57 protein-coding genes, 3 pseudogenes and 1 riboswitch (2 of these 61 running past the window's edge) are annotated in these 56,146 nt (G+C 57.8%); of the genes and pseudogenes, 19 read left to right on the top strand and 41 right to left on the bottom strand.

The window, feature by feature from the left end; all coding sequences use genetic code 11:
* The 7 genes from rpsF to ACOYW2_RS02505 form a co-directional block, all read left to right on the top strand.
* Positions 1-303, top strand: partial view of a 30S ribosomal protein S6 gene (gene rpsF, locus ACOYW2_RS02535; RefSeq protein ID WP_482415073.1) — the 3' portion only. The gene continues 162 nt to the left of window position 1, outside the view; 303 of the gene's 465 nt are visible here — the last part of the coding sequence; its start codon lies off the left edge, out of view; its stop codon occupies positions 301-303.
* Between the two features lies 1 nt (position 304).
* Entirely contained in the window at positions 305-589 is a 285-nt protein-coding gene (gene rpsR, locus ACOYW2_RS02530) for a 30S ribosomal protein S18 (protein WP_180136805.1), read from the top strand.
* A gap of 108 nt (positions 590-697) precedes the next feature.
* Positions 698-1,168 carry a 50S ribosomal protein L9 gene (rplI, locus tag ACOYW2_RS02525; RefSeq protein WP_180136806.1) on the top strand — a complete coding sequence of 157 codons (471 nt, stop codon included), beginning with the start codon at positions 698-700 and terminating at the stop codon, positions 1,166-1,168.
* A gap of 241 nt (positions 1,169-1,409) precedes the next feature.
* A complete protein-coding gene (gene dnaB, locus ACOYW2_RS02520; protein ID WP_343052475.1) occupies positions 1,410-2,852 on the top strand; it encodes a replicative DNA helicase in 1,443 nt (480 codons plus the stop codon).
* Positions 2,849-4,516: a GTPase HflX gene (gene hflX / locus ACOYW2_RS02515; RefSeq protein ID WP_482769284.1), complete on the top strand. Its 1,668-nt coding sequence runs from the start codon at positions 2,849-2,851 to the stop codon at positions 4,514-4,516. Before dnaB ends, hflX begins: the two co-directional genes overlap by 4 nt.
* An 84-nt stretch (positions 4,517-4,600) precedes the next feature.
* Positions 4,601-5,386, top strand: a complete 786-nt coding sequence (locus ACOYW2_RS02510) for an inositol monophosphatase family protein (RefSeq protein WP_482769283.1) — start codon at positions 4,601-4,603, stop codon at positions 5,384-5,386.
* A 45-nt stretch (positions 5,387-5,431) separates the two neighbouring features.
* Positions 5,432-5,629, top strand: coding sequence for a hypothetical protein (locus tag ACOYW2_RS02505; protein ID WP_092207334.1), 198 nt, complete (start codon positions 5,432-5,434; stop codon positions 5,627-5,629).
* A 418-nt stretch (positions 5,630-6,047) separates the two neighbouring features.
* Here the strand turns inward: ACOYW2_RS02505 and ACOYW2_RS02500 are convergent, their stop codons facing one another.
* From ACOYW2_RS02500 to dnaA, 5 genes are all read right to left on the bottom strand, one after another.
* Positions 6,048-6,839, bottom strand: coding sequence for an FAD-binding oxidoreductase (locus tag ACOYW2_RS02500; protein WP_482770969.1), 792 nt, complete (start codon positions 6,837-6,839; stop codon positions 6,048-6,050).
* 11 nt (positions 6,840-6,850) lie between these two features.
* Positions 6,851-6,997: an FAD-binding protein gene (locus tag ACOYW2_RS02495; protein ID WP_482769282.1), complete on the bottom strand. Its 147-nt coding sequence runs from the start codon at positions 6,995-6,997 to the stop codon at positions 6,851-6,853.
* Entirely contained in the window at positions 6,964-7,428 is a 465-nt protein-coding gene (locus ACOYW2_RS02490) for an FAD-binding oxidoreductase (RefSeq protein WP_482769281.1), read from the bottom strand. Before ACOYW2_RS02490 ends, ACOYW2_RS02495 begins: the two co-directional genes overlap by 34 nt.
* Positions 7,429-7,438: 10 nt before the next feature.
* Positions 7,439-7,621: a hypothetical protein gene (locus tag ACOYW2_RS02485; RefSeq protein ID WP_180136810.1), complete on the bottom strand. Its 183-nt coding sequence runs from the start codon at positions 7,619-7,621 to the stop codon at positions 7,439-7,441.
* A 139-nt stretch (positions 7,622-7,760) separates the two neighbouring features.
* Positions 7,761-9,125 carry a chromosomal replication initiator protein DnaA gene (gene dnaA, locus ACOYW2_RS02480; protein WP_482769280.1) on the bottom strand — a complete coding sequence of 455 codons (1,365 nt, stop codon included), beginning with the start codon at positions 9,123-9,125 and terminating at the stop codon, positions 7,761-7,763.
* An 838-nt stretch (positions 9,126-9,963) separates the two neighbouring features.
* Here dnaA and pdxA point away from each other — a divergent pair.
* Positions 9,964-10,977, top strand: a complete 1,014-nt coding sequence (gene pdxA, locus ACOYW2_RS02475; RefSeq protein WP_482769279.1) for a 4-hydroxythreonine-4-phosphate dehydrogenase PdxA — start codon at positions 9,964-9,966, stop codon at positions 10,975-10,977.
* Between the two features lie 71 nt (positions 10,978-11,048).
* Positions 11,049-14,231 carry an excinuclease ABC subunit UvrA gene (uvrA, locus tag ACOYW2_RS02470; RefSeq protein WP_482769278.1) on the top strand — a complete coding sequence of 1,061 codons (3,183 nt, stop codon included), beginning with the start codon at positions 11,049-11,051 and terminating at the stop codon, positions 14,229-14,231.
* Here the strand turns inward: uvrA and ACOYW2_RS02465 are convergent.
* From ACOYW2_RS02465 to ACOYW2_RS02380, 18 genes and pseudogenes are all read right to left on the bottom strand, one after another.
* A pseudogene (locus ACOYW2_RS02465) lies at positions 14,115-14,702 on the bottom strand (FHA domain-containing protein); the annotation flags it as partial. The gene uvrA and the pseudogene ACOYW2_RS02465 overlap by 117 nt on opposite strands.
* A gap of 564 nt (positions 14,703-15,266) precedes the next feature.
* Complete coding sequence (gene atpE, locus ACOYW2_RS02460) at positions 15,267-15,539, bottom strand: ATP synthase F0 subunit C (RefSeq protein ID WP_092207350.1); 273 nt, start codon at positions 15,537-15,539, stop codon at positions 15,267-15,269.
* A 94-nt stretch (positions 15,540-15,633) separates the two neighbouring features.
* Entirely contained in the window at positions 15,634-16,326 is a 693-nt protein-coding gene (atpB, locus tag ACOYW2_RS02455) for a F0F1 ATP synthase subunit A (protein WP_482415065.1), read from the bottom strand.
* Between the two features lie 2 nt (positions 16,327-16,328).
* Positions 16,329-16,715: an ATP synthase subunit I gene (locus tag ACOYW2_RS02450; protein ID WP_482415064.1), complete on the bottom strand. Its 387-nt coding sequence runs from the start codon at positions 16,713-16,715 to the stop codon at positions 16,329-16,331.
* Between the two features lie 17 nt (positions 16,716-16,732).
* Positions 16,733-16,951 carry an AtpZ/AtpI family protein gene (locus tag ACOYW2_RS02445; RefSeq protein ID WP_180136817.1) on the bottom strand — a complete coding sequence of 73 codons (219 nt, stop codon included), beginning with the start codon at positions 16,949-16,951 and terminating at the stop codon, positions 16,733-16,735.
* A gap of 240 nt (positions 16,952-17,191) precedes the next feature.
* Complete coding sequence (selD, locus tag ACOYW2_RS02440) at positions 17,192-18,280, bottom strand: selenide, water dikinase SelD (protein WP_482769277.1); 1,089 nt, start codon at positions 18,278-18,280, stop codon at positions 17,192-17,194.
* Entirely contained in the window at positions 18,258-19,052 is a 795-nt protein-coding gene (locus ACOYW2_RS02435) for a dihydroorotate dehydrogenase electron transfer subunit (protein ID WP_482769276.1), read from the bottom strand. Before ACOYW2_RS02435 ends, selD begins: the two co-directional genes overlap by 23 nt.
* Before the next feature lie 24 nt (positions 19,053-19,076).
* Positions 19,077-19,742 (bottom strand): peptidoglycan editing factor PgeF, encoded by a 666-nt coding sequence (gene pgeF / locus ACOYW2_RS02430; RefSeq protein WP_482769275.1) that lies wholly within the window; start codon positions 19,740-19,742, stop codon positions 19,077-19,079.
* A 174-nt stretch (positions 19,743-19,916) separates the two neighbouring features.
* Positions 19,917-20,720, bottom strand: a complete 804-nt coding sequence (locus ACOYW2_RS02425) for a nitrilase-related carbon-nitrogen hydrolase (RefSeq protein WP_482769274.1) — start codon at positions 20,718-20,720, stop codon at positions 19,917-19,919.
* 59 nt (positions 20,721-20,779) lie between these two features.
* A complete protein-coding gene (locus tag ACOYW2_RS02420; protein ID WP_482769273.1) occupies positions 20,780-21,166 on the bottom strand; it encodes a ComF family protein in 387 nt (128 codons plus the stop codon).
* Positions 21,167-21,248: 82 nt separating this feature from the next.
* Positions 21,249-21,539 (bottom strand): hypothetical protein, encoded by a 291-nt coding sequence (locus tag ACOYW2_RS02415; protein WP_482769272.1) that lies wholly within the window; start codon positions 21,537-21,539, stop codon positions 21,249-21,251.
* 243 nt (positions 21,540-21,782) lie between these two features.
* Positions 21,783-22,202, bottom strand: coding sequence for a 23S rRNA (guanosine(2251)-2'-O)-methyltransferase RlmB (locus ACOYW2_RS02410; RefSeq protein WP_482769271.1), 420 nt, complete (start codon positions 22,200-22,202; stop codon positions 21,783-21,785).
* Positions 22,199-22,555 (bottom strand): RNA methyltransferase substrate-binding domain-containing protein, encoded by a 357-nt coding sequence (locus ACOYW2_RS02405; RefSeq protein ID WP_482769270.1) that lies wholly within the window; start codon positions 22,553-22,555, stop codon positions 22,199-22,201. The genes ACOYW2_RS02410 and ACOYW2_RS02405 overlap by 4 nt, the downstream gene beginning before the upstream one ends.
* A gap of 96 nt (positions 22,556-22,651) precedes the next feature.
* Positions 22,652-23,128 carry a guanylate kinase gene (gene gmk, locus ACOYW2_RS02400; RefSeq protein WP_482769269.1) on the bottom strand — a complete coding sequence of 159 codons (477 nt, stop codon included), beginning with the start codon at positions 23,126-23,128 and terminating at the stop codon, positions 22,652-22,654.
* Positions 23,129-23,195: 67 nt separating this feature from the next.
* A pseudogene (locus ACOYW2_RS02395) lies at positions 23,196-23,414 on the bottom strand (extracellular matrix/biofilm biosynthesis regulator RemA family protein); the annotation flags it as partial.
* 92 nt (positions 23,415-23,506) lie between these two features.
* A complete protein-coding gene (locus ACOYW2_RS02390; protein ID WP_482415056.1) occupies positions 23,507-24,388 on the bottom strand; it encodes a YicC/YloC family endoribonuclease in 882 nt (293 codons plus the stop codon).
* Positions 24,389-24,395: 7 nt separating this feature from the next.
* Positions 24,396-24,914 carry a DUF4416 family protein gene (locus tag ACOYW2_RS02385; RefSeq protein ID WP_482769268.1) on the bottom strand — a complete coding sequence of 173 codons (519 nt, stop codon included), beginning with the start codon at positions 24,912-24,914 and terminating at the stop codon, positions 24,396-24,398.
* 18 nt (positions 24,915-24,932) lie between these two features.
* Positions 24,933-25,103 (bottom strand): Trm112 family protein, encoded by a 171-nt coding sequence (locus ACOYW2_RS02380; RefSeq protein WP_092207376.1) that lies wholly within the window; start codon positions 25,101-25,103, stop codon positions 24,933-24,935.
* Positions 25,104-25,427: 324 nt separating this feature from the next.
* On the opposite strand from ACOYW2_RS02380, the gene ACOYW2_RS02375 reads away from it, so the two are divergent.
* The 3 genes from ACOYW2_RS02375 (at position 25,428) to ACOYW2_RS02365 (ending at position 28,399) form a co-directional block, all read left to right on the top strand.
* Positions 25,428-26,696, top strand: a complete 1,269-nt coding sequence (locus ACOYW2_RS02375) for a 3-deoxy-D-manno-octulosonic acid transferase (RefSeq protein WP_482769267.1) — start codon at positions 25,428-25,430, stop codon at positions 26,694-26,696.
* A 207-nt stretch (positions 26,697-26,903) separates the two neighbouring features.
* Positions 26,904-27,656, top strand: coding sequence for a 3-deoxy-manno-octulosonate cytidylyltransferase (gene kdsB / locus ACOYW2_RS02370; RefSeq protein WP_482769266.1), 753 nt, complete (start codon positions 26,904-26,906; stop codon positions 27,654-27,656).
* 86 nt (positions 27,657-27,742) lie between these two features.
* Positions 27,743-28,399, top strand: a complete 657-nt coding sequence (locus tag ACOYW2_RS02365; protein WP_482769265.1) for a glycosyltransferase family 2 protein — start codon at positions 27,743-27,745, stop codon at positions 28,397-28,399.
* A 102-nt stretch (positions 28,400-28,501) separates the two neighbouring features.
* Here the strand turns inward: ACOYW2_RS02365 and ACOYW2_RS02360 are convergent, their stop codons facing one another.
* From ACOYW2_RS02360 to ACOYW2_RS02335, 6 genes are all read right to left on the bottom strand, one after another.
* A complete protein-coding gene (locus ACOYW2_RS02360) occupies positions 28,502-29,536 on the bottom strand; it encodes a glycosyltransferase family 9 protein (RefSeq protein WP_482769264.1) in 1,035 nt (344 codons plus the stop codon).
* Positions 29,537-29,606: 70 nt separating this feature from the next.
* Entirely contained in the window at positions 29,607-30,425 is an 819-nt protein-coding gene (locus ACOYW2_RS02355; protein ID WP_482769263.1) for a class I SAM-dependent methyltransferase, read from the bottom strand.
* 150 nt (positions 30,426-30,575) lie between these two features.
* Complete coding sequence (locus ACOYW2_RS02350; protein ID WP_482769262.1) at positions 30,576-31,142, bottom strand: acyltransferase; 567 nt, start codon at positions 31,140-31,142, stop codon at positions 30,576-30,578.
* Between the two features lie 102 nt (positions 31,143-31,244).
* The gene (locus tag ACOYW2_RS02345) at positions 31,245-32,039 is read right to left on the bottom strand and encodes a glycosyltransferase (RefSeq protein ID WP_482769261.1); all 795 of its coding nucleotides are present in this window, start codon (positions 32,037-32,039) and stop codon (positions 31,245-31,247) included.
* A gap of 76 nt (positions 32,040-32,115) precedes the next feature.
* Complete coding sequence (locus tag ACOYW2_RS02340; RefSeq protein WP_482769260.1) at positions 32,116-33,219, bottom strand: glycosyltransferase family 4 protein; 1,104 nt, start codon at positions 33,217-33,219, stop codon at positions 32,116-32,118.
* Positions 33,220-33,312: 93 nt separating this feature from the next.
* On the bottom strand, positions 33,313-34,566 hold the full coding sequence (locus ACOYW2_RS02335; protein ID WP_482769259.1) for an O-antigen ligase family protein: 1,254 nt from the start codon (positions 34,564-34,566) through the stop codon (positions 33,313-33,315).
* 701 nt (positions 34,567-35,267) lie between these two features.
* Between ACOYW2_RS02335 and ACOYW2_RS02330 the strand changes: the two genes are divergently transcribed.
* Genes ACOYW2_RS02330 through ACOYW2_RS02320 form a run of 3 tightly spaced genes read left to right on the top strand, consistent with a single transcriptional unit; the run spans position 35,268 to position 37,731 of the window.
* Positions 35,268-36,017: a class I SAM-dependent methyltransferase gene (locus ACOYW2_RS02330; protein ID WP_482769258.1), complete on the top strand. Its 750-nt coding sequence runs from the start codon at positions 35,268-35,270 to the stop codon at positions 36,015-36,017.
* A 32-nt stretch (positions 36,018-36,049) separates the two neighbouring features.
* Entirely contained in the window at positions 36,050-37,060 is a 1,011-nt protein-coding gene (locus ACOYW2_RS02325) for a glycosyltransferase family 9 protein (protein WP_482769257.1), read from the top strand.
* Positions 37,057-37,731 (top strand): lipopolysaccharide kinase InaA family protein, encoded by a 675-nt coding sequence (locus ACOYW2_RS02320; RefSeq protein ID WP_482769256.1) that lies wholly within the window; start codon positions 37,057-37,059, stop codon positions 37,729-37,731. Before ACOYW2_RS02325 ends, ACOYW2_RS02320 begins: the two co-directional genes overlap by 4 nt.
* Here the strand turns inward: ACOYW2_RS02320 and ACOYW2_RS02315 are convergent.
* Positions 37,715-38,758, bottom strand: coding sequence for a glycosyltransferase family 9 protein (locus ACOYW2_RS02315; protein WP_482769255.1), 1,044 nt, complete (start codon positions 38,756-38,758; stop codon positions 37,715-37,717). The genes ACOYW2_RS02320 and ACOYW2_RS02315 overlap by 17 nt on opposite strands.
* 216 nt (positions 38,759-38,974) lie before the next feature.
* Here ACOYW2_RS02315 and ACOYW2_RS02310 point away from each other — a divergent pair, with 216 nt between their 5' ends.
* Genes ACOYW2_RS02310 through ACOYW2_RS02300 form a run of 3 tightly spaced genes read left to right on the top strand, consistent with a single transcriptional unit; the run spans position 38,975 to position 41,423 of the window.
* Positions 38,975-39,931 carry a GSU2086 family protein gene (locus ACOYW2_RS02310; protein WP_482415040.1) on the top strand — a complete coding sequence of 319 codons (957 nt, stop codon included), beginning with the start codon at positions 38,975-38,977 and terminating at the stop codon, positions 39,929-39,931.
* Positions 39,932-39,973: 42 nt separating this feature from the next.
* Complete coding sequence (rfaE1, locus tag ACOYW2_RS02305) at positions 39,974-41,173, top strand: D-glycero-beta-D-manno-heptose-7-phosphate kinase (RefSeq protein WP_482769254.1); 1,200 nt, start codon at positions 39,974-39,976, stop codon at positions 41,171-41,173.
* The gene (locus ACOYW2_RS02300; protein ID WP_482769253.1) at positions 41,064-41,423 is read left to right on the top strand and encodes a nucleotidyl transferase family protein; all 360 of its coding nucleotides are present in this window, start codon (positions 41,064-41,066) and stop codon (positions 41,421-41,423) included. The genes rfaE1 and ACOYW2_RS02300 overlap by 110 nt, the downstream gene beginning before the upstream one ends.
* Before the next feature lie 88 nt (positions 41,424-41,511).
* On the opposite strand, the gene ACOYW2_RS02295 is transcribed toward ACOYW2_RS02300, so the two are convergent.
* The 10 genes and pseudogenes from ACOYW2_RS02295 to ACOYW2_RS02250 form a co-directional block, all read right to left on the bottom strand.
* The gene (locus ACOYW2_RS02295; RefSeq protein ID WP_482769252.1) at positions 41,512-43,464 is read right to left on the bottom strand and encodes an LTA synthase family protein; all 1,953 of its coding nucleotides are present in this window, start codon (positions 43,462-43,464) and stop codon (positions 41,512-41,514) included.
* 753 nt (positions 43,465-44,217) lie between these two features.
* Entirely contained in the window at positions 44,218-45,300 is a 1,083-nt protein-coding gene (gene lpxK, locus ACOYW2_RS02290; RefSeq protein ID WP_482769251.1) for a tetraacyldisaccharide 4'-kinase, read from the bottom strand.
* Positions 45,301-45,347: 47 nt separating this feature from the next.
* Positions 45,348-45,839, bottom strand: coding sequence for an LptF/LptG family permease (locus tag ACOYW2_RS02285; protein WP_482769250.1), 492 nt, complete (start codon positions 45,837-45,839; stop codon positions 45,348-45,350).
* Positions 45,728-46,426: an LptF/LptG family permease gene (locus ACOYW2_RS02280; protein ID WP_482769249.1), complete on the bottom strand. Its 699-nt coding sequence runs from the start codon at positions 46,424-46,426 to the stop codon at positions 45,728-45,730. Before ACOYW2_RS02280 ends, ACOYW2_RS02285 begins: the two co-directional genes overlap by 112 nt.
* Positions 46,423-47,622, bottom strand: coding sequence for an LPS export ABC transporter permease LptF (gene lptF, locus ACOYW2_RS02275; RefSeq protein WP_482769248.1), 1,200 nt, complete (start codon positions 47,620-47,622; stop codon positions 46,423-46,425). Before lptF ends, ACOYW2_RS02280 begins: the two co-directional genes overlap by 4 nt.
* A 179-nt stretch (positions 47,623-47,801) precedes the next feature.
* Positions 47,802-48,467, bottom strand: a complete 666-nt coding sequence (locus ACOYW2_RS02270; protein WP_482769247.1) for a S24 family peptidase — start codon at positions 48,465-48,467, stop codon at positions 47,802-47,804.
* Positions 48,468-48,616: 149 nt separating this feature from the next.
* Positions 48,617-49,615, bottom strand: a complete 999-nt coding sequence (locus ACOYW2_RS02265; protein ID WP_482769246.1) for a methyltransferase — start codon at positions 49,613-49,615, stop codon at positions 48,617-48,619.
* 93 nt (positions 49,616-49,708) lie between these two features.
* A complete protein-coding gene (cobT, locus tag ACOYW2_RS02260) occupies positions 49,709-50,776 on the bottom strand; it encodes a nicotinate-nucleotide--dimethylbenzimidazole phosphoribosyltransferase (RefSeq protein ID WP_482769245.1) in 1,068 nt (355 codons plus the stop codon).
* Between the two features lie 261 nt (positions 50,777-51,037).
* Positions 51,038-51,313 carry a phosphomethylpyrimidine synthase ThiC gene (locus ACOYW2_RS02255; RefSeq protein ID WP_482421529.1) on the bottom strand — a complete coding sequence of 92 codons (276 nt, stop codon included), beginning with the start codon at positions 51,311-51,313 and terminating at the stop codon, positions 51,038-51,040.
* A 122-nt stretch (positions 51,314-51,435) separates the two neighbouring features.
* Positions 51,436-52,299: pseudogene (locus ACOYW2_RS02250) on the bottom strand (phosphomethylpyrimidine synthase ThiC); the annotation flags it as partial.
* A gap of 349 nt (positions 52,300-52,648) precedes the next feature.
* Positions 52,649-52,874: riboswitch (cobalamin riboswitch) on the bottom strand.
* A 527-nt stretch (positions 52,875-53,401) separates the two neighbouring features.
* Here ACOYW2_RS02250 and sstT point away from each other — a divergent pair.
* Positions 53,402-54,655, top strand: coding sequence for a serine/threonine transporter SstT (gene sstT / locus ACOYW2_RS02245; RefSeq protein WP_482421528.1), 1,254 nt, complete (start codon positions 53,402-53,404; stop codon positions 54,653-54,655).
* A gap of 115 nt (positions 54,656-54,770) precedes the next feature.
* Here the strand turns inward: sstT and ACOYW2_RS02240 are convergent, their stop codons facing one another.
* Positions 54,771-56,146, bottom strand: the 3' portion of a protein-coding gene (locus ACOYW2_RS02240; RefSeq protein WP_482769244.1) for a DUF1254 domain-containing protein. The gene runs 145 nt beyond the window's last position; only the last 1,376 of its 1,521 coding nucleotides appear in the window; its start codon lies off the right edge, out of view — the gene reads right to left on this strand; the stop codon is at positions 54,771-54,773.

Genomic DNA, 56,146 nt, shown 5'->3' with positions numbered 1-56,146 from the left:
AAAGCCCGTGGACAGTATGTCCGCGTTGATTTCTGCGGCGACGGCACCCTCATTTCCGAGCTGGAACGAAACTTCCGTCTTGACGACAAATTCCTCAAGTTCATGACCATCATCCTCGGCGACGACGTCAACCCCGACGACGTCCTCGCAGAAAAAGAGCAGGCTGAAGCCGCTGCCGCTGAGGCAGAAGCTGCACCTGAAGCTGAAGCAGAAAAAGCCGAAGAAGCTCCCGCTGCCGACGCACCTGCCGAAGAGGAAAAAGCTGAGGAACCTGCAGAACCTGAGACCAAAGAGGAGGACTAAGATGGCCGCACCAGCACGAGGAAAAGGAAAAGGGAAACCCGGACGCAAGGGAGGCCGTAAAAGGACTTACCACCGCAGGAAGGTCTGCCGTTTCTGTGCCGACTCCAGCATCGTCATCGACTACAAGGAAACCCGCGTACTCAAGTACTTCATCTCTGAGCGCGGTAAGATTATTCCCCGTCGCATTACCGGCACCTGTGCCAAGCACCAGCGAATCCTTACCCGTGAGATCAAGCGCGCACGTACCATCGCACTGCTTCCTTACGTCGGAAACCTGGAATCATAATGCGAAGTCGGCCATGCGCCGCTTCGATGACCAACTGAACAACGCCGGAAATCCGGACACGGTTCCGGGTTCACTTTGAAGGGGTGCCCCCCTTCAGCGGAGGATAATATGGCAACGAAAGTTATTTTAACGGAAACCATCGACACTCTGGGCATCATCGGCACCGAGGCTACCGTTGCGGACGGCTACGCACGCAACTACCTCCTCCCCCGCGGGAAAGCCGTTCTTGCCACGCCCCAGAACAGAAAGCTTCTGGAGCAGCAGAAAGCTCGATTTGAACTCCAGATCGCCAAAGAGCGCGAGCAGGCTGAAGAGCTGGCCAAAAAAGTACAGGAGATCTCCTGCACCCTCATGGCCAAGGTCAGCCAGGAAGAGCGCCTCTACGGTTCCATCACTGCCCAGGACATCCTGGAAGCCCTCAAGGGCCAGGAAGTCACCATCGAGAAGCGCATGCTGCTTCTGGCCGCTCCCATCAAGGAGCTGGGCACCTACAAGATTCCCGTCCGTCTCTACAAGGACGTGGAGCCTGAAATCACCGTTGAGGTGAAGGCGGAAGCCAAGGAAGGCGAAGAGGAGTAATCACCTCTCCGTTCCACCAGTGAAAAGCCGCAAAGGGGGGCAGCCGAAGACCGGCAGCCCCCCTTTTTTCGTTTGGCGCCGACCCTGGGAAGCCGCCCCTTACGGCTCTTCCCGCCGGGTTGCTCCACAGGCATGAGCAAAAACATTGCCAACACCCCGGGGACCTGATAGCTCTTAACCAGCGCATGTCCACCCCGAACCCCGACAGACCCAAAGACGATAAAAAAGAGACCAGCGCACCATGCTCACGAACTTTGCCCCACCCAAGCCCAGGAAGAAATCCACCGGCAACCGCCCCATGGACGGCTACCCTTCAAATGACGAAGGCGGCACCCGGGGAAAACTGCCGCCCCACGCCCTGGACGCGGAAGAATCCATCCTGAGCTCTATTCTCATCGACAACGACACCCTGGTGGATGTCATTGAGATGCTGACCCCCCCGGACTTTTACAAGCCGGCCCACGAAAAGATCTTCGAGTCCATGGCCGAACTCTTTGCCCGGTCCGAACCGGTGGATATCGTGACCCTGGCCAACCGGCTCAAGGAAAAAGGGCAATTAGACGAGGTGGGCGGTGCCGCCTATCTCTCCCAGCTTGTGGACCGCGCCCCCTACTCGGTCAACGCGGTAAAACACGCCGAGATCATCCGGGACAAATCCTCCCTGCGGCGCATGATTGAGACCTGCTCTCACATCATCAACGACTGCATGGAAGAGCAGGGAGCCGTGGAGTCCATCATCGACACAGCCGAAGGATCCATCTACGAGATCTCCAACTCGAAGATCAAACCCTCCTTCTCCCACATCAACGATCTCATCAACAGCAACATCACCACCCTGGAGGAGCGCCAGAACAGCGGCAGCGACTTCACCGGAGTTCCCACGGGCTATACCCAGGTGGACAAGCTCACCTCGGGCCTGCAGAAAACCGACCTCATCATCCTGGCGGCCCGACCCAGTATGGGCAAAACCGCCTTTGTTCTCAACCTGGCACGGAACGTGGCGGTCCTCGAAGAGAAGCTGGTGGCCATCTTCTCCCTTGAAATGGGCTGTGAGCAGCTCTCCATGCGACTACTCACCGCCGAGGCAAGGGTCAACTCCGAAAAACTCAAAAGCGGCACCATCGGCGCAGAAGACTGGGAGCGGGTCACGGAAGCGGCCGGCGTCATCAGCCAGGCCCCCCTCTACATCGACGACACCCCCAACATCAGCGTCATGGAGATCCGGGCCAAGTGCCGCCGCCTCAAGGCCGACCGCGAGCTGGGCCTCATCATCGTGGACTACCTTCAGCTCATGCGGGGCTCCGGTACCACCGGGGACCGCCGTGACCTTGAAATCGCGGAGATCTCCCGATCCCTCAAGGGACTTGCCAAGGAGATGGATGTACCGGTTATCGCCCTGTCCCAGCTGAACCGTATGCTGGAGCAGCGTGCGGAAAAACGCCCCCTGCTCTCGGACTTGAGGGAATCGGGCTCCCTGGAGCAGGACGCCGACATCGTCGCCTTCATCTACCGCGACGAGGTCTATAATAAGGAAGAGAACAACCCCAACAAAGGTAAGGCCGAAATCATCGTCGCCAAAAACCGTAACGGCGCCGTGGGCACGGCCCACCTCACCTTTATCGGCAAATACACCCGATTTGAAAACGCCGCCATCGGCGACTACGCCCTTCCGGACAGCGAATGAAAAAAGTACACGGTCACACCGACGGCCTGAAGGCCAACCAGAAAAAACGACTCGAATCCCTCTACCGACGCAGACTCCCCCAGGGCTATGCGGTGAACGCCGAGCTGGCCCATGAGCTGGCCGCCATCAGCCACGACATCCGCAGGCAGGTGGCCGTCCTTGTGAGCCGCGCAGGCAAGGTGGAGTTTGTTATCGCAGGGACCCCGGACCAGATCTACATCCCGGAGCTTAAAGGGTACAGCCCCCTGCCCGGACGCCTCTCGGGCCTGCGCTACATCCACACCCACCTCCGGGAGAACGAGGGGCTCACCCGGGACGACCACACCGACCTGGCCCTGTTGCGCTTCGACCTCATGGCCGCCGTCACCCTCACCGCAGACGGATCGGTCCACAGGGTGCACACCGCCCATGTCACCGCAGGGGCCACCGGCGAACCCACCCGGGAACTCCCCCCCATGGCCCCGGGCCACCTTCGGGACGACCTTGACGTCATCGTCCGCGAAGTGGAAGAGGAGCTCTCCCGCAAAGAGCGGGTCCTGTCCGCCGGAGACGCCGAAGAGCGCGCCATCCTGGTAAGCGTCACCACCCGCCCCAGAAAAGAGGCCATGGCCTCCCTCCGGGAACTGGACGAACTGGCCCGCTCCTGCAACATCGACATCCTGGAAACGGTGCTCCAGATCCGCAAAAAAAGCGACCCCAAGCACCTTCTGGGTCGCGGCAAGCTCAGCGAGATCACCATCGCCGCCATGCAGAAAGGGGCCACCATCCTCATCTTCGATCAGGAGCTCTCCCCGGCCCAGATCAGGTCCATCACCGACCAGGTGGAGATCAAGGTCATCGACAGAACCCAGATGATCCTGGACATCTTTGCCCGGCGCGCCCAGACCCGGGAGGGCAAGCTCCAGGTGGAGCTGGCACAGCTCAAGTACATGCTGCCCCGGCTCATCACCTTGAACACCGCCATGAGCCGGCTCACCGGTGGCATCGGCGGCAGGGGCCCCGGAGAAACCAAGCTGGAACTCAACCGGCGGCGGGTCAGGGACCGCATCACCACCCTGACCAAACAGATCGAAAACGTCAAGAAACAGCGCGGCCAGCAGCGGGCCAGAAGAAACCGCAAAGGGGTGCCCGTGGTCTCCATCGTGGGCTACACCAACGCAGGGAAATCAACCCTCTTAAACACCCTCACCCAGAGCAAGGTCCTGGCCGAAGACCGCCTCTTTGCCACCCTGGACCCGTCCAGTCGGCGCTTAAGGTTTCCCAAGGACATCGAGGTGATCATCACCGACACCGTGGGGTTTATCCGGGACCTGCCCAAAGAGCTCATGGTCTCCTTCCGGGCCACCCTGGAGGAGTTGGAGTCGGCGGACCTCCTGCTTCACATCATTGATGCCTCCAACCCCCAGTGTGAAAAGCAGATCGACTCCGTGGAAAAAATCCTCTCGGACCTGAAACTCGATTCCATCCCGGTCCTCAAGATCTTCAACAAGATGGACCAGACCGATGAAGAGCGGCGTGAAGCGCTTTCACGGGAACACGGCGGCCTGTTCATCTCCGCCCTCAACCGGGCCACACTGACCCCGCTGCTCCACCGCATCGAAGACCAGATCGAGACCCTCATCACCGACCAGCTCCCGGAGGATGACCCGGGCCTTGAGGAGTAGACGGCAACACAAGATGTGCTGTCATGCACCGTGTGCCATCATAGATGTTGACTCGCCGGGACAAAAAGGATACATGTGGTACCCATGAAGATGGAAGCAATTAAAAATACGGCCCTTTCCGCTGTTTTCAAAGGGGGAAAAATCCTCGCCGACATGGTGAACGGCTCCTTTCGCATCGACCGCAAAGGGCGCATCGACCTGGTCACCGAGGCGGACACAGCCTCGGAAAAGGCCATCATCGAGACCTTGACCCGGGCTTTTCCCGACCACGACATCCTGGCCGAGGAGAGCGGGGCAACCGAGAAAAAAAGCCCGTACCGCTGGGTCATCGACCCCCTGGACGGCACCACAAACTTTGCCCACGGCCTGCCGCTCTTCTCCATCTCCATTGCCTTCCAGGCCCACGGCGAGACCTGCTTCGGGGTGGTCTTCAACCCCGTCACCAACGAACTCTTCACGGCAACCAAAGGCGAAGGCGCCTTTCTCTGCGGACGCTCCATCTCGGTGAGCGATTCCCCGAGCCTGGAGGAGAGCCTTCTGGTCACCGGGTTTCCCTACAACGCCAGAGAAATCCTGCCCGGACTCATGGCACGGTTCGAGGCCTGCCTGGACGCCGCCCAGGGGGTTCGCCGCCTGGGATCCGCCGCCCTGGATCTCTGTTACCTGGCCGCCGGACGATTTGACGGCTTCTGGGAAGAGAACCTCAAAGCCTGGGACACGGCTGCCGGGGTCCTCATCGCCCAGGAGGCAGGGGCCCGCGTCACCGGCTTCAGCGGCGAGACCTTTACGCCCGGGGACGCAGAAATGCTTGCCACCAACGGCAAGATTCACAACGACATGATGACACTGCTGACGACATCAACGGCCTGAGGCACCAACAGGGTACCGAAACGCCATTAAACCATAAGGGGACCTATGCATAACGATATTGTCTTCGTCCAGAAATCGGAAGCCTACCTCGACTGCTTCGGCAACTTCGACATCAACGACAAGGTGTGCACCAAACACTGCGCCCTTTGCCTGAAATGCATCATCGAGCGGGACCAGAACGATCGCATGGAGCTCATCGAGGACCTCATGAACACCGAGGCCATGCCCGCACGGCTCCAGTAAGCACCACACGACACACCATCAAAAAAACCCGACAGGACCTCACCCCATATCGAGGTGCCCTGGCGGGTTTTTGTTTTTTCATACGACGCCTCAGCCATACAAAACAAAGTAACGCGCAAAAAGCGTGCCTCCGGCGGCGAGGTGAGCCACCTCGAAAGCTATTAACCGCTGAGGGCTTGTACGGGCTGGCTCACAAGCTTCGACGTAACAGGATAGGTTGTCGCTACGTGTCCATTATGGATTTAACCGCGCTGCCTCCGGTGGAACGTTGCGCCTCCCTGAAAGCAGATTGGGAATACGTGTTTTAATAATCGAGAAACCTTGGCCAATGGCCTGTCCCCGAGGAACGTGGGAGGCCATCGGCAACCTGGGGTCCAGGGGTTTATCCCCTGGCCGCCGGAGGCGAGGCATTTACGCGTCAAAAAATCTTGGACGGATTGAGGATGCCCTTGGGGTCGAAGAGTTTTTTGATGCCCCTCATGATCTCCAGCTCTTTCTCCCCGATCTCTCTTCCGATGTACTCCCGTTTGGTGATCCCCACCCCGTGTTCGCCGGAGAGGGTCCCGCCCAGGGCCAGGGTGTGGTCGAAGATCTCGTCGATGACGGCATCAGCCCCCTGGCCCTTTTGGGCTGCGTCCTTTTTATCGATCATGACGTTGAAGTGGATGTTACCATCCCCGGCGTGGCCGAAGCTCACCATGGGAAGGCCGTACTCTTTTTTGAGGGCTTCGATCTTTTTGACCATCTTGGGAATGGCGCTTCGGGGTACCACGATGTCTTCGTTGATCTTGTCCGGCCCGAAGAGGTAGAGGGCAGGCGACACCTTCTTGCGCACCATCCAGAGGCGCTTGGCCTCTTCGGCGTCACGGGCCTCCTCCACGGCCATGGCTCCCGCTTCCTTGACGATGGTTACCACTTCTTCCATGGAGGTGGCCACCTCCGATGCAGAGCCGTCCACCTCGATGAGCAAAATGGAACGGCACCCTTCAGGAAGCTCCAGGTCGGCAATGGACTGGGCGCAGACAATGGAGGCTTCGTCCATGTACTCCACGCAACGGGGCAGGGTCCCTGAAGCGATGATCTTTGAGACGGCTTCGGCCGCCTCTTCCATGCTTTCAAAGGAAACCTTGAGGGTGGCGGTGGCTGCAGGCAGCGGCAAGAGCTTGAGCAGAATCCGGGTGATGACGGCCAGGGTCCCCTCGGACCCCACCAAAAGGCGGGTCAGATCAGTCTATCCACCACACCCTTGGCGGTTCGCACGCCGGTATGGACGATCTCCCCTGTGGGCAGGACCGCCTCCACCCCCAGGACATAGTCCCGGGTCACGCCGTACTTCACGGCCCGGGGACCGCCCGCGCACTCGGCCACGTTCCCACCCAGGGTGGAGATCCCTGCGCTGGAAGGATCCGGCAGCCGGGGTTGACCTTGGCCTCCACGGCCCTGTGAAAATCGCCGGTGATCACTCCGGGCTCCACTTCGGCGGTAAAATTGTCCGTATCGATCTCGACGATGCGGTTCATGAGGGTGGTCACAAGAACCACGCCACCTTCAACGGCCACCGAGCCCCCGGTGGTTCCCGTCCCGCTTCCCCTGGGTACCACGGGAAATCCCAGCTCAGAGGCCAGGGTCAGGGTGCGGGAGATCTCCTCGGCACTTTCGGGAAACACCACCGCATCGGGAATGCATCGCGCATTTCGCGCATCGTACGCGTAGCAGACGCAGTCTTCCTTTGATGTCTTCAGACGCTCCTTCCCGTATATTTTCGCAAGGGCGGAACGCGCCTTTCTCCTTAATTCCATGTTGTCCCCACTACCAGTGTTTCTGGCGGTCCAGCTCACGAAGCCCCTCCTCTTTGAGGCGGATAATTTCGTGAGGTTCAATGCCCAGGCCGCGGGCGATGACCTCGGCCCGATTCAACTTTTCCAGGATCTCCTGGATGCGACGTTTCTTTTTATTGTCAGATCCCCAGACGGGTTCATTCGATGAAATCATAAGACCCTCCAGCTGAAGGTGAAAGGAAAAAACCACTCGCTTACACGCGATCATTGTTTACGTGAGAGCACAAAAACAACACGCCTTCAAACGGTCTTCGTCGCAGCAATGCCTCTGCATGCTTCTTCAGAAAACCGTCCTAAAAATCGCCGTTTTCAATCTTTCTGGAAAGATACTCGATCTGATTTCGCATCTGGACTTCCTGACGGATGTCCTTTTCAATGGTTCCCACGGCATGCATGACCGTTGCGTGGTACCGATTGAAATTTTTCCCAATGGCCTGAAGGGGCTGGTCGGTGTATCGGCGTGAGAGGTAGATGGCCACCTGGCGGGGTTTCACGATGGTCTTTTTTCGTGACTTGGATACAATGTCGGTGGGTGTGATATTAAATTCACGACAGACAAGCTTTTTGATCACATCAATGGTAACGCGCTTCTTCTTGGTGGCGATGTTCTTCACCACGCTTTCCGCCAGATCAAGATCCAGGGGAACACCCATGAGGGAAGACTTGGCCGTCACGGACACCAGGCCGCTTTCCAGCTGCCGAATGTTGTCGGTGAGTTCACCGGCCAGGTACTCAATGATATCCATGGGGAGCTGGTGCCCTTTTTTGGCGGCCTTCTTTTTCAGGATCCGAACGCGGGTCCTGAAGTTGGGGTCCTCGATGGGAGAGATCAGCCCGGAGGTAAACCGGGATGCCAGCTGCTCGTTCATCTTGGGAATGTCATTGGGCAGATAGCAGCTGGAGAACATGATCTTCTTGCCGGACTCCATAAGGTAATCCAGGGTCATGGCCAGCTCGATCTGGGTGCGCTCTTTGCCGCCCAGAAAATGGACATCTTCCAACAGCAATACATCGCACTGGGAACGGTACTTCTCCTTGAACTGACCGGCGGTGTCGTTTTTAAACGAACCGATCATCTCGTTGGTGAAGTCTTCAGCCGTGATGTAGTAGACACGCTCCCCGGGCTTCTTCCGGTTGATGTGGTGACCGATGGCCTGGGTCAGGTGACTCTTGCCCATCCCCGTATCGGATAGCAGAAACAGGGAGCTGTTCTGTGCCTGGGTGGACGAGGCAAGGGAAAGGGCCGCTGAGTAAGCAAAATCGTTGTTCCCGGAGACCACAAAGTCGTCCAGGGTGAAGTCGGGCCTCAGCATGCGGCCGCTGTGCATCACGGGGTTGGCCACGTTGGGAATGACCAGCTGGGTCTCCACCTTCTTCAACCCCTTTTTAACCACGGGGCCGCGGCTTACGCCGTTTGTTCCCTTGCGAACATCAAAACAGAGGCTGATATCTGACCCGAGAAGGGTCCGGACTTCATTCTGAATCATGGAACCGTAGTGATCCTGAACCCGCTTCTTTGAAAACAGGTTGGGGCACGAGACCCGAAAGTCATTCCCGCTCCTGTCCTCGAACTTTACAGGTTCAATCCACATTCGGAAACTGTGTCCGGGCAGTCTTTCCGCCAGCACAGCTTTAACATTATTCCAAACCGATTCCATACAGTATGCTCACCAATAAAAAACAATAAGAGGCTATTCCCTTTACAGGGCTCGTTAGAAAACCACCAAAATTTCTGATTATTCCCGATACATTGTAGAATACCAAGGATAGAAACAGAGGACGGGATCCCCCATAGTGATGTAAAATGGTATTAATCCAACGTGATGACCCCGTCAACCCGAATATCTTCGATTTTCAGGATCCACCGCCCCGCCTTCACACCACGCCACAACACATTGTTATAACACACAATACAGCCAACAGATCTCGCAACCCCCCATAAATATTCCCAATTCTTCAACACAGATTTATCTAACTATATTCGAATGATCCACGGTTTCCTTTCCAAAGACGACAAACACAAAAACTCTCGTTTTCTCTGCATTGCTCTGATTTGCTCCATTTTTCAGCATACCCACTCTGCCCCCCCATCTGATCACCCCAAATACTGCACCATTTAGCCCCCTTAGGTGAGTTCCCCTTTTTTCTCCTGCCCCCCCCTGGGGTGTTACCCCCAAGGGCCCCATAAAACACCCCTTTCCCGGCCTCCCCCCAACCTGTTGCCCCATACCCGACACCTACCACAACATAGGGGATGCCCCCGGGAGTTCCTCCCGAGGCAACATATTTCCGCCCCACCCATTGGTCCCTTTCATTCTCTTTTTTGCATTCCCCTGAACCAGCGCTGCTGGTATATATAGATGGAAGAAGCCCGGTATCCGGCCGTTCGCATGCTGTCATCACGTATATCGCAGAATTCCGGAACCCTACGGCAGAACCCCCAGGGTGTCGGTGCCCTACCATCCGGGCACACCCCTATATAATAAAGGAGTACACATGACCCAGCCTCCCCTGCTGGCCCTGACCATGGGCGATCCCTGCGGGATCGGCCCGGAAATCGCCGCCAAGGCTTTTCACTCCCCCAAAGCCCATGAAAACATGCGGCCCCTGCTTGTGGGTGATGAAGCGACCATGACAAGAGCCATTGAGACCACCGGCGTGCCCTTGACGATCCGGACCGTCAGCTCGGTCAGTGAGGCCCGTTTTACCCCGGGCACCATCGACCTTCTCCCTGTGTCTTCCCTGGCCCCCGACGAGGTGGTCCCCGGTGCCCCCACAGCCCGCACCGGCCAGGCCATGATCGACGCCATCACCCGCTCCGTGGACCTGGCCCTTTGCGGGGAGTGCGATGCCATGGTCACCGGCCCCATCCACAAGGTGGCCATGAAACTGGCCGGATCCGAATTTCACGGGCACACCGAGCTCATCGCCTCCCGCACCCGGGCCACGGAATTCGCCATGATGATGGCCGGAGACCGCCTGAAGGTGGTGCTGGTCACCATCCACATCCCCCTGCAGGAGGTGGTCCGCCAACTCACACCCGCCAAGATCACTGATCTGATCAGCCTTACGGCCCGGTCCCTCACCGAACGATTCGGGGTGGAGAAACCGCGCATCGGTGTGGCAGGCCTGAACCCCCATGCCGGGGAAGAGGGCCTCTTCGGCGACGAGGAGAGCCGACTCATTGCCCCGGCCGTGGAAGCAGCACGGGCCCTGCATCCGGAATGCACCATCAGCGAGCCCCTGCCCCCGGACACGGTTTTTTTCAAGGCCGCCGAAGGGCATTACGACGCCGTGGTCTGCATGTACCATGACCAGGGCCTCATTCCGTTTAAGATGGTCCATTTCCATGACGGGGTAAACACCACCCTGGGGCTTCCCATCATCCGTACCTCCGTGGACCACGGCACCGCCTACGACATCGCATGGAAAAACATCGCCTCGGAAGGCAGCCTCCTTTCCGCCATGCACATGGCCGCCATGCAGGCACGAAACCGAATCCGCAGATAGCACGCGCAGCGGAAACCATGCGCCGCCCCTTAGGCGGCGCACCATGCCCTTCATCAGGAATCAAACACACCATGGTTCAACCTGAGATCACAATATCCGGAGCCCGGCAGCACAACCTGAAAAACATCGACGTCTCGTTTCCCAAAAACGCCCTGGTGGTGGTCACCGGGCTTTCGGGGTCGGGCAAATCCTCCCTGGCCTTCGATACCCTCTACGCAGAAGGCCAGAGGCGATACGTGGAGTCCCTTTCCACCTACGCCCGCCAGTTTTTAGGGCAGATGGAAAAGCCCGATGTCGACTTTATCGACGGGCTCTCACCGGCCATCGCCATCGAGCAGAAGAGCTCCTCCCACAACCCCCGGTCCACGGTGGGAACCGTCACCGAAATTTACGATTTCCTGCGACTTCTCTTCGCACGTTCGGGCACGCCCCATTGCCCCTCATGCGGCAAGGAGGTGGGCTTCCGGTCCCTGGATGAGATCATCGGCGAGGTCCTCGACGAGCCCGAAGGCACACGTATCCTGATCACGGCTCCCCTTCCGGCCATGGCGCCCGATGCCGCGGCAGCCATGCTCAGGCGCCTCAAGCGAGAAGGGTATTCACGGGTCCGCGTGGGCAGCCGTCTCTACGAACTCGACGATCTCCCCGAGGGCTTTCGTGTGGATGACCACCCCTTTGACGTCATCATCGACCGCATCGTCATCAAAGAGGGCATGCGAAACCGCCTGGCCGACTCCCTGGAACTTGCCGCCCGCACCGCAGACGGCAAGGCGGGCATTGACCTTCTTGCAGAGGGGAGCACGGATATCCGCCACACCATCCTCTACTCCGAAGAAAAAGGATGCAGCGAATGCGGCATCACCCTGCCGGACTACACGCCGGCGTCCTTCTCCTTCAACTCCCCACAAGGGGCCTGTCAGCGCTGCGGCGGCCTGGGTACCACTGAAGGCTTCGACCCGGAACTCATTGTCCCGGACCCGGACCTCTCCCTTCGGGAAGGAGCCGTGGCACCCTGGGCCTCGCGAAGCTCCGTTCAATTCGCCGAATTCCTGGATGCTCTTACCCATCATTACGGCGCCTCCATCTACACACCGTTTCGAGATCTCTCCGCCTCCTTTAAAAAGGTGGTCCTGAAAGGATCGGGAAAGGAGGCCATCCCGTTTTATTTTGAGAAAAAAGGACGCAAGGTCACCTATGAGACCCCCTTTGAAGGGGTGATCCCCGCCCTTCAGAAGCGGCTGGACGACGCCACCACCGCATCGGAAAAAGAGGACGTCCGCCGGTTCATGACCCAACACCCCTGCCCCACATGCAGGGGCTCGCGCCTCAACGACCTGGCCCGGGCCGTTCGCATCGACGGCCATTCCATCTCCGACATCACCGCTATGTCCGTAGAAAAAGCCCTTGCCACCCTCTCGGAGTTCTCCTTTTCCGGGAAAACAGCCCTGGTGGCGGCCCCCATCCTTCGGGAGCTCACCAGCCGCCTCACCTTCCTCACCGATGTGGGCCTCTCCTACCTCTCCCTCTCCAGGGGCGCCTCCACCCTCTCCGGTGGAGAGAGTCAGCGCATCCGCTTGGCCACCCAGATCGGCTCCAAGCTCTCCGGGGTTCTCTATGTACTGGACGAACCCAGCATCGGCCTGCACCAGCGTGACAACCGGCGCCTCATCGACACCCTGAAAAAGATCAGGGACCTGGGCAACACCGTTCTGGTGGTGGAACACGACACCGACACCATCTACGCAGCAGACCACCTCATCGACATGGGGCCTGCCGCCGGCATCCGGGGCGGGCAGGTGGTCTACTCCGGCCCCCCTTCGGGCATCACCGCCTGCGAAGAGTCCCTCACCGGCCTCTATTTTTCCGGCCGCCGGGGCATTGAGCCTCCTTTGAAGCGACGTCCCCACAACAAAGGGTGCCTGACCCTCATGGGAGCCCGGGCCAACAACCTGAAAGAGGTCACCGTGGACTTTCCCCTGGGGACCCTCACCTGTGTCACCGGTGTCTCGGGTTCGGGCAAATCCACCCTGGTGCTCACCACCCTGAAGCGGGTCCTCTCCCAGAAGCTTTCGAGCGCCAAGGAGCGTCCCGGCGATTACACGCGCCTTGAGGGCCTCTCCCTGGTAGACCGCGTCATCGGCATCGACCAATCCCCCATCGGCAAAACCCCGCGATCCAACCCGGCGACCTATACAGGGCTTTTCAACGCCATTCGCGATATTTTCGCAAAAACCAAGGAGGCCAGGGAACGAGGGTACAAACAGGGGCGGTTCAGCTTCAACATGAAGGGGGGACGCTGCGAAGCGTGCCAGGGAGACGGCATCGTCAAAATCGAGATGCACTTCTTGCCCGACGTCTATGTGCCCTGCGACGTCTGCGGTGGAAAGCGTTACAACCGAGACACCCTCGACGTGCGCTACCGGGGGAAAAACATCGCCGATGTGCTGGACATGACGGTAAACCAGGCCTTTGAATTCTTCAAAAGCTATCCGGTGCTGCGGGCCAAGCTGGAAACCCTCATCGAGGTGGGCATGGGCTACATCCACCTGGGCCAGGCCGCCACCACCCTGTCGGGCGGCGAGGCCCAGCGCATAAAGCTCGCCAGGGAGCTCTCCAAAAAGGGAGGCGGTCACACCGTCTACATCCTTGACGAGCCCACCACCGGCCTGCACCTGGAGGACATCCGAAAGCTCATGCTGGTCCTCAACCGCCTGGTGGACGCGGGAAACACCATCCTCATCATCGAGCACAACCTGGATGTCATCAAATGTGCCGACCACGTCATCGACCTGGGGCCGGAAGGGGGAGAGGGCGGCGGCAATATCGTGGCCGTCGGCACCCCCGAGGAGATCGCGGCCGACCCGAGATCCGTAACCGGCCGCTACCTCAAGGAGATCCTCCCCAACACCGTGCCTCAGGAGCCGCCTCTCCCACGTGGGGAGGGGCGGCTTAAAAGGCGATACCGCAATGGCGCCTGGCGATCAGGCCCGGAAAACCGATGCATCCAGAGCGTCGTCGTCACCTGGACCATCCACCTTTCGCATGCGCACCTTGGAGAGAAACCGCAAATTGGATTGCCCGAGGGAGACCGTATCTCCGTGGGTCAGTTTCACGGGCTCCTTGCCCACCTTCACCCCGTTGAGCCTGGGCTTGATGAGGCCGGAAACGTGGTTCAGGTAATACCCGTCGTCACGTCGAACCACGGTGGCCGCACGCTTTCCCACGAAAAACCCTTTGACCACCACCTCGTTTGATCGGGCATTTCCCATGCGGGTATAGCGTCCCTCCAGCTCGATGCGTCCCTTGCCTCCCTTCTTAAACACCAGGATGGGCAGGGGCTTTGCCGAAACACCCTTCAACTCCTTTTGCCTGCCATTTTTCAGCTCCGAGGTATCGATGGCCATGGTCACATCAAGGCTGCCTGCCTTGGTGGCCGTCAGGGGTGTCTCCTGGAAGGTAACATCGGCCCGGTGTTCGGAGAAGAGGAGCTGGTGCTTACCCACCCCCAACTCATCGCCATTTGTCAACACCGCCTTTTTGATGCGATTTCCGTTGACGTATGTTCCGTTCTTGCTCTCAAGGTCCGATACGACCACGTTGTTCTCACGGAACTCCACACGGGCATGAAAGCCGGAGACGGCCAGGTTGCCGATGATGACATCGTTCTTCTCATTGCGACCGATGGATAAGGGGCGACCATACTCCACGGTATATTGCCGGATCATTTTTCCCTGGTATTTCAATATCAGGAACGGCATGGGCCAGAACTCCAGAGTAACAACACCGCTTCGCCGAAACACGGGTTGCGATGGAATGGTTGGATAGCAGGACGATCAAAAAACAGATGAGCCCGATAAAAAAGGGAGCATGCCCGGAAGGCTCCGTGACCTTACCGATACCATGCCCTTAACTTTCATACTATATATGATTGGCTTTCTGAGGGTCAAGGGATCTTTCCGAGACAATTAAAGCGCCTGTTTTCAATAGCAAAGCGCAAGCAGCCATTGAATTCATGGTTGACTCAGGCGTCCTTGCCGGGGGCCAACCTTTTTCCCGATTTTATGGCTTGGGTCTGACAAACATCCGGTTGTGCCACTGAGATTGGTGCATCAACGGCTTTGGACGTAACGAGCCAACCCAAAAGTCTTTGGCCCAGCTTTTATCAAAAAACCTGGCCGCCGGAGGCAAGCTGACTCGTTCCACCCGCAAAAAACAATAAAAAAAGGGCCGGATCGTTGTGTCAACGATCCGGCCCTGAATGTACTCAGAGACAACGAGGTTGCCCGGAATTATCCGAGGAGACCTGCGATGGCTGCAGCCTGGGGATGCGCGTAGATAAGGATCAGCGCGATAACCAGAGCGTAGATACAGAGTGATTCGATCATGGCAAGACCGATGAGCATGGTTACAGTTACTTTACCGGAAGATTCGGGGTTTCTTGCGATCCCTTCAACGGCGGCTTTGAGACCCATACCCTGGCCGATGCCACATCCGAAAGCTGCGATGGCGATGGCAAGTGCTGCAGAAAAAGAGCTGACCACGAAGAACTGTAATGCTTCCATTTGTTTCTCCTTAATGTAGAGTGTATTGATATTCGGCTTCTTCCATTATCCCAATGTGTAAGCCGTGTAATCCAAAAACAGTGTGCGATGCCGATCAGTGTGCGTGTTCCAGAGAGCCCTGAAAGTAAATAATGGAGAGCAGGAAAAACACGAAGGCCTGAACAAAGGCAACAAAGATCCCCAGGGCCATGATGGGCAGCGGGGCAAAGTAAAGACCGGCCAGCATGAAGAGGATCCCCAGGACCAGCTCGTGACCCATCATGTTGCCGAAAAGACGGAACGAGAGGGAGAGCACCCTGGCCAGGTGGCCGATGATCTCAATGGGCATGATGAGGGGAACCATCCACCAGACCGGGCCCATGAAGTGCTTCACGTACTTGGCCCCGTGATACTTCACGCCGATGAAGTGGGTGAAGCAGAACACCACCAGGGCACAGGCGCCTGTTGTGTTCAGGGTCGCCGTGGGCGGGAAGAAACCCGGCACCAGACCAATGAGGTTGGAGACAAAAATAAAAATGAAAATGGTGGCTGCAAGGGGGGTAAACCAGCGGCCCTCCTCCCCCACCGTCTCGACGAGGAAATCTTCCAGTCCGCCGATGACGATTTCGAAGAAGTTCTGCCCCTTGGTGGGGATCAGGGCGGGCTTGCGAGCCGCAACAAAACCGATCCCCGCAAGCAGGAGCATCACCAGCCACGTGTACATCACATGGGGATACTTGTGAGCAAAATGATAAAGAGCCCCATTGACGTCAAAGAAATCAACCAGGAACAAAAAGGGATGTGCCATCCTTACACCGCCTCCTTAAAGATGAGTTTCATCAGTTCGCACACCGTTGCCAGGGTGACACTCACCACGACCACAGAGAGTCCGAGAATGAGCCCCAGCGGATCCACAAGGTGCTTTGAAATGAGAAAAAAGATTAGTACCGCACTTATCAAAAACCTGACATAGTACTTTGCCAGGATCACATTCCTCGACGCAAGTTTCCTGGGCCTGAGCCCCTTTTCCAGGGTACGGGCAAGGAGATGGAAATTGACTGTTACGATGAGGGCGCCGCAGGTGAGGCCCATGGCCACGTCAGCAGAAAAAAAAATGGGTCCCATCACAGCAGCCAGGGCAAGAAGCACCCAATTGGCCCGTGTAACGAACCCCAGTATTTTCTGCTGCACCCCCATGTAGATCTCCCATTCGCCTACAGTTTTTTGCTTCTTTTGACCGCAAGAAGAAGATTCCGAAATGCGGCAGCAATACCCAAAACGAGGAAGACAAGCATCAGCACGGGGGTCGTTCCGAAAAAGCGATCCAGAAAAATCCCTACGCCGACACCCAGCAGTATCGAAATTGCAACCTGAAGCCCCAGACTGCTGTAATACGATAACTCCTTGAGGATCTGAGCAATCTCTTTGTTCACAGTGTTCCTTCCTCGAACCCGCAACACAAGGCATTACGGAAGTCAACTCAGCCTTGACTCACCTATCATGCGAATTGCTGAAAGTCAATTCCAAAGAGCACTGAACATCATAGTTTTTAAAGACTTATATCACGCAACCCATGAGACATTCAGGCACATCCGCAACACACCGCCTACCGGTAAACGCACCAAATCAGGGGGCCACAGGGGATTCCTTCTCTCCCTTGCCACCCCGATTCCTCAAATGCACTCCACCGATCCACAGCTCGACTCACCGGCCACCTCACCCACAACGGCAGCCTCCACGCCCAGCCCTTTCATGACAGCCAGACAGGGTTCGGCCTCGGATGCCGGCAGGGCCACCAGAAGCCCCCCGGAGGTCTGGGGGTCAAAGATCAGATCTGCAAGGCTGCGGGGCACCGAAGGAAAGACCTCCACCGACATTCCGCAGAACTCTCTGTTCCGGTATGCTCCGGCAGGCAGGAGACCCATCTCCGCATACTCCAGAGCCCCTTCCATAACCGGAAGGGAAGAGCCAGACACCACCAACCGTTTTTTCGCTCCCCGTGCCATCTCCAGAGCGTGCCCTGCAAAGCCGAATCCCGTCACATCGGTGCAGGCCGTAGGGTGAAAGGTGTCAAGGGCCTCGGCCGCCGACTTGTTCAAGGCGGCACACACCTCCACGAGACGACGGGACGCCTCGGCTCCGGCCACCTGCCCCTTGATGGCCGTGGACAGCAGGCCGCTGCCCAGGGGCTTGGTGAGGATAAGGGCATCTCCGGTGCGCGCCCCGCCATTGGTCAGAAGGCGCTTGGGGTGCACCACGCCGGTGACGGACAGGCCGTATTTGAACTCGGCGTCGTCCACACTGTGTCCGCCCACCAGGCAGGCGCCGGATTCATGGATGGTCTCAAGGCCCCCTGCAAGGGTCTCGGCCAGCACCTCTTCGGGCAGGGAGTCCGTGGGAAAACAGACGATGTTCATGGCCGTCAGCGGCCTTCCCCCCATGGCGTACACGTCGCTCAGGGAGTTGGCCGCTGCAATGCGGCCAAAGTCGTAAGGGGAATCGGTGACCGGCGTCAGAAAATCAAGGGTCTGGATCAGCGCCGTTTCCTCGCTGAGTTGATACACGCCAGCGTCATCGGCCCCGTCCACCCCCACGAGAAGCTCGGGGGGACGGGTCACCTTCAACCCTTTGACCACGCGATCCAGGACCCCTGGATCCACCTTGGCCGCTCAACCGGCCGCCTTCACCTTTTCGGTGAGGCGTATGTTCTGCAATCTGTCCGTCACAACCCCTCCTTGCCTACACCTTGATGGTGCGGGCATCAAACACCGGCCCGTCGATACAGACATGGCGGTACGGCGCGTCCTCGTCGCTGGATTCCACCACGCAGCCCATGCAGGCCCCCATACCGCAGGCCATGATGATCTCCAGGGAGAGCTCACACAGAGCGTCGTGACCGTCCATGAGATCCGCAACACCCACCAGCATGGGATGGGGCCCGCAGGCATAGACCTTGGCCGGATTTTTTTCGCTTAAAAAACGCGCCATGGGCGCGGTAATCCGCCCTTTTTCTCCAGCCGAGCCGTCGTCTGTGGTCACCACAACAGGGAACCCGAGCTCACGGAAGGCCTCTTCGGCCAGGACATCCTCCCGGCTGCGCCCACCGATAAAGACGGTGTGGTCCGAAGGCGATCCCCCCTTTGCGAGAATGCGCCTGGCCAGCAGCAGCATGGGCGCAATGCCGATGCCGCCCCCGGCAAGAAAGGTGGTCTCCCCGGCCTGGGGCTCGGTGAACCTGTTGCCCAGGGGACCGAGCATGCTGAGGACGTCCCCGTCCTTCATCCCGGCGTAGACCCGGGTGTTGGGGCCCACCACTTTGTAAAGGAGGGTGACAACGGTCTTGTCCCCTTGTGTTGTGACGTCATGGATGGAAAAGGGCCGTCGCAGCAAGGTGCCTCCCTTTTCCGCCTTGAGCATCACGAACTGTCCGGGCGCGGCTTCGGTGTAGCGCGCCGGGGCCTCAAGGCCCATGTGATAGTATCCGGGGCTTACTTCCCGGTTCCATAGCAGGGTGCAATCGCTAAGTTTCATCATGATTCCATTAATTGTCGATCGTCTTTATGGGGCCGACGGTTTGATGCCGATCACCGTGGCCATCCGGCCGGTTGTATGATTCCGCCGGTACGAATAGTAATGTTCCTCGTCGCATCGGGTGCAACACTGGGCAGCGGCTATGTTCGACGCCGAAAGGCCGGCATCGCAGAGCTGGTCCCGGCTGATGGCCCAGAAATCAAAATGGTTGAACCCCACCCGATGGGTGCAAAAGGACCGCGGCAGCTCTGTTTTGTAATGGACGAACTCTGCACAGCAGGGCCCCAGGGACGGCCCGATGCCTGCCAGCAGGTCTTCCGGGCGGCACCCGAACCGGTCTGTCATCACTGAGACAGTGGCGGACAGAACGCCTGCCACGCTGCCGCGCCATCCCGCATGGGCATTGGCCACCACCTTCCTGACAGGATCAGCAAGGACCACGGCCTGGCAGTCGGCGGTGAGGATGGTGAGCATGGCACCTGGGCGGTCCGTCACCACGGCGTCGGCCTCCACCGGGCCGAGCTCCGGCCCGGCGTGAACATGAACGGCGTTTCCGTGGACCTGGGAGAGCACCACCAGCTCGCTGCCGCCGCTCTCCTGCAGAATCGCCTGGCGGTTGGCGGCCACAGCCTCACCGTCATCACCGGAAGAAACCCCGGCGTTGAGGCCCTGAAAGGGACCGGTACTCACCACCCTTGCGCATCAGCCATCTGAAAAAGCCAGGACACCCTGGAAAGGGCGGGAAAACAATCGTAAACCAGTTCGCCTGAACACCTTCGCTCCATGGAGACCTCCCCTGTATCGACGGGGGTTTGTCACATGCCGGCGTGCGGAGACCCCGTCGCTGAAAACCCATGCCCCGCACCATCATGCTCTTTCTGTCAATCGCCTGCTGTAACACATGGGGCGCCGTTCTTCAAGGCAAGGGACGTGCTCCCGGGCAGAGACCATGACCTTCCGGTCCATAAGCGCCACCACCTCGCCGTCCGCACTCCCCCCGTGGGCCAGTTCATCCCCCAGGGGCGACACCACCTGGGAGGCACCTTTGTAAATAAGGTTTCCGGAGCGCCCCACCCGGTTGGCCCCCACCACGAAGCATTGGTTCTCCATGGCCCGGGCCTTGAGGAGCGTCTCCCAGTGCACAAGGCGCGCCGCCGGCCACTGGGCCGGGACCACGAGGATCTCGGCGCCATCCAGAACCAACCCCCGCGCCAGTTCAGGAAACCGCAGGTCATAACAGACCATGAGCCCCAGGCGACCGATGGAGGTCTCGGCCACCACAGCCTCGCTGCCGGCGGCAAAATGGAGATCCTGCGGGTGGGAGAAAAAGATGAAGTTACAATCACCCCCCTTTATCTCCCCGTCCCGATCCACCGCGTACAGGGTGTTGACCACCGCTCCGTCCGCCTCTTCGGGCAGAGAGCCTGCCACCACCATGTTCTCCCGTGCGGCAAAGGCTTGGAGGCGTGCCAGGATCTCCGGGGTCTCACTGGCCATGGTTCCCAAGTTTTCGTTATCGAATCCGCAGCTCCACATCTCTGGAAGCACCGCCAGGTGGCACCCAGCCTCGGCCAGCTTCATCAGCCCCTGAAAGGCCCGCGTGAGGTTGGCCTCAAGACCCCCTTCCACCACATCAAACTGCACAACCCCGACCACAACCGATGGGTTCATCTCAATCGCTCCTTAAACCGTTAACGTGTCAAGTCCCGCCTGGCAAAAACCAGGCTCTCCTAGGCGGCCCCGTGCTTTTTTAACAGGGCGGCGCAGGCTGTCAAGGTGGAGCCGGTGGTGAAGACATCGTCCACCAGAAGCACCCTCTTGCCCCTGGCCGATACACCGGAAGCCAGCTCAAAGGCCCCCCTCACATTGGACAGACGAGCCCTTCGGGACAACCCGGCCTGGGACACCGTGGGCCGCCTGCGGCGCAGCAGACGGTGGCAGACCCGAATGCCGTCCCTGCCTTCAAAAGGATCCACAAGAAGGGACGACTGATTGAACCCGCGTTTTCTCAGGCGTTTCCCATGCAGGGGCACAGGAACCACAAGATCAATATCCCACCTTTTTAAGTCCCCGTCCAGATACGTACAAAGGGCCCGGGCAAAAAGAAGGCGCCCCATGGGGGGCGCCAATGCTCGCTTGTTTTTGTACTTCAAGGCCTGAACAGCCAGGGCCGGGCCACCGTCGTAAAGATACGGGCCGTCATCGCGCAGGACGCGGGTCCATGCAGGCCCCGCACAAGGGAGGATCGGCGACGACCCCTGGAAGGGGCTCGCCACAGGCCGAGCACCGCTGCCCCGAGGGTTCCTGGGCTCCGGCTCTGCAGGCCGCACACATCACACTGGACATCGCCCCGTTGAACACATCGGCCAGGTCGTCTTCCCCAGGAACAGGGGCAATTGCAGGCGCCTCCCAGGGAAGCAGCACCCCGCAGACCCGACACCGGGGAGGGTCGCCGGGGAAGCCGCCGACAGCGCCACTGCCGAAACCCACCGCAACCTCATCCAGCCCCCTGAAACGTGACGTCTATGGTTAAAGTCGGGTCAACCACGCTCCCCAAAAAACAAAACCGATGCCTCCGGCGGCGAGGTGTGCCACCTCGAAAGCAGATTGCGAATGCGCTTTCCCCCTCGTTCCTCGGGGAAAATCGCATTCGCCTTTGATTCTGGCAGGCCTGAATCTGTTTATTCAAGCCTGTTTGTCAAGCCCGCCATCACGATTCAGTTGCCTTCCTGCTCAGCCTCGCTGGCGTACCACCTCGTACATCACGAGGGAGGCTGCCACCGAGGCGTTGAGGGAGTCCACCTCCCCTTTCAGGGGAATGGAGACGATAAAATCACACCCTTTTCTCACAAGGGGACGAAGCCCCTTGCCTTCGCTGCCCACAACAATGCCCAGGGGCGCTGAAAAATCTCCGCCGAAAAGGGTGCTGTCCCCGTCGGCATCGAGCCCTGCGAACCAGAGCCCGTCGGCCTTGAGTTCCTCCATGGCCTTGGCCAGGTTGGTCACCACGGCCACCGGCATATGCTCCAGGGCCCCTGCCGATGCCTTGGACACAAGGGCGGTGAGCTGGGCCGAGCGATCTTTGGGCACCACCACCCCGTGTGCCCCGGCGCAGTGGGCTGTGCGCACGATGACCCAGTTGGGGATCCTCAATGCTGTCCAGCGGCGCAGAAAGGGGACCTCCCCTTTTTTTCCGCAATGCGGACCAGGTCGTCTGGGGCCATGCCAGGAAGGGCACCGGCGTCAAGGGCCGCCCCCTGATGCTGGCGGGTTCCGCACAACCCCTCCAGGGTCTCGGGGTCCACCCGCTCCACCGGTACGCCCCCGTCACGGGCAAGGGACTCCAGGGCATCCACCCGCCGGTCCCGCCGACCCGAAGCCAGGATCAGCCGTCGAACCTGGCGCCTGCCGGCCTTCAAGGCCTCCATGACCGGGTTGATACCGTACAGCAAATCAGCCGAGGGTTTCCGCGCCTTGCCCTGCTTCGTCTGTTTCCCGTGCTTCATCAGGAGGCCACCCCGTCACGACAACTCTTCACCACGGAAACAAAGGCAGCCACGGCTTCATTCAGGTCGTCGTTAACGATCACATGGCTGTAGAAGTCACGCTGATCCATCTCGCCTACGGCATTTTTCATGCGCTTTTCGATGGTCTGGCGATAGACTTGCGCGTTTTTCAAGGCGCGCCCGAAGTTCGTCCACAGACGGAGGCATGATAAAAATGGTCACGCACTCAGGGAGCGATTCACACATCTGCCTTGCCCCCTGCACGTCAATGTCCAGGAGCACGTCAACGCCTTTGGCCACCGTGTCCTCCAGGGTCTCCAGGGAGGTGCCGTAATAATTGCCGTGCACCTCGGCCCACTCGGCCATGAGCCCTTTTTCGATGCGCTCTTCAAAGGCCTCACGGGTGATGAAGTGATAATCTTTCCCATTCTCCTCGCCCCCGCGGGGAGCCCGGGTGGTGTGGGAGATAGAGTAGGTGATGTCGGGGTAGGCCTTGAGGAGCTCCCGGCACAAAGTGGACTTTCCGGCACCCGAGGGCGCCGATACGATATAGATATTGCCTCGTCGTTTCAAAATCTCTCCTGAGAGCTGGGCAGGTATCCTCTCCACCGTCCCTGAGCTGGGCGTAGCGCTGGGAGATGGTTTCCGCCTGAATGGCCGAAAGGATAACGTGGTTGCTGTCCATCACGATGATGGAACGGGTTCGCCTGCCGTGGGTGGCGTCCACCAGCCGCTTGTCATCCTTGGCATCGTCCTTCAACCGCTTCATGGGGGCTGAGTTGGGAGAGACGATGGCGATGACGCGTTCTGCCACCACGCTGCTCCCGAAACCGATATTCAATAACGCCTGCTGTTCCATAATCATTTCCAAAGGGTATAAGGGTTGCGGGCGCCAGGGCCTTCATGCCCCGGGCCACCCGCCAACACGTTGTCAACCGACGCCGCTCGGCCCTACTCGATGTTCTGGACCTGCTCGCGCATCTTTTCGAGTTCGGACTTCACCTTTACAATGATATGGGCAATCTCGGCCTTGCCGATCTTTGAGCCCATGGTGTTGAACTCCCGATTGAACTCCTGGAGAAGGAAGTTGAGCTTCCGGCCCGCCTCTTCGTCTCCGGCCATGATGGAACGAAACTGCACGATGTGGCTCCGGGACCGGGTGATCTCCTCGGAAATATCGCTTCGGTCGGCCAGAAGGGCTGCCTCCTGGGCAATGCGCGCCTCGTCCACCTCCACGGCACCGCCGCAGAGGGTGGCGATACGGTCCATAAGGCGTTCCCGATAGATGGCAGGCAGGGCACCGGCACCCTCTTCGATGGTGTCCAGGGAACCCTCCACGGTATTCAGGCGCTCTTTCAAGTCGTCGGCCAGAAAGTCCCCCTCCTTGGCCCGCATGGCATCCAGCCCGGACAGGGCTTCCGTCAGGCACGCCTCCACCACCTGCCAGTGATGATCGTAGTCGGTCTCCATCTCCTTGGGCACCACCAGGCCGTTGATGTGCAGAAGCTGGTCCAGGGTAACGGTCGCCTCAATGCCGGCGGCCTCGGCCGCCTCCTTCAGGGCCAGGCCATAGGCGCGGGCCTTGGCCGTGTCCGCTTCAAAGGCGATGGCGTCATCGGCTTCATTTCGGATCGTCACACGGGCTTCCACCCGGCCTCGTTCCAGGCGAGACGCGATCACCCCGCGCACCTTCTCTTCAAACCGGCTGTAGCCGTGGGGGACTTTGATATGGGTATCCAGAAAACGGCTGTTGTAACTGCGAAGTTCCACTTCAGCGGTCACACTGCCGTCCATTTTTTCCGCCCGGGCATAGGCGGTCATGCTTTTAACCATGGGGCATTCATTCCTTAAGTGTGTGATGAAGCAAGGCGTCGTAGCGCCTGCGGACATCCGTCAGAAAATCAATCATCAACGGCTCGGTGTAGTCGGGAAATGTCCAGGGCAGCGGGCGAAACGCACCGGCCCTGTATACCAGGGTCAGATCCGCATAGATTCCCTTGCCGATGCAGACCCTGTGGGCATGATCCTTGGCCGTGGCCAGCAGGAACCGGGCGTTTAAAAGAAGCCCGGGATCGATATTGACTCTCCGCCTTGCATGAATTGAAAAATCGTCTTCCAGGGCGTTGGTGAGGCCCTTGATCTCGGCCAGGGTATCCTGGCTCACAGGCCGGGCAAAGGAGAATACCCGCCGAAAAAGGGGCCCTCCCATCTCGGCTTTGTAGTATGAGGTGCTGCTGAACGGCATCCACGGGCTCACCATATCCACAGGACCGAACCGATCCACCAGGGCCGAAGCGACATGGAGCAACAAGCCGCTCTCCTCCGTCAGCACGCCGATCACCAGCTTTGCGGGCAACATCTCTGTGGGCCGCATGACCTATGAAAGGGGCTTGGCCTCTTCGGCCAGCATCACGGGGATGCCGTCCCGGATTTCATACACGAGCTTGCAGGCCCCGCACACCAGGCCGTCTCCGGCCTCATTGAGTTCCACCTTCTCTTTGCACTTCGGGCATGCCAGAATGTCGATCAGTTCCTGAGAAATCGTCATGTGATTATCCAATCCAAATGTGTCTATTTTTATGATGCCCACAAAAAACCGCTCAACACACGGCCTGTGGGACACAAGGCTTAATGACTCGTATCTGGGAAAATCCGGGTGGTACAAAAACAGGCCCCGAGCAAATTTCAGGCCGAGGCGCCCGCCCTTTTCCTACAAATGTCTATCTATATCAGATGGGTCAACCCCATGCAATTCCCATTTAAATTGACACACCCGGGCGCATCTCCTATCATGACTGGTTTGTTATGTCCTTAAAACCCCTTTTCCGGTGAGCGCAGCCCCCTGCTGCTGCCACCCCGGAGTCGGCTCCATATGACCCTCTCTCGATTCACCACAGGCCTTGTCCTTTCGGCATACAACCTCCTCTGGAAGGCTGTCGTGCCCCTGACCCGAAACCACAAGCGCCTCAAAGAGGGCCACCCCCAGCGGACCCTCTCGGAAAACCGGCTCACGCCCTCGGATATCTGGATCCATGCGGCATCCGCTGGAGAATCCTACATTGCCGCTGAACTGGCAACCGAGCTGTCCGGAGACAAGGCCCCCCGCATCCTCATCACCACCCACACCCGACAGGGCCTGGAGGTCCTTGAAAAGGAGCTGACGAGGGCCAACGCGACACATGTCACCGCATGCTATGCCCCCTTGGACGCACCAAGCCTTATGAACAAAGCGTTTCAACAGGTAGCACCGCGCCTCCTCGTCCTTGTGGAACTGGAACTTTGGCCGGGCATGCTGGCCGCAGCCAAAAAAGCCGGCACGGCCATTGCTGTTGTCAACGGCCGGCTCACCCCCTCAAGTTTCAAGGGGTATGCACGATTCAAAGGCCTTTTGGCCCCCCTTGCCCCCGATTTCATCTCGGCCATTTCAGACGGAGACGCAGACAGGCTGAAAGCGCTTTTTCCAGCCACCCCGGTGGAGGTAATCCCCAACATCAAATTCGACAGAATACCTGAAGCGGGTTCCCCCGCATCCCCGGTCCCCAACCTGTTCCCCGGGGCCGAAGGACGCGCCATCTACCTTCTGGCCTCGGTTCGGGAAGAAGAAGAGCAGGTGGTTGCAGACATGTGCAGGGAACTCCTTGAGCGTGACAAAAGTGCCCTTATTGCCTGGTTCCCACGCCATATGGAGAGGGTAGGGCCCTTATGCCGCGACCTGGAAAGCGCTCACCTTGCGCCCGTCAGGCGCTCTTACTGCCTGTCTTTGGATGCGGACACCCGCCTCGTTGTCTGGGACCGATTCGGTGAGATGGGGGCGGCCTTTGCCTCGGCCCACAGCGCTTTTGTGGGCGGCAGCTTTGCCGACCTGGGCGGGCAGAACATGCTGGAACCTCTTGCCGCAGGCCTCATCCCCGTCATGGGACCATCTTTCAGCAACTTCTCGTGGGTGGGGGACGACCTCAAACAGGCGGGCCTTTTGATCACCTGCGAGACCGCCGACGAGGCCGCAACACAGCTGGTGCGCCTTGCCGGGCTCTGCCAGGAGCGCAAAAAAACCTTAGAACGCTTTCAGGAGCTCATCGCCGGCCGCCGAGGGGGCACCAGGGCCACCTGCAGACACCTCATCCGACTGGCTGCTATGTAAAGCGCATGCCCCTTCACCTGGTCAGGCATGGGTGATATACTGTCGCCCACCAAATATGTCACAGCAGCCAAGACGGCATCCTTGCAGAAGCCACGACAAGCAAAAAACGCCGGGTGACACTGAAACACGCGGCAAATGTGCCTTTCTCCACGGGCGCAACCGCGGCGGTCACGGCACCATGTTAACCTTTGAATAAAAGAGTCCTCCATGCCCTCATCCATTCCCTGTATCGGCATCATTCCGGCACGCTACGACTCCTCCCGGTTCCCAGGCAAACCCCTGGCCCCCATCGCCGGAAAGCCCATGTTCCAGCGCGTCTACGAGCGAGCCTCAAGCTGCCCGTCCATCAGCCGTGTTCTCTTGGCCACCGACGACAACCGGATATATGACGCGGCCAAAACAGCCGGCGTGCCCGTGGTAATGACCTCGTCAGCCCACCGAAGCGGAACCGATCGCGTCCTTGAGGCGGCCAGGATCATCAACGCCCCCGAGCACGCCGTCATCGTCAATATCCAGGGTGACGAGCCAGCCCTTGCACCGGACATGCTCACTGAGCTCACGGCGCCCTTTTTCACAGACCCCGCCATCCGGGTCACCACCCTGGCCACGCCCATCTCACCGGAGGAAGCAACAAACCCCAACCGCGTCAAGGTGGTCACCGATGAAGCGCACCGCGCCCTCTACTTCTCAAGGTCACCCATCCCCTATCCCCGTGACGACGCCTTTGACGGGTACCTGGGACACGTTGGACTCTACGCCTTCCGCATGAAGACCCTGGAGGTATTCGCAACCCTTCCCCAGGGGACCCTGGAACAGGTGGAAAAGCTCGAACAGCTCCGGCTCCTTGAAAACGGCATCCCCATGCACGTGGGTATCACCTGCCACCAAAGCGTGGGCGTGGATCATCCAGACGATATCCCCATCGTGGAGCAACTCCTCGCACACACACCAGACCAATAAAGACCCGGCAGATCGACAGCAAAGGGCAACCTCACCTGAGGTTGCGCCATTCAATTTGAACCGAGCACACAAAGTGAAACCACCCCATGCCTGAACAATCCCGAACAACCCCTACCCTTGCCGTTGCGGTCATCGTTAAAAATGAAGCGGACAACCTGTCCGCCTGCCTGAAAACCGTTGAGGGATGGGTCGATGAGATCGTCATCCTCGACTCGGGCAGCACCGACGCCACCGAGGAGGTGGCCAGGCAGTTTACCGACCGATTCTTCGTCAACGCCCAGTGGCCCGGCTTCGGCCCACAGCGCCGCATAGCCCAGAGCCACGTCAAATCAGACTATGTCCTCTGGCTGGATGCGGACGAACGGGTCACCCCGGAACTTCGCGCCAGCATCCAGGCGGCCGTTGCGGCCAACGCCCCTGCAAAGGTCTTTCGCATCTCCCGCCTGAGCTGGGTGTTCAGCCAGTCATCCGGCATTGCGGCTGGTACCCGGACCGGGCGGCGGCTGACCCCACCGGCCTCACTCGCTATGACGATTCCCTGGTCCATGAAAAGGTGGAGCTCACCGATGATATGGCTGTGGAGGACCTGTCAGGGGATGCCATCCACTACACATACAAAGACCTGCACCACTATCTGGTCAAATCGGCGGGATACGCAAAGGCGTGGGCTGAGCAGCGGGAATCGCGAGGAAAAAAAGGAAGCATCTCCCAGGGCATCCTGCACGCCCTGGGCTGTTTTTTAAAGATGTACGTTCTCAAGGTAGGATTTCTGGACGGCAAACAGGGATTTTTGCTCTCCCTGCTGTCGGCGCATTCCACCTTCGTGAAATACGCCCATTTGTGGATCATGCGACAAAATCAGATGCCCATGGATTGATCGTTGACAGGGCCTCAGAAATATCAATGCGGCCCATGTCCGTCTCCCCGTCCGCACCGCCGCCTTCGGGCGGACAAAAGGCCAGGTGCCGCCCCTCCGAGTTGAGGGGCATCCATCGCAAGGGGGTTGAGGAGCGCCGCCGGGGGAAAAATCCCACAGTGGGAACATCCAGGGCCCCTGCAATGTGAAGGGGCCCCGTGGACCCGGCAAGAAACAGTGCCGCACAGGCGATGGACGTCGTAAAATCCACCAACCCCTCGTTTTTGTCATACAACACCGCGTGGCGTCCCCGCTCTTCAACCATGGACAGCAGCCTCCGGGCATTGTCCTCTTCCCCCGGCCCTGCCGTCAACACCACCTCGCAATGGGAAGGAAGCCCGCAGATCAGTTCCGCATACTGCCCCAAAGAAAGATTGTTGGCAGACCCGCCGGACCCTGCATGCACAAACACCCACGGTTTTTCCAGTGAAATAGCAAGCTGCTCGGCAAGCACCCCGCGCTGCAAAGCGACCTGCTCTTCGGGCAACGCCACATAAGGAGGCCGGACCTCCACGGCGGGTTGCCCCAGGTCGACAAGAAAACGGCAGATCAAATCCAGATTGTACTGAAACTCGGGCTTTTCCGATCGGGATCGGCGCTGCCTCAGGCGATGGGTATAGAGAATCTGGGCCAGCTTGGTGGCCGGCGCCAGGCGATACGGGATACCCGCCTTCCGCACGAGAAGGGCATTGTAGGTCGTGGAAAACAGGTTGATGGATGCGTCAAACCGGTGGCCCTTAAGCTCTTTGACTACCTTCGCCCGGTCAGCGTTGCTTCCCTTTTTGGTGGGGTCAATGATCACATCATCGATCCACGGACACAACCGCGCCAGATCCGCCGTGTACCTTGGCACCAGCGCTGCGATCCGGCACTCCGGAAGGGATGCTTTAAGCATGGCAAAACTCGGCCACGCCAGCATAAAATCACCAATTTTGTCATTACGTACCACAAGGATTTTTTTCATGTACAATTCCGGACACCTGACAGGTATAAAATCTGAGCAGTCACTTAACCATCTAAAATTAAACAGTCAGTCAACGTCTCTTGTAATGCGCTGCGATACGTTTTCTGGATTCATCGGCCTCTTGTTTTTTTTCCAGAACCCAAAACGTATGCTTGTTCAGCAATGTCTTGGGTGACAGGTTAAGGGCGTATTGATTCCAGAACAGCTTGAGGGCAGACTTGTCGTGCTTCCACCTAAAACAGTTCCTGACAAAAGCATAGGTCGAAAGAAGGTAAACAAATGGCCCAACCAAGGGCAAAAGAGCCATGGACGACTTGCTCTTCTGGCATGGAACCCGTTCAACAATATCAAAACCATTCAGTGAAGAGATGGTCCTCAGGCTGTGGGCGGTGGGCGTAAAGAGGTGACCGTAGTAAATCTGGTCGCTCCCTTCCGAGTGCCAGATACTGTCCACTTCGGACGGAGGCATGTTTCGCAAGGTCTCCCCTTCATGGACAAGGGACGTGAAGCGCCCCACCAGACACGACTTGTTCGGCACGGTCATCACCAATACCCCCCCGGGTTTCAACAACCTGTTGAATTCCCGAAACAGCTTCATGTGATCCGCAATATGCTCAATACCTTCCTGACAGAGAACCAGATCCGCTTCGTGGTCGCCAAGGGGGATTCCATCTGACATGTCCGCAAACTCTGTTTTGATGCCCTCCGCTTCCATGAATGACGGAAAAAGATCAAATGCCAGTACAGTGGCCCCTTTTTCCTTCATAATCGCGCTGGACCGCCCGTCGCCCGCCGGAATATCCAAAACAACGGCGTTTTTTAATTTATCCAACGTATTAAGGTAATCTGCCACATATTTGCTGATGCCTTCATAAACCATACGTTTCATGCTTCATCTCCACATACCACCACAATAATAAGTTAGCGCATAAGAGACTCAATCAACGAACATCTTACAAGACAACTATCCATACCAAACAAAAAAGACCGATTGCCTTATCGTTGGTAAACGACCTGAAAAACCTTGTCCAACATTTGGTTACACATCATATGTCAACTCTTCACACCACGTGACTCCATCCTTGATTTCCACCGCAGGGTTTCCCACCGCGACTTTATGTGATCCTATGACCCGTGTGACCACGGAATGCAGTCCGATAATCGAATGATCCCCGACCCCCCCCCCTTTCAACACCGTACCCCCGTCGGCAATCCAGACATGTTCTCCGATAGCGATGCTTTTGGCAGGATTGATTCGTCGGCTGTCTTGAATAACATTGTGCCCGTCACTTGTCATGATTTTTACATTGCGTGAAAACGATGTATTTTTATCGACAGTAATGGAGATACCATTCTCCTTGGCAGACAGATAACACTTATGGCCGATTCGGCAGTTTTCACCGATCACAATGGAACAATCATTTCCGACAATCTCCAAAAACGTATCACGGATACTGACCCCTTTGTGGATGACCAACCTGTTGTTCTGCCCCTTGATGGAAATAAAGCACCGCCTGACGCGAGCCGCCCTGTCGATTCGTACAACGTGATCCCCCCTGATCCGCACTTTGTTTCGAACGTAGAACAAAATCTTATTCAACATCATCTTTCATGCTCCACCAGCTTGAATTGAAAGGCAACCCAGACGCCCTGTCGATCAAACCACAAAATTGCTCCGAAGGAAAACCACCTGCAGCATGGAGACAGGCTATGGCAACTCTCTTTTTTTTATCCCATTGGCGCACCAGTGGGAATTCTGTTTCAATTTTCCTGAATAAACTCCAAAACTCTTGCTATAGGATTCGTTTCTATCCGTCATCGGATGGTGGAGGTGATATTGAACGGTGTTGAACTTGGTGGACATAAAACGAACCCCCACAAGCCTCAACCGGCGCTCAATATCGGTATCCTCCCCGATACACGCACTTTCAAAATCCTCATCGAACCCATTGATTTGAAGCAGTTTTTCCCTTGAGACACAAAAGTTAGAGCCCACAATACCATGCTTCCGAATGGACAGCCGAAACGGCAGCCAGATTGCGTTTTCCTTTCGCTTGCTGTCGGAACATACAATGGACGGCAGGTTCACCTGCCCGATGCCCAAAATCCCATTCAGGAGTCTGTCCGTAAATGACTTGCCCAACATCACCCGGCGACCGAAAAGGCAGACATCTTTTTTGCAGCGCTTTGCATACTCCGAAATAAACCGGGGGTGCAATGCGCAATCCCCGTCGATAAACACCAGGAATTTCCCTGTCGCCACGGCCACCGCTTTGTTGAGAATCCTGCACTTTCGAAACCCGTGATCCCCTTGGGTAAGGTGCGTTATTGAAACCGATGATCGCACCCTGTAAGAATCCACGACCTCTTTGATGGCGGCGTTGCTTCCGTCTTCAGCCACAACAACTTCAAAATTTGTATCCCTTTGCCGCAACACAGACGACAGAACTATGTCGAGAAAATCAGCTCGATTGTAAACAGAAATTATCAATGTAATGTTCATTGTTTTTCCACAACATAAAAAACGTATTTTGCCTAAGGTCGGGACTCTCCGAAGCATATCTCCCGACCGGCCGACGTCACAGCGAGGTCAAAACCCCCAGCATTTCCTGAAATTGAGTCTGCTCATCAAAACAATCACAGGCCCGTTTCCGGCCCTCTTGGGCGATCTGCTCCCTCTCCTCACCATGGGTGTAAAGATACCCGATCTTGTCGGCCAGGTCCCGGCTGTCCAGACTCTCGAATAACAGTCCGGACCGACGATCCTCAATGATCTCAAGGGGACCTCCGCGATTACTCCCGATGACGGCAACACCGCACTTCATGGCTTCAATGAGAACCATGCCGAAGGTCTCCTCCTCCGGAGGCAACACCACCACATCACAGGTCTGCATAAGTTCCTGCACATTGGTCACAAACCCGGTAAACACGATATTCGACTCCAGTCCGTCTCGCTTCAAGTCTGCCTTGAGGTCTTCAAGATACGACTCCTCCATGGCGTCCCCCACAAGAAGGGCCTTGATCTCCATCCCCTGTTGCTTCAACCGTTTTACGGCATCAATAAGAAGATACTGTCCCTTGCCCTCCTCGATCCGGGCAACCACCCCCACGGTAAACGAAGCCCCTAAGGCATACTGCGCACGCAGAGCCTGTTTCCGGTCTTCATTAATGGGCTGAGGTGTTTTGGCTCCGATATAGTGAGTCTCCACCACAGGCCTCACGCCAGAGGGAACATACGCCTCGATCTGCTTCTGGACCTGCCGGGTAACCGCAATCATCATGTCCATGTGCTTGTACAAAAACTTATGGTACACATCCCCTTTGAAGCGGGTCATGGTCATGTGCCGGGACTGCACCAGCTTTGGTTTCTTCCGGGAAAAAAGCTTTGCCAACACGGCAATGGGGATATCCTTTGTCCAGTGGATATGGATGACGTCAATGTCCTCTGCGTCGATGATACCCGCAATTTTCCTGGCAGTGCGAAACGGCAGGAGCTTGGGCGGCTTCCGAAGGGAAATACACGGCACCCCCGCTTTGTCAAAGGCCCCTTTCAACCGCCCCGCCTCCGACACAATGCAGGTCAGATTCACCTCGGGAGCAAGGAAAGTGGAAAGCCTCAAGGCATAAAGTTCAAGGCCTCCTAAGTCCGGAGACAGGCATAACTGAAGAATATGTTGGTTCATACGAAATACCCCGTATCCTTAAATCCATTACGATGAACGCATCACCCGACAGGCCGCCCGAAAATACGCTACCCGCCATGGTATACAGCCATCTTATGTGACCGAATCCACCCTGTGTTCCGTATTCCGGGCAACCATCAAGCCACCGAAAAGAACCAAGACAAGCAAAATCCCGCCGTACGAAACAAGCTCACCATGAAAAAACTGGCTCGCCAGAAAACCCGCCCCTCCGGAAATAGCGGCCTGCACATACACGGCCTGTTCTGGGGGAACCCAGGCCAGGCCCCGGATAAGCTGATAAAATATCAAAACACCACACACAGAAAAAACCAAAAAAAAGAGCAACCCACATTCAGCCAACAACTGGATGTAGCTGTTGTGAAAGTTTCCTGGAAACGTATTGCTCCAAGGATACTTCTTTTGATAGGCCTCGGGCTGTGAGGTGTAAAAGGCCTTGAACTGCTCGTCGATCTTCTCCCGGCCAGCCCCTAGGAACAGGTGCTGTTTGGAAAAATCCAGCCCAGCACGCCACAGCTGGAGCCTGGCAAGATTCGAATGGTTGGAGGTGGTATCCCCGATGGACTTGAACTCCGTAATTACCTTCCCTGCAGGGCCGATACTACAGGCGATCACCACTAAGACAACACCTGCAACAAGGCACTTGCGATTAAACAACAAAGCATACACCCCAAGTCCCAAGATGACACCCAGCCAGGCCCCCCGGATGGCGGTCATGATCATCCCCCAGAAAAGCAGCCCCCCGATGCAGACCAAAACAACAACCCAAACCGCGCCTATCTTTCGCCTGAAGGAACCGTTTCCGAGATAGACCACAATGCCCAGGATAGTGACCATCAGCATGTCTGCGGTACGCCCGACGGCATGCCTGCCATGAAACAACCCAAACACACGCTGTCCTGGGTCTGCCATCCCCCAAGACACAGCCACCACACCCGAGAAAAGCACCGCCCCCAAAAGCCATCCAAATCTCTTTTCATCCCGGATCGCACTGGCAAGAACAATGGGAAGAAAAAAGAATTTCATGTCGTTTAAAAACGAAGCCACGGAGGCCAGTCCGCCTGAAATTGAAAACAGGGCCGTGACGGCCCCTACCCCAATGGGAATAAGAAAAAAGGAGAGGTACTTATTTTCTGTTAAAAGTGGCTGCCTGTTTAACCCCGCAGAGACAAGCCCAATCAAAAGCAGCAGCCCTCCCAAAGAGTTCATGGCAGCCTTGGAGACGAACACAAAGAGACAAAAAAGAATGGCAAGCCCGAATGTCGCCTTGTCCAAATAGCCGCCCAATATTTCTCGTCGACTTACTACGATAGAGTCCTGTTCTTCCACACACCGCTCCTGAAGAATCATCAAAACATGCCATCAGAAAAGCCTGAACGCATGACGTTATTTTTTTGCATTGCGAAAACATAAGGTTATTGCCAGCACATCATGGCAGGGCAGGGCAGGGCATATGGAAAGGGGCTTCGCGAAAACGAGGCAACACTGATTTTTGAAACGTTCTGGTCCCGTGGAGCGATCACTTTCGTCCTTGATATCCGATCCAAACAGCCCCAACCAAACCCAGGTGGTCACCAAAGCTGCGTCAACCCGCCCGAAACCGCAATGTACGGATAAAAATCACCGCTACGTGCGAGCCATGACGTTCCTCAGAAATGAAAACAAGATGCATCCATCGCCCCCCTGAATCGCCATACAGCCCAGGGTAGTATTTTTGAAAAGTGATATCACAACCTGGAGGCTGTCACAACGCCATAAACAGAACGTCTTAAAACATAACAAGAGAACGGATGTTTGAAGATCCTTCCCGCCTGCCTGATACGGTCATGGGATATCGCTTCATTGCTCTCATTCCGGGTTTCCCGTTTACCGAAGGCCACCGGCAAGATCACGGATATTACCTTCGCTCACGATAAATCATACGTATATTCAATGGACTTTTTCCCACAATGTTTATATATTCAGCTCGAAAATTATAGCGATCTTCCGTAATCGACACTTACGCGCTTGCGCGAAAAAAAGCGACCATAATGAAAAAATTCTCACACGTTAAAAATTTCACAGGGTACATGGCCAAGGTGTACCATGAAGTCGTCAAACGACCTGAAAAGCAGGATATCCTCGATATTCCTGCGGGAAATGGCCTTCTGTCCCAAAAGCTCGCCGAAGCAGGCCACAACGTCGTCTGTGCCGATATCAACGCCGAAAAGCCGGACTATGTATATGCCGACATGGAAGCGAGCCTCCCTTTTGAGAATAAACGTTTCGATACCATCCTCTGCTTAGAAGGGGTCGAACATGTGATCGAACCGAACAGGCTCATTGCCGAGCTGTGCAGAATCTGCCGGTCAGACGGACGCGTGATCATCTCCCTGCCCAATATCCACAACCTGTACAGCAGGTTCCAGTTCCTCTTTACCGGGACGTTTTTCCAATTTGAGCCTTACGCCAACCAGCCCGCCCTTGAGCATGAAAAAATCGACAGGGGCCATATTTCATCCTTGAGTATTGTTCAGCTCAAATACCTGTTCGCATGCCACGGGGCTGAGCTCATTGGTATAGATGGAGACAAGTTCAAGCGAAAAATCCTGATTCCCCTGCTCTCTCCGATTCTGCTCCTGGGATTTGCGTGGCTCCAGATGCCGAAATTCCGGAACAGATGGAGCGGTGGCAAGGCATCAAAATCCCCCAACTGGATGTTTCAGCACAACCTGCTGTTCAGCCGGTCGCTCATTCTGGTTTTCGAAAAAAAAGAGGACGGAACAACCTCACCCAAATGACCTACGCGGAACACCACTGAAACAGACCTTATATGAAAATACTGATTGTCCAGACCAGTTTCTTGGGGGACACCATCCTCTCAACGCCCGTCATCGAAGGCATTAAAAGCCTCCATCCCGATGCGGAACTTTGGATGATGACCACCCCCTTGTCCAGCCATCTTGTGGCCCACGACCCACTGATCTCCGGAGTCATTCCCTATGACAAGCGAGGGAGCGCCAAAGGAATCAAGGGACTTCGGGCCATGGCAGCACAGGTGAAAGCCATGGGTTTCGACCGCGTCTACTCCCTTCACCGATCCATCCGCACCAGTGTGATGCTTGCCCTTGCAGGGATCCCGGAGCGCATCGGCTTTTCCAATGCCAAGGGGCGCTTTCTCTACCATCGGACCTTTCGGCGGGATCCGTCGGTGCATGACGTACTGAGAAACCTTGCCATCCTTAAGGGCGAAGCCGACATCACCACCTTGAAGGCCGACATGCGCCTTTTCCCGCCCCCTGATGCTGACATCTCCGAGGACCTCAAACGCGCCATGCCCCCTGGCCCCTTTGCCCTCATGGTGCCGGGAAGCGCCTGGGAGACCAAGATGTGGCACTCCGAAGGCTACCGTGCGGTTGCCAAGGCTCTCTTGGACAAAGGGCTCTCCGTTGTGGTGGCTGGCGGACCGGCCGAAGCCGAGGCCTGCAGCCAGGCATCCCAAGGGATCCCGGCCATAAACCTTGCAGGAAAGACGGGCATCGGTGAGATGATCTGGGTTGCCAGCCGGGCGACAGTAATCATCTGCAACGACAGCATGGCCCTTCATATGGCCTCGGCCCTCAAGGTGCCCAACGTGGCAATCTTCTGCTCCACCACCCCTGCCTTCGGCTTCGGGCCCTGGAAAAACAGAGCCATTGTGGTGGAAAAAGAGCTTCCATGCCGCCCCTGCGGCCGACACGGGAAACGAGAGTGCCCCAACGGCACCGAAGCGTGCATGCGGGAAATCACCCCGCAGCAGGTGCTCTCCGCCGTGGAGACCCTCCTGGCAGAGGAGCACTCATGAAGATCGGACCTTACACTGTCACAAGCCCCCTTGCCCTCACACACGACGAAGCGGCCCGCCTTATACAGCGCCTGCCCCACACCCTGGCGCAGACCACCAAGACCCTGGGAGGGCGAGGCTCCCTGCAGTTCATTGACGGCATCGCCGGAAAGCATGTGGCCATCAAGCCCTTCCTGAGGGGAGGGCTCCTGGGCAAGGTCAATCGAAAATTCTACATGGGGTGCGGACAGAGCAGGGCCGCTCGGGAGTGTGAACTTCTGGCAAGGTTCGCAGGAACGGCCGTCAAGGCCCCTGTTCCCCTGGGCACCATTGAATCGGGCAAAATCCTTCGATGCTGCTGGCTTCTCATGGAGACCGTACCCCACGACCACACACTGGCCACAGCCCCTCTCCCCGAAGTCCGGCTGGAAGCCCTCTTTGTCCGCCTTGCCCCCCAGATGAAAGCCCTGCTCGATATGGGAATCCACCATGTGGACCTGCACCCGGGCAACATCATCGTCACTGAAGGGGACCTGCCCGTTCTCATTGATTTCGACAAGGCCCGGGAAGGGGTCGGTCCCAGGCAGGAGCTTGCTGACCTCTACGTCAAAAGGTGGCTCCGGGCCGTGAAAAAACACAACCTGCCCGAAACCCTCAGCCATCATTTCATACGTATCATGGACGGTCTGTAGCCGATCCGGCATAGCGTTCAAGGGCCAGATCGATCTTTTCCGTGACATCGGATACGGAGATGTACTCCATGCGCCCTGTCTTAAAATAACGCCTGGCCCCGTTCTCTTCCGCAGATTCCGTGAACCGGTCGATGAGAAGCTCCTGAAAGCGCCGGTAGGGTCCGCAACGCCTGGGATTGGAATACCCGAACAGACTCACGGTGGGTACGTTGAGGGCCACGGCCATGTGCAGGGGTCCCGTGTCCGGAGAGACCACAACCGTGGAGCCCGACAGCACCACGAGAAGATCCCGAATGCCGTTTTGAAGGGCAATAACGGGCTTTGTTTCAGCCAGGCGGCTGATTTCATCTGCCAGGGCTTTCTCCCGCGGACTGGGGCCTCCTGTAAGAACCGGAACCAGGCCTTTTCGAGCCACATGATCCACAGCCTCAGCGTAGCGGTCCGCAGGCCAGTCTTTGTCGGGGCTGGAAGAAGCCACCACAAAGGTAACGGCCGGAGCCGCCAGGCCGTCAAAAAAGGCCGACCGCTTGTCCTGCTCGGCGTCGGTAAACCCGAAATTCCACGCCACAGGGTAACCCGTTACACCCAGGTACTCCGCAAACTCAAAAAACTGGTCCTGAACGTGGCCCGGGGTCTTCTTGGGAATGCGCCGGTTGGAAAAGAGCCACTGACACTCCCGGGACCGGGCCATATCAAAGCCCAGTTTGAGCCGCCCCTTGATCAGGGTAGAGATGGCGCTGGCCTTGATGCTCACCTGGAGCATGAGGAGCACGTCATACACCTCTCCCTTGAACCGTTTCCGCAACGCCTGCCAGTGCTTACGCCCACCTTTGCGATCAAAGAGCACATAGTGATCTGCCGCACCCTGATGCTTGACCATCTCATAGGCCAGGGGCTGTAGCACCCAGGTGATCTCCGCGTCTGGGTATCCGTGGCGCAGGGCCTCCACCAAGGCCATGGCATGGACCACATCCCCCAGGGCCGAAGTTCGAATCACACATATCTTTTTAGCCGGAATTTTATCCATTCCCACATCCTTCCCACGTTTTAACTCGCCGGTTTAAAAGGCCGTGTTGCCCTTGCCGGAAGGCCATGTTTTCGGTAACCATGGGAGAGGGAAAATCCCCTTCCACTGCCGGGCAACGCTGTGATATGACTTGATGCACAAAAAAAGCCACCTCACACGAAGCCCAACACCAGCCATCCCGTGTGTCCATAACCCAAACAACGACTCTGTGATACCATGACCCGATACAAAGAGATAGACATAACCAAGGTCCGGACCTACTCCGCCACCCAGCGCCCTTCCAAAGTAACCACCTCCCTTGAGGGCACCCCTTGCGAGGCGGGAACCTCCATGGCCCGATTCTTCCAAAACCTTCCCGGGATTTTAAAGGCAGGGGACCTCCTGGCCGTGGCCCGTGCCGTGGTGGAAGCCAAGGCCAAGGGCAAGCCCGTCATGGCCATGATCGGCGGGCACGTCATCAAGACAGGCTGCTCACCCATCCTGGCCGACCTTGCCCGGCAGGGATTCATCACCCACTTTGCATCCAACGGCGCTGCAGGGATCCACGACACCGAGCTGGCCCGCTTCGGCCACACCTCGGAAGACGTGGCCGCCCAGCTGGAAGACGGCTCCTTCGGCATGGCCGAAGACACGGCCGCCCTGGTCAACAACGCCGCGGAACGGGCAGCTGAAGGCACCGAAGGGTTCGGCCAGGCCGTAGGCGCCATGCTCATCGAAGAGGACGCCCCCCACAGGGGCCGGGCGCTTTTGGCCAGGACCCACGAGTTGGGGATCCCCTACACTCTCCACGTTGCCCTGGGCACCGACATTGTTCACCAGCACCCCACGGCCAAGGGAGCCGCCATCGGCGAAGCATCCTTAAGGGACTTTCGCATCTTTGCCCACAGCGTCTCCAACCTTGGAGACGGCGGGGTGGTCCTCAACTTCGGCAGCGCCGTCATCATGCCCGAAGTGTTCCTCAAAGCCCTGGCCGTGGCCCGAAACCTGGGACACAAAGTCACCCACTTCACCACGGCAAACTTCGACATGATCCAACATTACCGGCCCCACGTCAACGTGGTCTCCCGCCCCGTCATGCCGGGCGGCAAAGGCTATGCCATCACAGGCCACCATGAGATCATGATCCCCCTGCTGGCCTCTGCCATCATGGAGATCGAAGCCGGTAGCCTGTAGCGCCCGAGCACGTACACCCAAACGAAGGAAACCTGACACACCATGCACATCAACACCGATACCTTCAGCACCACACGCGTCCTTGTGGTGGGCGACGTCATGCTGGACCGATACATCTGGGGCGAGGTGGAACGCATCTCACCCGAGGCCCCGGTCCCCGTGGTCAAAACCGGTGAGACCACCGAAATTTTAGGCGGCGCAGGCAATGTGGCCGCCAACCTGGCCGGATTGGGATGCCAGGTGACCCTGGTGGGCCTCCTGGGAGACGACGAAACCGGCAGGCGCGTCACCTGGCTTGCACGAGACATGGGCATCGCAACGGACGGCCTTGTGGCTTCCAAAGAGCGTCCCACCACAACAAAAACGCGCATCATGGCTCAAAAGCAGCAACTCTTCCGACTGGACAGCGAGGTTGCCGCCATCCTCTCCGAAACCGATGAAGCGCAGCTCCTGGCAACCTGCCGCTCAACCCTGGAATCCGCCGACGCCCTGATCCTCTCGGACTACGGCAAAGGGATGATGCAGACCGAAGGCGTCTGCCAGGCCCTGATCCGCATGGCTACAGACAAAGGGATTCCTGTGTTTGTGGACCCCAAGGGGAGCGACTGGGACCGCTACCACGGCGCCACCTGCGTCACCCCCAACACCAGCGAGCTTGAGCTGGTCGTGGGCCACCGCCTCACCCCAAGCGAAGCGGCCGTCACCGATCAGGTGGAAGAGACCCGCACCACCTACGGACTGGCCAACCTTCTCCTCACCCGGGGGGCCGACGGCATGTGCCTCAAAGCAGGGGCTGAAGACGCCCTGTTCATCCCCACCGAAGCCCGGGAGGTCTTTGATGTCTCCGGCGCCGGGGACACGGTCATCGCCACCCTGGCCGCAGCCGTTGCCGCAGGACTCCCCTTTGAGGCATCCGCTCGCCTGGCCAACGCGGCCGCAGGCATTGTGGTGGGTAAGCTGGGAACCCGGCCTGTCACCATCGGCGAACTCAAGCAGGATGAAGGGACAGAAAAATGGGAGCCGGCTCGACGCTGCAACCGTCCAGACACCACCCACGCCGTGCCTGGCAGGACAACGGCCAACGGCGGCGGTCTCCGACCAGCTCGACCTGTCCCCTTCCCACCACGGCCACGTGGACATTCTCCACAAGTCCCGGAACTTAGGGGATCGTTTGGTGGTGGGACTCAACAGCGACGCGTCCGTACGCAGGCTCAAGGGAAGCCGTCGCCCCATCGTGGGTGAAGAGGACCGCGGCGCCATCTTGAGCGCCCTCTCCTCCGTGGACCTTGTTGTGATCTTTGACGAAGACACCCCCATTGAACTGATCCGGGCGTTAAAGCCCGATATCCTGGTCAAGGGAGCGGACTACAAGCCCCATGAGGTGGTGGGCAAAGAGGTGGTGGAGAGCTACGGCGGCCGCGTGGAACTCGTGCCCCTCATGGAAGGCCGCAGCACCACGGGGATTGAACAGCGTATTTTAGACAAGCAGTAATAAACTTTAGCCATCACGGCCAACAGACGGCGTAAAAAAAGGCGACACGGTCATCCGTGTCGCCTTTTGTGTTCTCATGTCACCATGATCAGGGCGCCAGCCCGACCATGGTGTTGGCCTTTGCCGGAAGGGCATCCCCTTTCATGATCCGCCACCACCCCAGGGCACGCCAGCTCTGCACAAGCCGTGACACCTCGCCGGTGTCCGGAACCTCGGCCTCCTCGGCGTAGGGCAGATGCTCCACACGGCTGCCGGAGATCATGTACCCAGGGGTCACCATCATGCCCCGCCCGATGCCCACCTGCCTGCGATCCGGGTCCAGCATGCTGGTGCCCAGGCTATGATAGGCATGACCCTTTGGGGCCGCCAGATCGAGCAGAGTCGGCATAATATCCAGGTGACTCCCTGCCACCTGCTTGGGGATGGGAACCCCGCTGAGCACCTCTTTTCCGTACAGCACAAAGGGGACACTGCGGCTCTCGTAAAGGGATGGGTGTTCGTTCAAAAATTTCCGTGACCAGTGGTCCCCTGTAATGGCGAACAGGGCCTGGGGAAACCGCTTTTCCGCTGCCCGGACAAACCGCCCCAGCTCATGGTCCGCATACCACAGGTGACCAAAGGTGGCCAGGGGGATCTTTCCGTCGTACACCTCCGAAAGCTCAGGGGGAATCGCCTTTAAAGGAAAGCCCTTGCCGTACACGTCTATATCGTAAGGCGGATGGTAGGAGGTGGAGAGGATCAGGTTAAAGGATGGCGTCTCTTTATCAAGCTGTTTCACGATAAAATCGAAGAGGTCCCCGTCATCCACGCCCCACTCGTTGCCCTTGAGCCAATCGCCCATGTGGTTGCCGCCGTAGCACGCATCAAACCCCTGGTTCAGGGCGAAGTCCTCAAGGCGCTGCCAGGAGAGATAGCCTCCGTAAAACAGGTTGGTCTCATATCCCAAATCTTTGAATTGAGGGGCCATGGAGGTGGGAAATGGTTTCTGGGCTGCGGGCTGGTAATTGGTGATAACTCCCACATCGGGGAGCCCCGTCATTATGGCGGACAGGGAGACCATGGTCCCGCTGCTGGCAGAAATAAAGGATCGCACCTGCATCCCCTCTTTCCCCAGTCGCGCCAGCTCAGGCATCAGGTTCAGGGAGCGGTACCGCTCAAGGGTGGACCAGCTGTCCATACTCTCCATGACAAAATAAAAAATATGCTTGGGCCGCTGTGCTGCCGCCCCCCGGCTGGTCCGGGCCATGGCAGCGTCCAGGGAATTTCCGGGGGCTTCGCCAAAGAGGGAGCTCACAGCCCCTTGCATATCTCCGTCCGGTAAAATGCTCTCAAGACCTGCAGCGCTTGCCACCTTTTTGTGGTGCTTTACGGTGTAGCGAAGGGCGGACCAGGGGTTCAGCACCATGCGGTTCAAAAAGGAATCCCGGGTGACGGAAGCATCCTTCAGCTGCACCGGCCTGCTCACAACCGACCCCCGTCCGCAAAAGGTCACGATGCAGAGCATGCAGGCCACGGTCACCGCTTTCATGGGCAGAGACTTGCCAAGATAAGAGAACCAGGCATCAGGAAAGACAGGTGTCTTGATAAATCGTAAGGCACATTTCAGGGCCAAGAAATAAAAAAGAACCGTTGCCACGGTGATGGTCACCACAGGGTAGCTGGTCCACGCCGACTTGATCACAGCACCAAAGTCATCGTACACCGCCCCGAAAATCCACTGGTTAAAGGTGTCCTTGTATTCAGTGACGAACATGAAGTTCACCGAAAAGACAACGGCGTTCAACAGCAGGGCGATGCGAGCCATCCATGCCCGCACCACGGTAGCGCCCCTTGAGACGTCCGCAAACGCACACAAGATCGAGGTGAGAAAGGTGGGAATCAGAACCAACACGGATACGCGGCCGTCAAACCGGAGCCCACTGAAAAAAGCAAGGATATAGTCTGTCAGGCCGATGCTTCCAGTCACGGCATCTCGAAACATCACAAGGACAAACAGACGATAAAGCTGCAAGGTAAGGATCAAAAACAAAAGCAGTTTCATATCCTTCTGCAACTCAACACAAAACGCCTTCCAAGACAGGCGCAACTTCCTGGGGTACTGCATACAACGTCTCCTGAAACACACCGATACATATTCCCATGCTTCGCTCTTATTTGTAAGAAGCGGCAGCAGACTTCGATCATCCCGGTGCGATTTCTTTGTATGATCCTTACCGAAGCCCTGGGGCAGGATCATCATTCGGAGGCCTATTTAATACATTTACCCGCAGAATTAAAGCCATTTCTCCGTTGTCAGTTCCCATCGACCACCTGCGACTGGGTTGATAAAGCCACAATGCCTCCTGCCAAACAGATATGCTGCGCAGGGTCCACATAAACGCTATGACACCCTTGGGGATGATGGAAAGGCCGTACGGATGGGTCATGGGATGAATTAAAAAAGGAGGGGGAAAGACAGGAAAAACCGGGAAAGATGCCGAAGGGGAGCCGCTCCCACACGAACTCCCCTCCGGCGTTGACATAGAATCGTCAACTAGGTCCATAGCACACAACAAGGGGTTTTCACAGCATGAAAGCGTATTCGCCATGCGATTACCCCCGGATGGACCTGTGCGGAGAGCCCCCCAAAAGGAAGAGAGGCGACCGGAAACAGCAACATCGAACCGTTGTAAGCATCCGGCCCCCGTGCCGATTCAGGTCTCCCTCAGCGGGGCGCTTTTTGAAAAATCATGGCCTGGATGCGGGGCAAAAGGATTTCCCAACAAAACCGGAGCCAAAAAAGCGCTACCCGTATTTATTGACGAATCAGGGATTCTAAAAGGGCGGTGACGGCAGGAAGGTCCTGATTGAATTCGATGGAAACCATGATGGTGGCAAGGGGCATGGAAGCCATGGTTCGCACCTTGACCCTGTCCTTGTCCGTGGTAAGCAGAACGGAGGCACCACAGGACCTGGCCCGGGCCTCCAGGGCGGCGACCTCCGCCTCGGTGTAGGAGTGATGATCGCCAAAAAAGCAGCGTCCGGCAATGGTCACACCGAGCCTTTCGGCCCCCTCTTCCACGGCATGGTTCTTGGCGATGCCGGAAAAGAGAAATACCGGCCCCAGTTCATCCGGGCTAACGGGACGCCCCGTGCCGTCAACAAGGGAGGCCCGGTGGGTGGACGAAAGCACGGGCAGAGAAGCGACCATGCCCCTCAACTCCTTGGGCAGATGGCCTGAAAATCCATGGACATCCCCTTGGCCTGCGCGGGTCAACACAACGGCGTCGGCCCAGGAAAGGGCGGACAGGGGTTCACGCAAGGGTCCCCTCGGCAGGACATGGCCGTTTCCAAAGGGGCGGCTGCCGTCGGCAAGGAGGATATTCAGGTCCCGGGCCAGGCGGATATGCTGATAGGCGTCGTCCAGGATCACCACATCGGGCCGAAACCGATCGCAGGCTTCCATGCCTGCCGCGACCCGATCGCTGCCGATGACCACGGGCACACCGGGAAGCTGCTCGGCCATCATCACCGGCTCATCACCGGCCTCATGGGGGGAGAGAAACACAGCGTCTCCGTCGGAAACCACGGCCCCCCTTTTGGAGAGACTCCCGCCATACCCACGGCTCACGATGACCACCCCGGCCCCTTTCTGTTGAAACCACCGGGCCGCAAAGAGGGTCATGGGTGTCTTGCCCGTGCCCCCGGCGGTGAGGTTGCCGATGGCCACCACCTTTGCAGGCAGGCGTTTTTCCTCCAGCAGCCCCTTTTCATAGGCCGCCCGCTTGGCCCGACCCAGGGCGCCGTACACCTTGGAAAGCCCCAGAAGGGCAAACTTGGGCGAAAACGGTGAGGTCCGCCCATCGTCTTCAAAGGCACGTTCAATGTAATCCGTCATAGTCCCCATACAATCACTCGTTTCCCTTTACGAAACCCAGGTGCCCGTCACTCCACGTCCTGCAGCAGGAGTCCGCCCCCGCAGAGGAACACCACATCGGCGGCCCATGCTGCAACAAAGGGTGGCAGCATTTCGCCGTACCCCAGGGAGAGGCAGAGGCTGTAGAAGACCCAGAAGAGAAAGGCGGCGCATATGCCGATGCCCACGGACACAGGGATCCCTTCATGACGCTCCCGCGTGAGGGCAATGCCGGAGCCGATCATCACCATCATGAGGCAAAGCAGGGGAAAGGCCATCTTGGCGTGAAAATCCACCCGATAGCGGGTGACATCGTACCCCTCTTTTTCCATCTTCCGAATATACTCCCAGAGGTCGAAAAAACTCATCTCCCGAGCCTGTTTGACCACGCTGCCCAGGTCCTCGGGCATCACCCCCACCATGTCGATGGCGGCCGACACATACTGAGAACGCTGACCGCCGGACTCCACGGGTTCCTGGACAATGGCATCCTCAAGGGACCAGCCCCTGCCCGTATACACCCCGGAGGCGGCGTCCACCCGGGCGCATGGTACAAGCGCGCCTCATCGGCAAACCGGGTGATGGAGACCCCGGACAGGGTCTTGGTGGCGATGGTGTAATGCTTGATGTAGATGATCTCCCGCCCGTGCCGCAACCAGATATTGTTTCCGTGGGTGGTCTGGATATTGCGTTTTTTGATCTCCACCATGCGGATATAGGTGGCCTTGTTCAAGGCCACGGGAACCAGGGTTTCCGCAAGGATAAACACGAGGAGGGTCAAGATGATGCCCGCCCACGCCAGGGGCTTCACCAGCTTCCAGGCGCTGATCCCACCCCCCATGAGGGCCACCACCTCATTGTTTCTCCGCATGAGCCCGAAGAGCACCACGCTGGACAACAGGGCGCACACCGGGGTCATCATCACGATGATCCCCAGGTTCCTCATCACCACGAATCCCACCCCGTCCAGGAGGTTGTAGTTCGCCCTGAGGAACTTTGAGATCCACGAAAGGTAATCAATGGCCACCACCAGGAAGAAGACCACCACCTGGATCATGGCAAAATACTTGAAAAACTGTTTCAGAACATACCGCTGGATGATGTTCATGATTGCCCTCCTTTCCGGAAGGGCCGGATGACCCGGCGTACACACGACAGAATCAACCCGCCCAGAACATCAAACCCCAGGGTCTTCTCCCGGGAGACCCGCACCAGAAACACCAGGCCCGCGCTTCCCATGACCACGTTGCCCATCCAGAGGGCCAGTTCCGGCGGAACCGCCCCGGACTTGCCCAGGGACCATCCCGATGCATGCATCACATAATAAAGAAGAAAACAGACAAGGCCCAGCCCCATGCCCGAGCCCTTGCGGGAAAAAGCACTCCGAAGCCCCAGGGGAATGGAGAGGATTCCCAGGGTCAGGGCCGCCAGGGCCAGGGCAAATTTTTCGTTGAGCTCCATGATGGCCGTATCCGGATTGCGCCCCGCCTTCTTCTCCGATGCGATATGGGCGGAAAGCTCCGACAGGCTCATTTCGTCCCGGGCCTTGCTTCCCAGCTTCTTCTTGGAGCTGAGCTTCCCGAAATTCACCCGGATGTCGTAGGTGGAAAAGGCAATGGCATTGACCGACCGGTTCTTCAGATTCACCTGGTTGACCTCACCGTCAAAAAGGCGCAGGGTCAGGGTCTCGGCCTCTTTGGAGAAAAACCTCACCCCCCTGGGGGCTGAGATGGCCACCTCGCTTTCGGGGTTCCGGGTGTCCCGGATAAACACACCGTGGAGGCTCTTGTCCTCAGGGTTGATGCGCTCCACATAGAGCATGACCCCGTCGAAGTTGGTGTTGAAGGTGCCCTCTTTCAAGGAGGCGTCCACACCGGCGGAGGCGATGTTCACCACCATTTTTTTATAGGAGTAGTTCCCCCAGGGGACACCGTAAACCGTCACGGCCAGGGTCAGCAGAGGGCTAATTGCCACACAAAAGGCCCCCACCGGGTACAGGATGGCGGAAAGCCCGGCGCCGCCTGCCTTGATGGCGACAATCTCCCGGTCGGCGGACATGCGTAAGAGGGTCAGCAGCACCGCCATCATCACGGACATGGGCAGGGTGTACTGCATCATTACAGGAAGGGTATAGCCCACCATGGCAAGAACCGTGGAAAGACTCGCCCGGTAATTCACCACCAGGTCGGTGATGTCGATGATTTTGGTCAGGAGAAAGACAAGGCTGAGAAAGCCCAGGCACAGTAAAAAAGGCTGCAGCAGCTCTTTCAGAATGTAGCGATTGATAATGGTAATGGAGGTCACCTATCACTGGTATAAAAAGACAAAAAAGCGCCTTCGGCGGCCCTGCCGGAGGCCAAACTTTTGAAAAGTTTGATAAACAGGTTTCAAAGGCTCATTCGGTTTATTGAAGCGGATTCGGCTGTCAAGCCAAAGGCAGAAGCTTTACGATTGATTCATTCACGCCGGAGGCAGGCTGCTGTTCATGACGCATGCATGCCCAAAAGATCCCGGGCCACCCAGACCACCTCCCCGATCACTTCAAAACCGGTCAGATCGGCCAGATAGTCCACGGCTTCGGCCTTGTTGTCGGAGAGCACACGCACGGCAGCCCCTTCCGTATAAAGTCGCTTGACCTTAATGGCGTCGCCTTCGCGAAAGGCAAAAATGCCCCCTTTAAACCGGCCATCTTCCCCTGTTCGGGAACGGTCCACCATGACGGTATCCCCGCTTAAAATCATGGGGGCCATGGAATCACCGGCCACATCAAACAGCACAAGGGACGACGGATTGCCCTTTTTCCGAAGCCAGATTTCGCCAAAGGGACAGGTCTCAAGCACCTCGGCCGTGGTCTCAAAGGAGCCGCCGCCACCGGACAAGGTGGCACGGTACTTGGGAATGTAGACCAGGGCGTTGACCATGCCGGCGCCCTCTCCCCCGGTGTACCCGTTCAAAAGCCAGGTGATATCGCAGTCCAAGGCCTTGCAGATCCTGAAAATGGCATCAATGGTGGGGGATGTGCCGCTTTTCCATGATTCAAAGGCACCGGTCAGGCCCACGGTGCGATCCAACTCACCCAGGCGCCCGCCCCACTCCCGCGCAACCAGTTCCTCCAGATTATGGAGAAACACGTCTCTGTTCCACTTCATAATCCCACTCTTTCACCGCCCGGGGCGCCCTTGCACCCCGCCGGTCCAAGGACCATTGCCGACGCACGGCCCCGGGGCTTCCCAAAGCCTGCACGTGTGACGTAAGAATGCCCGAATCATAGCCAGAGGATGACGGGTTGTAAAGGGTTTCAGGGCTCACATTTTCGTGCCAGAACAGCGCAGGAGCCCGACGGCAGGGCAAGGTCCCCGGCAAAAACAAGCCCGGCCGCCTCGACCATGGCCCGCATCTCACCGGTGGTGTACACTTTCCCGTTGTAGGTGTTCAGCATCATGTGAAGGTCGTACATGCCTCCTGCCTCGCCCCGGTCCCGGTAAAAGTCATGAACCACCAGGGTGCCGCCCTGGGCCAGGAGCCCGGCAGCACGCCGCACGATCCCCAGGGTCTCCTCGTCCCCCTGGCAGTGCACCAGGTTGGAGAGCAGAAGAAGATCGGCCCCTTCACAGGCGGAAAGGTCCCAGCTCTCATCCAGCAGGTTCACGCAGGAAAGGGTCACTCGGTCAAAGGCTGAATGACTCGCCTTGGTCTCGCCAAAAATCCCCACCACATCATCCAGGTCGGCAAGGGAGCCTCTCCAGCCGGGATGCCGTTCCAAAAAGGCAAGACTGTAAGCCCCGGAGCCAAACCCCAGCTCCACAAAGAGGCCCTGCTCGTTGTCCGGCCTCACCACCTGCCAGAGTTCAGCCGCCCGAATGCGGGCTGCCTCATCCATGGCCTCGATGTACTGGGCCAGGTCTTTTTTGTACTCTGCCTCGCTCTTCTCCGATGCGGCGTAGACACGTTCGCCTTGCTCCAGGGTCTTTCCCAGGAGAGCCCAGGAGTCGTAGAGCCGTTTTTCAAAGGCCAGGGTACCGGCCATGGGATGGGGCGCATCTGCCCCGAAGAAAAGCGCCCCTTCCTCGGAAACCCTGATCCCCCGCGGGGTCTCTTCCAGAAGCCCCAATACACACAAGGCCGCAAGGGCACGGGCCCCGAAGGATGGGTCCCACCCCACCTTGCGGCAGAGTTCCTCGGCCGTCACAGGTTCAGCGCCCACGATCTCGAACATCCCGGCGTCAAAGGCTGCCTCAAGCAACCGATAATGGCGATACCCCGTGAGCACGTTTTTGAACTTCAAGTACGGTGTCATCTCACCCATCCATTTTCCAAAAATCACATACAAAAATACCCCTGCATGGCGTCATGCAGGGGCATCGTATCACAACCGGTTACAAAAATAACATTACCCTCTGGTGTGGGGATCCTTGATGGCCACCTCGTCGAAGGTGAGGACATCGGCCAGGATGCGGGTGGAGGCGTCCAGGAGCTCCATGGTCAGGGCCGCCCCTGTGCCCTCGCCCAGGCGAAAGCCCAGGTCCAGAAGGGGATCCACGCCCAGGTGATCATGCATGAAGGTGTGCCCCACCTCCACGGAACGATGGCTGGCAAAGAGGTACTCCTTGGCCGTAGGGGCCAGATCCCCTGCAATCAGGGCCCCTGCCGTGGAGATGAACCCGTCGCACACCACCGGGACGCCGTGGGCCGCAGCCCCCAGAACGAGCCCTGCCAGGGCGCCGATCTCGTAGCCGCCCACCTTGGCCAGCACGTCCACGGGATCCTTGGGGTCGGGCTTGTTCACCTCGATCCCTTTTTTGATCACGTCGATTTTGCGCTGAAGGGCCTCATCGTTGATGCCCGTGCCACGCCCGGTAAGGTCTTCCACCTTTTCCCCGGAGAGCACGGCGATAATGGCCGTGGAGGGGGTGGTGTTGCCAATCCCCATGTCCCCGGTGCCGAGCATGTCCAGCCCGCCTTCGGCCACGAGTTCGTTCACAATCTCAATGCCGGCCTCAATGGCTGCCACAGCCTGCTCGCGGGTCATGGCCGGCCCTTTGGTAAAGTTCTCGGTGCCCCTGGCCACCTTTTTATGGATGATGGGAAGAGACGGATCAAAATCGGCCTTGACGCCGATGTCGGCCGCCAGGGACTCGGCCCCGGCGTGCTTGGCCAGCACGTTGATAGAGGCGCCCTTGATCACGAAGTTGTGGACCATCTGCTCGGTGACCTCCTGGGGAAACAGGCTCACACCCTCCTCCACCACGCCGTGGTCTCCGGCACAGGTCACCACCACCTTCTTTTCGAGCTTCACATCGATTTTACCGGCAATGGCTGCAAGGCGGGCGGACAGGGGTTCCAGCACCCCAAGACTCCCCTGGGGCCGCGCCTGGTCGGCCAGGCGGGCAAGGGCAAGCGTCTCAATCCCGCGATCGATCCCCACAATGGAACCGATGGTCTTTTCGAGCAATGTCATTCAGAACCCCTCCTCAATCAATCCAGTCAAAACATGCGCCCCCATGATGCCAGTGGTTGGAGACATGGCACCATGGGGACCAAAATGGTCGTTCGTAACAAATCGTCTTTGTAGCGATTCAACTTGCCTCCGGCAGGACCACCGGAGGCATTTTAAGCTGAATGGCTACACGTCAATAACCCGTACCGTTGATCACGGGCACAGCCCGTCAGCGAATGCGACAACCCGAGGTACGAGGGTTGGAGCATTCGCGAACCTGGGTTACCCCTTGTAGATCTTGTCGCCTTTGATGTCGGGCTGGAAAACCTCCATCCCCTTTTTCATGGCGCAGAAGTCGCCGCACATGGTGCAGGTGTCTTCCTGCTCGGGGGTGCGCTCTGCACGGATGGACTTGGCCACCTCCGGGAAAAGGAGGTGTTTTTCCAGATCGTCCCAGCGCATCTCGCGACGGGCCATGGCAGCCAGCTTCTCGGTTTCGCGGCGGTTGGGGTACTTGGCGATATCTCCGATACGGGTGGCAAGGCGGGTGGCGCGCACACCCTCACGCACATCCTGAACCGTGGGCAGGGCGGATCCTGGCGGGGGTGATGTAGGTCAGGGTCTGCGCCGAAACGGGCGGAGCTGGCCGCGCCGATGGCCGCCGTGATGTGATCGTACCCGGCGCCGGTATCGCAGGGGATGGGGCCGAGGACGTAGTAGGGGGCGTTGCCGCTCATGCGCTTTTCAAGCATGATGTTGCCCTCGATCTCATCCAGGGGCACATGGCCGGGGCCTTCCACCATCATCTGGCAGCCCATCTCGCGACCCAGCTCGGCCAGCTCGCAGTTGATGATCATCTCGGCCATCTGGGCGCGGTCGTGGCTGTCGTGGATGGCACCTGCACGGATTCCGTTGCCAAGGGAAAGCACGGCGTCGTATTTTTTCATGAGGGCACAGACGCGGTCGAACTGCTCGTAAAGGGGGTTTTCACGCTTGGTGGCGTCCATCCAGGCCACCATGAAGGTGCCGCCCTTGGAGGCAAGACCGCCGTACCGGAAGCCCTGGGCGCGGAGGCGCTCAATGGTGTACTGGTTGATGCCGCAGTGGATGGCCATGAAGGAGAGGCCGTCGTCGAGCTGCTGCTCAATGAGATCGAAAAGGTATTCGGGGTCGAGCTTGGAGGGATCCTGATACTTGCGCCCGGTCTCCTTGAAGGCCTGATAAAGGGGCACGTTGCCCAGGGGAAGGTTGGTGGCTGCCAGCACCTCGCGGCGGACAAGGTCCAGGTCCCCCCCGGCGGAGAGTTCCATGAGGGTATCGGCGCCCTCTTCCTCTGCGGCCAGGGCTTTTTCAATTTCGCTCTTGATGTCGCAGATATCGGAGCTGGTCCCGATGGAAGCGTTTACTTTGGTACGGAGGCCGGTACCGATGCCCACGGCAGGGCCTTTGTGCTTGGGGTTGTTGGGGATAACGATCTCCCCTTTGGCCACCAGGTCACGGATGACCTCGGGGGCATGCCCCTCTTTTTCGGCAACCTGCTGCATCTGGGGGGAAACCACGCCCTCCCGGGCCAATTCAATCTGGGTCTTGTCTACAGCCATTGTATCTCTTCTCCTTACAAGCATATCGGCGGGCTCATAAAATAAAGTACCGCCACCATGATTCGTTCGGCCACCGACTCCAACGGCGCCCCGGTTCCACCCGGGAGATCACCCGATGCCGCCATGAAATCCGTCTGTCGAAAGAAAGCAAGGAGTACGAACAGACAGCGCCGGAATTTCATGATCATTCCCACCAGCACCAACCCGTGCCGGTGAAACGCACCGATTTCAGGCAATAAAAAAAGGGCTCTGAGGTACATAGATATACCTCAGAGCCCTTTGCCATCGAACTCGGTCACGTGAGTCTCATGCACGTCTTCTGACTTCCGGGGTAAGAGCTCCCGACGCGCCTTCCCGCCCCCCTTCAGGAGAGGCAGTGACCGCTGGCATCTCTTCACATGATGAGGAGAAACCAACCTGCGCCGGGCCACCCGGTTACAGCGGCGGGACCGTCACGGATTTTCACCGTAGTTCCGTTTGCATGACACCGTATGACAAATTGAATGTGTACCCTGTTACCGGGTACTGTCCATCCTCTACACGAAACCGGCAAAGGGCGTCAAGGGGAAAAAACTCCGACGTCAAGGGTAGCGAAAAAAACCTTGAGGGCGGTGTGAAGATGCGCTTTGCCCATCAAGGCCTTAAAAAAAGCATTCATTCAAAGAGAACGCTCAAGAAACGTTCTCCAAGATTTCAAACAGTTGGCAAGACTGTTTTTACGCGTTCTTTCACTTTATTCGAGCACCTTGGTGTACCGGCTGTTTCAGGGCATACCAGTAGGCTTCCCAAATTTTACGACTCCCCCAAAAGGGATTCCAGTCTCGCCGCCCCATGTTCCTTCATAACTCCATTTGGCCTTTATTTTACAATGTTGAAGCTCCTCCTACCTACATTTCGGCCTCAGATTCATGAATGCGTAAAAACATAACGCCCTCGTTACGAATAAGCCTATATGGAAATAAAATATTGACATATAAGCGATATTTCCCCTATGAAATGGTGATAGTGGAATTAAGGAATATTTAACCAACTTTGGGGGAAATTCATGAATCAAGTGACAGGGATTTTTAAAAAAATCGCTTCGGGAAGCCTGGTACTGCAGATTGTGATCGGGATCATTGCAGGTGTCATCCTTGCTCAGGTATCACCGGATACGGCAAACTCCGCAGGCCTGTTCGGCAGCTTGTTCGTCAAAGCGCTTAAAGCCGTTGCACCCATCCTCGTTTTTGTCATCGTCGCCTCTTCCATTGCCAACCAGAAGCGCGGCACCCACACCAACATGCGCTCCATCATCGGTCTCTACCTGGTGGGAACCTTTATGGCGGCACTCGTAGCCGTCACCTTGAGTTTTCTCTTCCCCACCAACATGACCCTGGTGGCCACAGACACGGCAGCCACACCGCCCAACGGTATCGGGGAGGTTCTCAACACCCTTCTCTTCAAAATCGTGGACAACCCCATCAACGCCCTGGCTACGGGGAACTTCATCGGCATCCTTGCCTGGGCCATTGCCCTGGGCATCGCCTTCCAGCATACGGGTGAAGCAACCAAGACTTTCCTGCACGACGTCTCCAACGGCGTCTCCAGCATCGTCAAGCTGGTTATCCGGTTTGCCCCCCTGGGCATCTTCGGCCTGGTCTCACAGACCATCGCCACCACCGGTTTTGAAGCCCTTTCCGGCTACACCCACCTGCTTCAGGTTCTTTTGGGTGCCATGCTCATCATCGCCCTCATCGTCAACCCGGCCATCGTCTTCTTCATGACCCGGCGCAACCCCTACCCTCTCGTGTTCACCTGCCTGCGTGAAAGCGGCGTCACCGCCTTCTTCACCCGCAGCTCCGCGGCCAACATCCCCGTGAACATGGACCTGTGCAAGCGCCTCGACCTCAACGAAGACACCTACTCCGTCTCCATTCCGCTGGGTGCCACCGTCAACATGGCCGGCGCCGCCATCACCATCACCGTGATGACCCTGGCTGCCGTCCACACCCTGAACATTCAGGTCGACATGGCAACGGCACTTCTGTTGAGCATCATCGCCTCCGTCTCCGCCTGCGGTGCCTCCGGTGTGGCCGGTGGTTCGCTCCTCCTGATCCCCCTTGCCTGCAGCCTCTTCGGTGTTCCCAACGAGATCTCCATGCAGGTCGTGGCTGCCGGTTTCATCATCGGCGTCATCCAGGACTCCGCCGAAACCGCGCTGAACAGCTCCACCGACGTGCTGTTTACTGCTGCAGCGGATCTTAACGCCCGAGGCACCGCCGCAACTGAAACCGAAACCGAGACAGTTGCAGCCGCATAAGCTTCCGCGCTTAAAGAGACAACACAAAGGGCCCCATGGGAATCGTTCCCATGGGGCCCTTTTTTTGACGGCTCATTTTTGATCGGACCCGGCTCAGCGGGGCACCAGGGGACCGTTACAGGCTCGACGACTCAACCAGCTCAGGATCTCCGGGCTTCCAGGTTTTGTCGTAAAACGACTCCAGAGGGCCGTAGAGACGCAAAATCGTGTTCCACCCCTTGCCCGGCACGGTCTGAATCCAGTTATTCTCCTGGCCTTTGGGTGGCTTCGGGCTGAAGTAGATATCGTATGATCCGTCTTTACTCTGCTTCAGGCCTTTTCGAAGGTTGTCGATGCCGGGAAAACGCTGGTCGGTCTGCAGCATGGCGCGGGTCTGGTTGTCATAGAGGGTAAAGGACCAGAAATTCTTGGCCGGTACGTCTTTGGGAAGGTTGATCTTGTAGGTCTTGCTTCCGTCAAGGGCGTTGCCATCCTTGTCGAGATAGGCAATGGCGTACTGCGAGCCCTTGCCCACGTTCTTTTTTGCCATGGCAGGGGTGATCCCCGTGGCATAAAAATGCATGTACACTCGGGAATCCAGCAACCGGGCACCATCCAAAAGAAAATCGTAGCGTCCCTTGATAAAGGGGTTTGTCCAGACACGCTCTCCCGGATAAAGGTAATGGCGTTGATCCCGAGGCACGGCCGTCAGGGCCCGTGCCGTCACCGAACCGATCTTGGCGGCATCGGTGAGAATGTTCTTCATGCGCTCGTCCGGTGCGAACTCTTTACCCTTTTCAATGCCGATGGAGGCAAGGAGCCCACGGATTTCAGGGTCAAGCCCTTGCACGGGTTCGGCCTGGATCTGCGCGTCGATCTCCTCCCAGAAATGAAAATCCATGCTGTGGATGGTGTTGTGGTAGGTACCGGATACATTCACGAATGCCATCTTCGGAGGGTTGCCCTTTTTTGACAGGGGGTAGATCCGAAACGCCTTCCTGGTTGCATCCACAGCCGGTTTGGGCGAGCCATCCACCTGAAATCCCCGCCAGATCACCCAATGCCCGTATGTGTCTGACCTTACCACATGGTACCCGTTCGGCACGTCCTTCCTGTAACCGGGCGGTACGATGAGCAGTTTTCCACCCTCACCCTTGTCCGGGCCCGCGTTGCCGAAATCCACGACATAGTGAAACCAGGCATCGTTGATGAACCCCAGCACATTGGGCGGAGTCTCAATGACCATGGGCTCCTCACCAAGCTCCATCCAGGCCGCCATATATACCGACACGGTGTTCGGGGTCAGCCAGAGCGCTTTGGAGTCCATGAGATCTTCGAAGAGAAGGGCCGTGCTGTTTGCCGGTCCAAATGCCAGAAGCCCTTTTTCCATGGCATACATCGAGGCAATGGGAATGGTGGACAGAAAGGCCTGGGTCGCACGCTGGAGATCAAGCTGGTCGTAGACCTTTTGGATCGTGGGCGCATCGGGAACCCCATCAAAACCGGTGAGCA

Source organism: Desulfoluna sp. CLI2B, from assembly GCF_056847375.1.
Note: the sequence above shows the minus strand (reverse complement) of the source record. Positions and strands in the feature narration are given on the sequence as shown.

What these genes read in the sequence shown, in the direction of transcription:
- ACOYW2_RS02310 (WP_482415040.1), top strand. Translation starts at nt 38,975, where the DNA reads ATGACCCGATACAAAGAGATAGACATAACCAAGGTCCGGACCTACTCC.
- ACOYW2_RS02505 (WP_092207334.1), top strand. Translation starts at nt 5,432, where the DNA reads ATGCATAACGATATTGTCTTCGTCCAGAAATCGGAAGCCTACCTCGAC.
- ACOYW2_RS02425 (WP_482769274.1), bottom strand. Translation starts at nt 20,720, where the DNA reads ATGAACCCATCGGTTGTGGTCGGGGTTGTGCAGTTTGATGTGGTGGAA.
- ACOYW2_RS02325 (WP_482769257.1), top strand. Translation starts at nt 36,050, where the DNA reads ATGAAAATACTGATTGTCCAGACCAGTTTCTTGGGGGACACCATCCTC.
- rplI (WP_180136806.1), top strand. Translation starts at nt 698, where the DNA reads ATGGCAACGAAAGTTATTTTAACGGAAACCATCGACACTCTGGGCATC.
- sstT (WP_482421528.1), top strand. Translation starts at nt 53,402, where the DNA reads ATGAATCAAGTGACAGGGATTTTTAAAAAAATCGCTTCGGGAAGCCTG.
- atpB (WP_482415065.1), bottom strand. Translation starts at nt 16,326, where the DNA reads ATGGCACATCCCTTTTTGTTCCTGGTTGATTTCTTTGACGTCAATGGG.
- kdsB (WP_482769266.1), top strand. Translation starts at nt 26,904, where the DNA reads ATGCCCTCATCCATTCCCTGTATCGGCATCATTCCGGCACGCTACGAC.
- ACOYW2_RS02510 (WP_482769283.1), top strand. Translation starts at nt 4,601, where the DNA reads ATGAAGATGGAAGCAATTAAAAATACGGCCCTTTCCGCTGTTTTCAAA.
- ACOYW2_RS02365 (WP_482769265.1), top strand. Translation starts at nt 27,743, where the DNA reads ATGCCTGAACAATCCCGAACAACCCCTACCCTTGCCGTTGCGGTCATC.
- ACOYW2_RS02345 (WP_482769261.1), bottom strand. Translation starts at nt 32,039, where the DNA reads ATGAACATTACATTGATAATTTCTGTTTACAATCGAGCTGATTTTCTC.
- ACOYW2_RS02490 (WP_482769281.1), bottom strand. Translation starts at nt 7,428, where the DNA reads ATGGAATTAAGGAGAAAGGCGCGTTCCGCCCTTGCGAAAATATACGGG.
- cobT (WP_482769245.1), bottom strand. Translation starts at nt 50,776, where the DNA reads ATGACATTGCTCGAAAAGACCATCGGTTCCATTGTGGGGATCGATCGC.
- ACOYW2_RS02405 (WP_482769270.1), bottom strand. Translation starts at nt 22,555, where the DNA reads ATGAAGCACGGGAAACAGACGAAGCAGGGCAAGGCGCGGAAACCCTCG.
- ACOYW2_RS02350 (WP_482769262.1), bottom strand. Translation starts at nt 31,142, where the DNA reads ATGATGTTGAATAAGATTTTGTTCTACGTTCGAAACAAAGTGCGGATC.
- ACOYW2_RS02380 (WP_092207376.1), bottom strand. Translation starts at nt 25,103, where the DNA reads ATGACGATTTCTCAGGAACTGATCGACATTCTGGCATGCCCGAAGTGC.
- lpxK (WP_482769251.1), bottom strand. Translation starts at nt 45,300, where the DNA reads ATGACGGATTACATTGAACGTGCCTTTGAAGACGATGGGCGGACCTCA.
- uvrA (WP_482769278.1), top strand. Translation starts at nt 11,049, where the DNA reads ATGGTTCAACCTGAGATCACAATATCCGGAGCCCGGCAGCACAACCTG.
- ACOYW2_RS02315 (WP_482769255.1), bottom strand. Translation starts at nt 38,758, where the DNA reads ATGGATAAAATTCCGGCTAAAAAGATATGTGTGATTCGAACTTCGGCC.
- rpsR (WP_180136805.1), top strand. Translation starts at nt 305, where the DNA reads ATGGCCGCACCAGCACGAGGAAAAGGAAAAGGGAAACCCGGACGCAAG.
- dnaB (WP_343052475.1), top strand. Translation starts at nt 1,410, where the DNA reads ATGCTCACGAACTTTGCCCCACCCAAGCCCAGGAAGAAATCCACCGGC.
- ACOYW2_RS02330 (WP_482769258.1), top strand. Translation starts at nt 35,268, where the DNA reads ATGAAAAAATTCTCACACGTTAAAAATTTCACAGGGTACATGGCCAAG.
- ACOYW2_RS02450 (WP_482415064.1), bottom strand. Translation starts at nt 16,715, where the DNA reads ATGGGGGTGCAGCAGAAAATACTGGGGTTCGTTACACGGGCCAATTGG.
- ACOYW2_RS02485 (WP_180136810.1), bottom strand. Translation starts at nt 7,621, where the DNA reads ATGATTTCATCGAATGAACCCGTCTGGGGATCTGACAATAAAAAGAAA.
- ACOYW2_RS02420 (WP_482769273.1), bottom strand. Translation starts at nt 21,166, where the DNA reads ATGGGGCGCCTTCTTTTTGCCCGGGCCCTTTGTACGTATCTGGACGGG.
- ACOYW2_RS02385 (WP_482769268.1), bottom strand. Translation starts at nt 24,914, where the DNA reads ATGTTGCCCGCAAAGCTGGTGATCGGCGTGCTGACGGAGGAGAGCGGC.
- ACOYW2_RS02295 (WP_482769252.1), bottom strand. Translation starts at nt 43,464, where the DNA reads ATGAAACTGCTTTTGTTTTTGATCCTTACCTTGCAGCTTTATCGTCTG.
- rfaE1 (WP_482769254.1), top strand. Translation starts at nt 39,974, where the DNA reads ATGCACATCAACACCGATACCTTCAGCACCACACGCGTCCTTGTGGTG.
- pdxA (WP_482769279.1), top strand. Translation starts at nt 9,964, where the DNA reads ATGACCCAGCCTCCCCTGCTGGCCCTGACCATGGGCGATCCCTGCGGG.
- ACOYW2_RS02280 (WP_482769249.1), bottom strand. Translation starts at nt 46,426, where the DNA reads ATGAACATCATCCAGCGGTATGTTCTGAAACAGTTTTTCAAGTATTTT.
- ACOYW2_RS02265 (WP_482769246.1), bottom strand. Translation starts at nt 49,615, where the DNA reads ATGACACCGTACTTGAAGTTCAAAAACGTGCTCACGGGGTATCGCCAT.
- hflX (WP_482769284.1), top strand. Translation starts at nt 2,849, where the DNA reads ATGAAAAAAGTACACGGTCACACCGACGGCCTGAAGGCCAACCAGAAA.
- ACOYW2_RS02340 (WP_482769260.1), bottom strand. Translation starts at nt 33,219, where the DNA reads ATGAACCAACATATTCTTCAGTTATGCCTGTCTCCGGACTTAGGAGGC.
- ACOYW2_RS02270 (WP_482769247.1), bottom strand. Translation starts at nt 48,467, where the DNA reads ATGAAGTGGAACAGAGACGTGTTTCTCCATAATCTGGAGGAACTGGTT.
- ACOYW2_RS02320 (WP_482769256.1), top strand. Translation starts at nt 37,057, where the DNA reads ATGAAGATCGGACCTTACACTGTCACAAGCCCCCTTGCCCTCACACAC.
- ACOYW2_RS02375 (WP_482769267.1), top strand. Translation starts at nt 25,428, where the DNA reads ATGACCCTCTCTCGATTCACCACAGGCCTTGTCCTTTCGGCATACAAC.
- atpE (WP_092207350.1), bottom strand. Translation starts at nt 15,539, where the DNA reads ATGGAAGCATTACAGTTCTTCGTGGTCAGCTCTTTTTCTGCAGCACTT.
- ACOYW2_RS02360 (WP_482769264.1), bottom strand. Translation starts at nt 29,536, where the DNA reads ATGAAAAAAATCCTTGTGGTACGTAATGACAAAATTGGTGATTTTATG.
- dnaA (WP_482769280.1), bottom strand. Translation starts at nt 9,125, where the DNA reads ATGGAATCGGTTTGGAATAATGTTAAAGCTGTGCTGGCGGAAAGACTG.
- ACOYW2_RS02390 (WP_482415056.1), bottom strand. Translation starts at nt 24,388, where the DNA reads ATGGTTAAAAGCATGACCGCCTATGCCCGGGCGGAAAAAATGGACGGC.
- ACOYW2_RS02355 (WP_482769263.1), bottom strand. Translation starts at nt 30,425, where the DNA reads ATGAAACGTATGGTTTATGAAGGCATCAGCAAATATGTGGCAGATTAC.
- ACOYW2_RS02435 (WP_482769276.1), bottom strand. Translation starts at nt 19,052, where the DNA reads ATGATGAAACTTAGCGATTGCACCCTGCTATGGAACCGGGAAGTAAGC.